At 68.2% G+C, this 55,347-nt stretch carries 55 protein-coding genes and 2 pseudogenes (1 of these 57 only partly in view); 25 read left to right on the forward strand and 32 right to left on the reverse strand.

Annotation, left to right across the window (positions count from 1 at the left end; all coding sequences use genetic code 11):
* Together ABDW31_RS17470 and ABDW31_RS17475 are read left to right on the forward strand one after the other, a co-directional pair.
* A partial coding sequence (locus tag ABDW31_RS17470) for a hypothetical protein (protein ID WP_343699236.1) occupies positions 1-205 on the forward strand: 205 nt, incomplete at its 5' end.
* A gap of 67 nt (positions 206-272) precedes the next feature.
* Positions 273-455, forward strand: a pseudogene (locus ABDW31_RS17475) (IS110 family transposase); the annotation flags it as partial.
* A gap of 323 nt (positions 456-778) precedes the next feature.
* On the opposite strand, the gene ABDW31_RS17480 reads toward ABDW31_RS17475, so the two are convergent.
* From ABDW31_RS17480 to ABDW31_RS17490, 3 genes and pseudogenes are all read right to left on the reverse strand, one after another.
* On the reverse strand, positions 779-1,210 hold the full coding sequence (locus ABDW31_RS17480; RefSeq protein ID WP_184714573.1) for an antitoxin Xre/MbcA/ParS toxin-binding domain-containing protein: 432 nt from the start codon (positions 1,208-1,210) through the stop codon (positions 779-781).
* Between the two features lie 878 nt (positions 1,211-2,088).
* Positions 2,089-2,547, reverse strand: a complete 459-nt coding sequence (locus tag ABDW31_RS17485; RefSeq protein ID WP_343699415.1) for a metallopeptidase family protein — start codon at positions 2,545-2,547, stop codon at positions 2,089-2,091.
* Positions 2,527-2,874: pseudogene (locus tag ABDW31_RS17490) on the reverse strand (metallopeptidase family protein); the annotation flags it as partial. The pseudogene ABDW31_RS17490 and the gene ABDW31_RS17485, both read right to left, overlap by 21 nt.
* Before the next feature lie 119 nt (positions 2,875-2,993).
* Here ABDW31_RS17490 and ABDW31_RS17495 point away from each other — a divergent pair.
* Positions 2,994-5,309, forward strand: a complete 2,316-nt coding sequence (locus ABDW31_RS17495) for an ATP-binding protein (protein WP_343699237.1) — start codon at positions 2,994-2,996, stop codon at positions 5,307-5,309.
* Between the two features lie 7 nt (positions 5,310-5,316).
* Here ABDW31_RS17495 and ABDW31_RS17500 read toward each other — a convergent pair whose 3' ends face one another.
* On the reverse strand, positions 5,317-6,123 hold the full coding sequence (locus tag ABDW31_RS17500) for a hypothetical protein (protein WP_343699238.1): 807 nt from the start codon (positions 6,121-6,123) through the stop codon (positions 5,317-5,319).
* Positions 6,124-6,321: 198 nt separating this feature from the next.
* Between ABDW31_RS17500 and ahcY the strand changes: the two genes are divergently transcribed.
* From ahcY to ABDW31_RS17520, 4 genes are all read left to right on the forward strand, one after another.
* Complete coding sequence (ahcY, locus tag ABDW31_RS17505; RefSeq protein ID WP_343699239.1) at positions 6,322-7,713, forward strand: adenosylhomocysteinase; 1,392 nt, start codon at positions 6,322-6,324, stop codon at positions 7,711-7,713.
* Positions 7,714-7,820: 107 nt separating this feature from the next.
* A complete protein-coding gene (locus tag ABDW31_RS17510; protein WP_343699240.1) occupies positions 7,821-8,672 on the forward strand; it encodes a bifunctional hydroxymethylpyrimidine kinase/phosphomethylpyrimidine kinase in 852 nt (283 codons plus the stop codon).
* Positions 8,673-8,676: 4 nt separating this feature from the next.
* Positions 8,677-9,801 carry a serine hydrolase domain-containing protein gene (locus ABDW31_RS17515; protein WP_343699241.1) on the forward strand — a complete coding sequence of 375 codons (1,125 nt, stop codon included), beginning with the start codon at positions 8,677-8,679 and terminating at the stop codon, positions 9,799-9,801.
* Between the two features lie 49 nt (positions 9,802-9,850).
* Positions 9,851-10,660: a transporter gene (locus tag ABDW31_RS17520; protein WP_343699242.1), complete on the forward strand. Its 810-nt coding sequence runs from the start codon at positions 9,851-9,853 to the stop codon at positions 10,658-10,660.
* Here ABDW31_RS17520 and ABDW31_RS17525 read toward each other — a convergent pair.
* The 4 genes from ABDW31_RS17525 to ABDW31_RS17540 all read right to left on the reverse strand — a co-directional run bounded on the left by ABDW31_RS17525 (position 10,657) and on the right by ABDW31_RS17540 (position 15,699).
* Entirely contained in the window at positions 10,657-12,114 is a 1,458-nt protein-coding gene (locus tag ABDW31_RS17525; protein ID WP_343699243.1) for a serine hydrolase domain-containing protein, read from the reverse strand. The two genes, ABDW31_RS17520 and ABDW31_RS17525, sit on opposite strands and share 4 nt — an antisense overlap.
* A 94-nt stretch (positions 12,115-12,208) precedes the next feature.
* Complete coding sequence (rarD, locus tag ABDW31_RS17530; protein ID WP_184714558.1) at positions 12,209-13,123, reverse strand: EamA family transporter RarD; 915 nt, start codon at positions 13,121-13,123, stop codon at positions 12,209-12,211.
* A 94-nt stretch (positions 13,124-13,217) separates the two neighbouring features.
* Positions 13,218-14,246: an aspartate-semialdehyde dehydrogenase gene (locus tag ABDW31_RS17535; RefSeq protein ID WP_343699244.1), complete on the reverse strand. Its 1,029-nt coding sequence runs from the start codon at positions 14,244-14,246 to the stop codon at positions 13,218-13,220.
* A gap of 106 nt (positions 14,247-14,352) precedes the next feature.
* Positions 14,353-15,699 carry a TonB family protein gene (locus ABDW31_RS17540; protein WP_343699245.1) on the reverse strand — a complete coding sequence of 449 codons (1,347 nt, stop codon included), beginning with the start codon at positions 15,697-15,699 and terminating at the stop codon, positions 14,353-14,355.
* A gap of 132 nt (positions 15,700-15,831) precedes the next feature.
* Between ABDW31_RS17540 and polA the strand changes: the two genes are divergently transcribed.
* Together polA and ABDW31_RS17550 are read left to right on the forward strand one after the other, a co-directional pair.
* A complete protein-coding gene (gene polA, locus ABDW31_RS17545) occupies positions 15,832-18,726 on the forward strand; it encodes a DNA polymerase I (RefSeq protein ID WP_343699246.1) in 2,895 nt (964 codons plus the stop codon).
* 186 nt (positions 18,727-18,912) lie between these two features.
* Positions 18,913-20,895, forward strand: coding sequence for a methyl-accepting chemotaxis protein (locus ABDW31_RS17550; protein WP_343699247.1), 1,983 nt, complete (start codon positions 18,913-18,915; stop codon positions 20,893-20,895).
* Positions 20,896-20,957: 62 nt separating this feature from the next.
* Here ABDW31_RS17550 and ABDW31_RS17555 read toward each other — a convergent pair whose 3' ends face one another.
* Positions 20,958-21,098, reverse strand: a complete 141-nt coding sequence (locus ABDW31_RS17555) for a hypothetical protein (protein WP_184714549.1) — start codon at positions 21,096-21,098, stop codon at positions 20,958-20,960.
* 185 nt (positions 21,099-21,283) lie between these two features.
* A complete protein-coding gene (locus ABDW31_RS17560) occupies positions 21,284-22,471 on the reverse strand; it encodes an acetyl-CoA C-acyltransferase (RefSeq protein ID WP_184714547.1) in 1,188 nt (395 codons plus the stop codon).
* A gap of 155 nt (positions 22,472-22,626) precedes the next feature.
* Here ABDW31_RS17560 and ABDW31_RS17565 point away from each other — a divergent pair, with 155 nt between their 5' ends.
* Complete coding sequence (locus tag ABDW31_RS17565) at positions 22,627-24,384, forward strand: amidohydrolase family protein (protein ID WP_343699248.1); 1,758 nt, start codon at positions 22,627-22,629, stop codon at positions 24,382-24,384.
* A gap of 2 nt (positions 24,385-24,386) precedes the next feature.
* Here ABDW31_RS17565 and ABDW31_RS17570 read toward each other — a convergent pair whose 3' ends face one another.
* The 5 genes from ABDW31_RS17570 to ABDW31_RS17590 all read right to left on the reverse strand — a co-directional run bounded on the left by ABDW31_RS17570 (position 24,387) and on the right by ABDW31_RS17590 (position 28,485).
* The gene (locus ABDW31_RS17570; protein ID WP_184714543.1) at positions 24,387-24,794 is read right to left on the reverse strand and encodes a DUF4440 domain-containing protein; all 408 of its coding nucleotides are present in this window, start codon (positions 24,792-24,794) and stop codon (positions 24,387-24,389) included.
* Between the two features lie 60 nt (positions 24,795-24,854).
* Complete coding sequence (locus ABDW31_RS17575; protein WP_343699249.1) at positions 24,855-25,544, reverse strand: TPM domain-containing protein; 690 nt, start codon at positions 25,542-25,544, stop codon at positions 24,855-24,857.
* Positions 25,545-25,557: 13 nt separating this feature from the next.
* Entirely contained in the window at positions 25,558-26,334 is a 777-nt protein-coding gene (locus tag ABDW31_RS17580; protein ID WP_343699250.1) for a TPM domain-containing protein, read from the reverse strand.
* A 109-nt stretch (positions 26,335-26,443) separates the two neighbouring features.
* Complete coding sequence (locus ABDW31_RS17585; protein ID WP_184714536.1) at positions 26,444-27,064, reverse strand: LemA family protein; 621 nt, start codon at positions 27,062-27,064, stop codon at positions 26,444-26,446.
* A gap of 122 nt (positions 27,065-27,186) precedes the next feature.
* On the reverse strand, positions 27,187-28,485 hold the full coding sequence (locus ABDW31_RS17590) for an acyl-CoA dehydrogenase family protein (RefSeq protein WP_343699251.1): 1,299 nt from the start codon (positions 28,483-28,485) through the stop codon (positions 27,187-27,189).
* Positions 28,486-28,621: 136 nt separating this feature from the next.
* Here ABDW31_RS17590 and ABDW31_RS17595 point away from each other — a divergent pair, with 136 nt between their 5' ends.
* The 11 genes from ABDW31_RS17595 (at position 28,622) to sugE (ending at position 36,851) form a co-directional block, all read left to right on the forward strand.
* Positions 28,622-29,047 carry a hypothetical protein gene (locus ABDW31_RS17595; RefSeq protein WP_343699252.1) on the forward strand — a complete coding sequence of 142 codons (426 nt, stop codon included), beginning with the start codon at positions 28,622-28,624 and terminating at the stop codon, positions 29,045-29,047.
* 236 nt (positions 29,048-29,283) lie between these two features.
* Positions 29,284-29,619, forward strand: coding sequence for a hypothetical protein (locus tag ABDW31_RS17600; RefSeq protein WP_343699253.1), 336 nt, complete (start codon positions 29,284-29,286; stop codon positions 29,617-29,619).
* Between the two features lie 243 nt (positions 29,620-29,862).
* The gene (locus ABDW31_RS17605; protein WP_343699254.1) at positions 29,863-30,027 is read left to right on the forward strand and encodes a hypothetical protein; all 165 of its coding nucleotides are present in this window, start codon (positions 29,863-29,865) and stop codon (positions 30,025-30,027) included.
* A 179-nt stretch (positions 30,028-30,206) separates the two neighbouring features.
* A complete protein-coding gene (locus ABDW31_RS17610) occupies positions 30,207-30,761 on the forward strand; it encodes a F0F1 ATP synthase subunit delta (RefSeq protein WP_184714528.1) in 555 nt (184 codons plus the stop codon).
* A gap of 41 nt (positions 30,762-30,802) precedes the next feature.
* Positions 30,803-32,335 (forward strand): F0F1 ATP synthase subunit alpha, encoded by a 1,533-nt coding sequence (gene atpA, locus ABDW31_RS17615; RefSeq protein ID WP_184714526.1) that lies wholly within the window; start codon positions 30,803-30,805, stop codon positions 32,333-32,335.
* Positions 32,336-32,368: 33 nt separating this feature from the next.
* Positions 32,369-33,244 carry a F0F1 ATP synthase subunit gamma gene (locus ABDW31_RS17620; RefSeq protein ID WP_343699255.1) on the forward strand — a complete coding sequence of 292 codons (876 nt, stop codon included), beginning with the start codon at positions 32,369-32,371 and terminating at the stop codon, positions 33,242-33,244.
* 47 nt (positions 33,245-33,291) lie between these two features.
* Entirely contained in the window at positions 33,292-34,920 is a 1,629-nt protein-coding gene (gene atpD / locus ABDW31_RS17625; protein ID WP_343699256.1) for a F0F1 ATP synthase subunit beta, read from the forward strand.
* The gene (locus ABDW31_RS17630) at positions 34,920-35,183 is read left to right on the forward strand and encodes a hypothetical protein (protein WP_343699257.1); all 264 of its coding nucleotides are present in this window, start codon (positions 34,920-34,922) and stop codon (positions 35,181-35,183) included. The genes atpD and ABDW31_RS17630 overlap by 1 nt, the downstream gene beginning before the upstream one ends.
* Complete coding sequence (locus ABDW31_RS17635; RefSeq protein WP_184714522.1) at positions 35,183-35,443, forward strand: ATP synthase F1 subunit epsilon; 261 nt, start codon at positions 35,183-35,185, stop codon at positions 35,441-35,443. The genes ABDW31_RS17630 and ABDW31_RS17635 overlap by 1 nt, the downstream gene beginning before the upstream one ends.
* Positions 35,444-35,703: 260 nt before the next feature.
* A complete protein-coding gene (locus ABDW31_RS17640) occupies positions 35,704-36,396 on the forward strand; it encodes a hypothetical protein (RefSeq protein WP_184714521.1) in 693 nt (230 codons plus the stop codon).
* Between the two features lie 134 nt (positions 36,397-36,530).
* Positions 36,531-36,851, forward strand: coding sequence for a quaternary ammonium compound efflux SMR transporter SugE (gene sugE / locus ABDW31_RS17645; protein ID WP_343699258.1), 321 nt, complete (start codon positions 36,531-36,533; stop codon positions 36,849-36,851).
* A 4-nt stretch (positions 36,852-36,855) separates the two neighbouring features.
* Here sugE and ABDW31_RS17650 read toward each other — a convergent pair whose 3' ends face one another.
* The 8 genes from ABDW31_RS17650 to ABDW31_RS17685 form a co-directional block, all read right to left on the reverse strand.
* Positions 36,856-37,605 (reverse strand): alpha/beta hydrolase, encoded by a 750-nt coding sequence (locus ABDW31_RS17650; RefSeq protein ID WP_343699259.1) that lies wholly within the window; start codon positions 37,603-37,605, stop codon positions 36,856-36,858.
* 57 nt (positions 37,606-37,662) lie between these two features.
* Entirely contained in the window at positions 37,663-39,081 is a 1,419-nt protein-coding gene (locus ABDW31_RS17655; RefSeq protein WP_343699260.1) for an alpha/beta hydrolase, read from the reverse strand.
* A 22-nt stretch (positions 39,082-39,103) separates the two neighbouring features.
* On the reverse strand, positions 39,104-39,592 hold the full coding sequence (locus ABDW31_RS17660) for an RNA pyrophosphohydrolase (protein WP_343699261.1): 489 nt from the start codon (positions 39,590-39,592) through the stop codon (positions 39,104-39,106).
* 38 nt (positions 39,593-39,630) lie between these two features.
* Entirely contained in the window at positions 39,631-40,812 is a 1,182-nt protein-coding gene (locus ABDW31_RS17665; RefSeq protein WP_343699262.1) for a divergent polysaccharide deacetylase family protein, read from the reverse strand.
* A gap of 157 nt (positions 40,813-40,969) precedes the next feature.
* Positions 40,970-42,361 (reverse strand): S41 family peptidase, encoded by a 1,392-nt coding sequence (locus ABDW31_RS17670; protein WP_184714515.1) that lies wholly within the window; start codon positions 42,359-42,361, stop codon positions 40,970-40,972.
* Between the two features lie 107 nt (positions 42,362-42,468).
* Positions 42,469-43,524, reverse strand: coding sequence for a peptidoglycan DD-metalloendopeptidase family protein (locus ABDW31_RS17675; RefSeq protein ID WP_343699263.1), 1,056 nt, complete (start codon positions 43,522-43,524; stop codon positions 42,469-42,471).
* A gap of 15 nt (positions 43,525-43,539) precedes the next feature.
* Positions 43,540-44,004, reverse strand: coding sequence for a 23S rRNA (pseudouridine(1915)-N(3))-methyltransferase RlmH (gene rlmH / locus ABDW31_RS17680; RefSeq protein ID WP_343699264.1), 465 nt, complete (start codon positions 44,002-44,004; stop codon positions 43,540-43,542).
* Positions 44,001-45,413 (reverse strand): alpha/beta fold hydrolase, encoded by a 1,413-nt coding sequence (locus ABDW31_RS17685; protein ID WP_343699265.1) that lies wholly within the window; start codon positions 45,411-45,413, stop codon positions 44,001-44,003. The genes rlmH and ABDW31_RS17685 overlap by 4 nt, the downstream gene beginning before the upstream one ends.
* A 64-nt stretch (positions 45,414-45,477) precedes the next feature.
* On the opposite strand from ABDW31_RS17685, the gene ABDW31_RS17690 reads away from it, so the two are divergent.
* Positions 45,478-45,975, forward strand: a complete 498-nt coding sequence (locus ABDW31_RS17690) for a GNAT family N-acetyltransferase (RefSeq protein ID WP_343699266.1) — start codon at positions 45,478-45,480, stop codon at positions 45,973-45,975.
* A 60-nt stretch (positions 45,976-46,035) separates the two neighbouring features.
* Here the strand turns inward: ABDW31_RS17690 and rsfS are convergent, their stop codons facing one another.
* The 5 genes from rsfS to ABDW31_RS17715 form a co-directional block, all read right to left on the reverse strand.
* Positions 46,036-46,467, reverse strand: coding sequence for a ribosome silencing factor (rsfS, locus tag ABDW31_RS17695; protein ID WP_184723453.1), 432 nt, complete (start codon positions 46,465-46,467; stop codon positions 46,036-46,038).
* Positions 46,468-46,591: 124 nt separating this feature from the next.
* Positions 46,592-47,242: a nicotinate-nucleotide adenylyltransferase gene (locus ABDW31_RS17700; protein ID WP_184714509.1), complete on the reverse strand. Its 651-nt coding sequence runs from the start codon at positions 47,240-47,242 to the stop codon at positions 46,592-46,594.
* Positions 47,208-48,482, reverse strand: coding sequence for a glutamate-5-semialdehyde dehydrogenase (locus ABDW31_RS17705; RefSeq protein ID WP_343699267.1), 1,275 nt, complete (start codon positions 48,480-48,482; stop codon positions 47,208-47,210). The genes ABDW31_RS17700 and ABDW31_RS17705 overlap by 35 nt, the downstream gene beginning before the upstream one ends.
* Before the next feature lie 179 nt (positions 48,483-48,661).
* Positions 48,662-49,501, reverse strand: coding sequence for an aldo/keto reductase (locus ABDW31_RS17710; protein ID WP_343699268.1), 840 nt, complete (start codon positions 49,499-49,501; stop codon positions 48,662-48,664).
* Positions 49,502-49,521: 20 nt separating this feature from the next.
* Positions 49,522-49,881 (reverse strand): MmcQ/YjbR family DNA-binding protein, encoded by a 360-nt coding sequence (locus tag ABDW31_RS17715; protein WP_343699269.1) that lies wholly within the window; start codon positions 49,879-49,881, stop codon positions 49,522-49,524.
* A 34-nt stretch (positions 49,882-49,915) separates the two neighbouring features.
* Here ABDW31_RS17715 and ABDW31_RS17720 point away from each other — a divergent pair, with 34 nt between their 5' ends.
* Complete coding sequence (locus ABDW31_RS17720) at positions 49,916-50,770, forward strand: NAD-dependent epimerase/dehydratase family protein (RefSeq protein WP_343699270.1); 855 nt, start codon at positions 49,916-49,918, stop codon at positions 50,768-50,770.
* Between the two features lie 120 nt (positions 50,771-50,890).
* On the opposite strand, the gene ABDW31_RS17725 is transcribed toward ABDW31_RS17720, so the two are convergent.
* From ABDW31_RS17725 to ABDW31_RS17735, 3 genes are read right to left on the reverse strand one after another with little or no spacing between them, the layout of a single operon-like run.
* Entirely contained in the window at positions 50,891-51,244 is a 354-nt protein-coding gene (locus ABDW31_RS17725) for a VOC family protein (RefSeq protein WP_343699271.1), read from the reverse strand.
* Positions 51,245-51,288: 44 nt separating this feature from the next.
* A complete protein-coding gene (locus ABDW31_RS17730; protein ID WP_343699272.1) occupies positions 51,289-51,948 on the reverse strand; it encodes a methyltransferase in 660 nt (219 codons plus the stop codon).
* 24 nt (positions 51,949-51,972) lie between these two features.
* A complete protein-coding gene (locus tag ABDW31_RS17735) occupies positions 51,973-52,920 on the reverse strand; it encodes a fatty acid desaturase family protein (RefSeq protein ID WP_343699416.1) in 948 nt (315 codons plus the stop codon).
* Positions 52,921-52,988: 68 nt separating this feature from the next.
* Between ABDW31_RS17735 and ABDW31_RS17740 the strand changes: the two genes are divergently transcribed.
* Positions 52,989-53,330 (forward strand): lysozyme inhibitor LprI family protein, encoded by a 342-nt coding sequence (locus tag ABDW31_RS17740; RefSeq protein ID WP_343699273.1) that lies wholly within the window; start codon positions 52,989-52,991, stop codon positions 53,328-53,330.
* On the opposite strand, the gene ubiA is transcribed toward ABDW31_RS17740, so the two are convergent.
* A complete protein-coding gene (ubiA, locus tag ABDW31_RS17745; protein WP_343699274.1) occupies positions 53,331-54,266 on the reverse strand; it encodes a 4-hydroxybenzoate octaprenyltransferase in 936 nt (311 codons plus the stop codon).
* A 136-nt stretch (positions 54,267-54,402) separates the two neighbouring features.
* On the opposite strand from ubiA, the gene ABDW31_RS17750 reads away from it, so the two are divergent.
* A protein-coding gene (locus ABDW31_RS17750; RefSeq protein ID WP_343699275.1) for a catalase crosses the window boundary here: on the forward strand, positions 54,403-55,347 show its 5' portion. It continues 516 nt past the right edge of the window; 945 of the gene's 1,461 nt are visible here — the first part of the coding sequence; the start codon lies at positions 54,403-54,405; its stop codon lies beyond the right edge, outside the window.

The following is a 55,347-nucleotide window of genomic DNA, read 5'->3' on the forward strand; positions in this document are numbered from 1 at the left end:
CAACATCCCCGTCTCGATCCGCGGCTACACAAGCCGCCGATCTGGCCATCAAAGCCTCAAGGACAGGGGGTCATTTTTGGACGCCGATATCCCCGAGATGGGGGTCATTTTTGCAAGCCGAAACACAGCCTTAGCGGATCAAATCAGGGTAGCACCGGGCCAGGGAGCGTCCGGAACATGGTGGGGCGTCAACGTCCGCAAATGATGCTGTGGACGGCTCTCCACCCCACCGGCAGCCTTGGCTTCCGGTTTGAGCTGGAGGAGAGCCATGGGTCGGCGCCCTTGCCGTCGTTCGATACGCCCAGCGCAACGGCACGCGTCGACCGTGGCTCCTGCAGCTACTGGCGCGGCGAACGCCGAAGGTCGTGGCCGTCGCCTTGGCTAACAAGAACGCCCGGATGATCTGGGCAATCATGACCAGCGGCGAGCGGTATCGGGAGCCGCAGCCGGCTTAGAGACAGGTCCAGCGCCACGCTGCGGCCACCGAACTTGGGAAGGGCGGATGAGATGTAATGCGACAGCCGGTCGATACCGGAAGGCGGGATAACCCACTCGCGCCATCGCGCCTCGAGCGCGTGCAATTGGTAGGGACCCATCTTCGCGGAAGGCATTATGGCCAGCGGTCATGCGTACCGCACCAACAGGTCGAACACATGGCCGCACCGACCAAGCCTCGCAGAACGTCAGATCACCCTTGCCAACGGGGAGCCGTCCACACATGGCGCAAACCGGCTGAACCAGCGCAGCGATTGCGGCCTTCGCTCACCGAGCTTGCTGGTCAAACTGTCCCCCCATAGGCCAGTCTTCCCAGAAGGTTGATGACCAGATCGGTGCCGGGGCTCGTGGTCAAAGCTACGTCGAGTGGGGGCTTGCCTCCCAGCATTGTGTGAGGACGACGCAGGAATTCGCGAGCCCGATCCGGGCTCCCGTAAATTTCGATGGCGAAGCTGAAGACCCTTGCGAGTCGCACGAGGCGGTCACCTTCATCGGTCGTCAGTCGACCTGTGGATTTTTTCCGCCTCTGCAAGGTCGCCTTTGGAACAAGACGATATTTGAAGAGGGCATCATCGGGCGCCATGATTTCGGTGAACTGTTCCAGCGCCGCAACGGGCAACCCCGCCTCGATAGAATGGGCCAGTGCCCACGGCGACGCAGGCTCTAAGCCCTCGATGCCTAGAAGTGCTTCCGCAGTTACGTTCTGACGAGGCATTTCTGTCCCCTGACAACGGCACCAACGCCGAGCAAATGACAATATCCAAGCCTCCAAGCTACAATTCTGCGCTTATAGAAGAAGTAGATCGCCGTTGGGATCTTCGGTTCCGGTAATCGCCGGCTCCATCCTCGTATCCCCATTGCTCCCGGCTTTTCGCGGCGCGTGCCCCCAGCGCGCAAAGCAGCACTCTCCGTGTGGTCCATTCGTCCCGACCCGCCAGCAAGGCCTCTCTGGAAAAGCGACTTCTCAAGGCGTCGGCTCTCGCCCAGAGTGACCAGGGAACCCACACGCGCAGGTCAGACCGGCTGTTGAAGTTGAGCTCGCCGACAAGAGCGCAGGCTGTGGTTTCGGTCTGAGCCGCGAGCAGCGACAGCCCCTCGTCCATGAAAACGGGTGCCAGAAGCTCGGGCCCTCCACGCCGCTCCCATTGTAGCAACGGGAGGACGAGGCGCAGGTATTCCCAGCATCCCGGCAAATCGACGGCGGCTCGTTCGTCTGCGCATTGGCTCTTCACGGGCGTCAAAATAACCCGATCTGGGATATCCTGAAATCGGTTTTAGCCAAGCCAGACGTCAACAGCGTCGGCGATAATGGCAAACCGCACTTTTGCCGCAGAGTATGTAAAGCTCCGCGAGATTTTCGTCGATGCTCGGCACAGCCAAGGGCTGACGCAGGTCCAACTCGCTGTGCGCTTAGGAAAGCCACAATCCTACGTTTCCAAGTTGGAGCGGGGCGAGCGTCGGATTGACTTGATCGAACTATTTGAACTGTCCGCCGCACTTGGCGTCCAGCCTGAACATCTGATCCGAGCATGCTTTCGTGTTTGGAGTGGCGAGAAATAATATGGGCTGCAAGGACGAACTGAATATCGGTCTCTAGGATTGTTCGACGTACTCGATACCCGCGTCGGTGAAGCCAAAATGATGGGCGACCTCATGTACGAAGACATGTTCGACCAGGGACTGAAAGCCCTCCTCGCCCTCGCTCCACTCGTCCAAGATTGGGCGGCGGAAGAGACGAATATTGGAGGGCGTCGGCGCAACGTCAAACAAGCTTCGCTTGGTTAGATCGATGCCCTCGTAGACTCCTGTGAGCTCGAAAGCATCGTCGATCTCAAGCGCATCGAGCGTCTCCCGGTCGGCGAACTCTTCAATTCTGATCTGAACATCACCAACGGCCGCTCTTATCGCCGACGGCAGGTTGGCCAATGCCTGCTCCGCGACATTCGCAAAATCCGCTAGGGACGGCGCCTGGACTACACCCCATCCCTCCTCAAAAACCGCGCTTGGCGGCCCGATTACAGTTGCGACCTTACCTAATTCATGGACCAACACGTGGGTGATCAGCTCGCCCAGGGCGACATCGCCGCGTTCGGCCCATTCGTCCAGGATCGGGCGGCGATAGAGAAAGACCCGCGACGGCTCGGTCCCGTAGTCCAGCACCGAGCGGTGACCCAGGTCCACGCCCTGGTAGAGGCCGGTCAGCTCGAACGGGTCCTCGATGCCCAGGCTTTCCAGCACGTCCTCGGTGGGAAAGTCGTCGACCCGGATGACCACGTCGCCCGACAGCTTGCGGAAGTCGTCGGGCAGGGCGTCGAAAGCCTGCTTGGCCAGCAAGGCGAAGTCGTCCAGCGACGGGGCGAGGCGATCGGTCCAGGTCATGGCCTCCACATAGACCGATTGGCGCGCGGCGCCAGGGGGGAGCGAGTGGTCGCCCTCTGGTCATGGGCGGACTATTCTGAAAGTCTGATTCGCTGACCCGCTGGGTAACGACGCGCCTGATGACTCCCTTTGATCTGATCCTCGCGGCGACGGCCGGCGCGGTTTGCCTCGCCATTTGCGTCAGCCTGTGGTCGCTGAGCCAGCGCCGGAGTTTCGAGGCCCGCATCGCCGCGCTGAAGTCCCGTCTGGTCGAACAGCCGGGCGGCGACAGCCCGAACGCGCCGGCCTGGGTCGAGGCTTTCGACACCGCCATCGTGGCGGTCGAGGGCGACCAGTCGTGGCTGGCGGCTGGCGGCGAAGGCCTTTCGGCCTGCGCCAGGGTGCTGGATGTCGAGGCGCAGGTGCAGGCGGTGGTCACCGCCATCGGCCGCGCCGATCCCGATCACGCCCAGAAGCTGACGGCCCTGTTCGAACGCGGCGAGGCCTGCGGGTTCGAGGCGCGCGGCAAGGCCGGATCCGTGGCGGTCGAGGGCCGCGCGTCGGGCGCCCTGGCCTGGCTGCGCCTATCTGCGGTCAGCGGCGGCGATGTCGGTCTGCCTTCGGCGGCCCGTTTCGCGGCCCTGGTCGACAGCGTGTTCGAGCCGGCCTGGGTGGCGGGCGCCGACGGCCAGGCCGTCTGGGGAAACACCGCCTTCATCCGCGCTGTGGGGGCGACCGCGCCGACGGCCGCGGCCCTGGCCGGCAAGAGCTTCGACCGCGCCGCCGACGCCATGATTGCCGAGGCGGCGAAGGCGGGCGTTCGCAAGGAGGCCCTGCGCTGGATCAATCTGGAGGGCCGCCGCCGCGCCTTCCGCCTGTCGGCCGAACCGCTGGAAGGCGGCGGGGTGGGCGTGTTCTGCGCCGACGTCACCGAGATCGAGGACGTCCGCGACGCCTTCAAGAAGCACGTCGAGGCCCACGACGAGACCCTGAACCACATCGCCGAGGCCGTGGCGATTTTCAGCCAGACCCGGCGCCTGTCGTATCACAACACCGCCTTCGCCACCCTGTGGGGCCTGGAGCCGGCCTGGCTGGCCGAGCGGCCGACCCACGGCGAGGTGCTGGACCGTCTGCGCCAGCGCCGCCGCCTGCCTGAGACCATCGACTATGCCGGCTGGAAGGCCGCCGAGCTGGCCCGCTACGAGGACCTGGGACCTCAGGCCGACGACCTGTGGCACCTGCCCGACGGGCGCACCTTGAAGGTCGTCCGCCAGCCCCACCCGCTGGGCGGCATGCTGCTGATCTATTCCGACATCACCGGCGAGCTGCGCCTGAAGGCCCAGTACAACGCCCTGATCCAGGTGCAGCAGGCCACGCTGGACAAGCTGAACGACGCCGTCGCCGTGTTCGGCTCGGACGGCCGCCTGCGCCTGCACAACGAAGCCTTCGAGACCTTCTGGAACGTCAGCGCCTTCGCCCTGGAGGCGGCCGGCGATTTCGAGGGCGTGGTGGACCTTTGCGTGCCGCGCCTGCACGACCTGGCCTTCTGGCGCGAGTTGAAGGGCCGCGTCGCTGACCCGGATCCGCAGATGCGCGCGCCCACCTCGGGCGAAGTCCGTACCTCGGACGGCCGCATCGTGGTCTATCAGAGCCGGCCGCTGCCGGACGGCGCGACGCTGATCGCCTTCGCCGACGTCACCGACACCCGCGACCTGCAGAGCGCCCTGGCCGACCGGTCCGCCGCCCTGGCCGAGGCCGAAAGGCTGAAGCGCGACTTCGTCGGCAATGTCTCGTACGAACTGCGCACACCGCTGACGACGATCATCGGCTATTCCGAACTGCTGGAGCGCGCCGACGGCATCTCCGAGCGCGGCCGCAACCACGTGGCCGCCGTTCGCGCCGCCGCCACCCAGCTAGCCCGCTCGATCGACGACGTGCTGGACATGGCCCAGATCGACGCCGGCGAAATGGCGCTGGAGATCGAGGACATCCGCGTCACCGACTTGCTGCTCAACGCCCAGGAGCGCGCCCTGAAGGACGCCCAGCTAGGCGCGGTCACCCTGGTGGTCGAGTGCGAGGAGGACGTCGGCCTGATCCGCGGCGACGCCAAGCGCCTGACCCAGACCATGGACCACCTGGTCGAGAACGCCCTGCGCCAGACCCCGCCCGGCGGTCAGGTCACCCTGTCGGCCCGCCGCGCGCTGGGCGAGGTTCGCCTCGACGTGCGCGACACCGGCCGCGGCGTGCCCTTCCACGTGCAGGCCCACATCTTCGACCGCTTCGTCGGCCGCGATCGCGGCGGTCCGGGTCTGGGCCTGGCCCTGGTCAAGGCGCTGGTCGAGCTGCATGGCGGCTGGGTGGCGCTGGAGAGCGAGCCGGGCGCCGGCTCGACCTTCACCTGCCACCTGCCCGAGACCCAGCAGCCGGGGGCTATGCAGCCGGAGCTGGGGTTTTAGGTCGGTCTTAGTCGGCGGCGACCGGCGGGCGCGGCCAGGACGCCAGGACCTCGTTGCCGCGCAGCACGGTCACCTTGGTGATGTGGGCGGTGACGAAGCACTGCTTGGAGAAGATCGAGAACATTTCCCGATTGGCCAGGACCTGGGATTGCACGCCGCCTCGGAAACCGCCGCAGAAGGTGGGAGGCTTTTGGCCCAGATCGGTGGTCTCGCCCTCCAGCACCAGCGCCATCTGGCCGACGAAGCGGCGCAGTTCGCTCTGAGGCAGGCGCGCCACCTTGTGGATGGCCAGCGGCTTCATGCCGTCCGGCAGGCCGGACACGCCCTTGGCGTCGTAGGGGACGGCGAGTGCAAAACTGGTCACCCGGGACACCGTGCCTAGCTCATAGGCGTCGCCGCGCCCGTCGCCCAGCCCGTCATTGGCGCGGTTATGCGCCCTGGTCTGGTTGTCGATGTTGAAGCTAGTCATGTCCGTGATCTGGCGCGAGTCAAAGACGAAGCTCTGCAGCGGCGGTAGATGGTCCAGGCCCTGGGGCGCGAATTGATCGTAGTTCGTCGCGGTAATTTCGCCCGGGCCGATGATCAGGTCCAGTTGGCTACGCTTGTAGTCATAGACCCAGCGGGCAGGACTCTGGAACGTCGGCACGTTGCGCTTACGGCCGTCGACGAAGGGAATCTCGATCCGGAACGGGCGACCCACGGGTGTGACGGCGCCGGGCTGGCGGTCACCTTGCATGGCGGCTTTAAGATCGGCGGCGTCCAGCGGCGTATCGGCGGCCATCAGGGCCGCGGCGAAGAGAATGCTACCCAGCATAGAGCGTCTCCCGTCCTGCTCGCTTAAGAAAGCGCCTGGTCTGAAAGCCTGTCAAGCCAGGCGGCGACAGGGTTTGCGGCCTATCCAGCCTTCGGACATAAAGATATCTTTATGCGTTAATTGCTCGGAAGGGCCTGCCGGGTTATAAGCCGCGCCCAACACCCCATTCTTAAGACCCCAACGACGCAGGAGCCGCACGTGGCCGACTATATCGTCAAGGACATCTCGCTCGCCGACTTCGGCCGCAAGGAACTGGCTATCGCCGAGACCGAAATGCCGGGCCTGATGGCCACGCGCGCCGAGTACGGTCCGCAGCAGATCCTGAAGGGCGCCCGCATCGCCGGCAGCCTGCACATGACCATCCAGACCGGCGTCCTGATCGAGACCCTGGTCGCCCTGGGCGCCGAAGTCCGCTGGGCCTCGTGCAACATCTTCTCGACCCAGGACCACGCCGCGGCCGCCATCGCCGCCGCCGGCATCCCGGTCTTCGCCTTCAAGGGCGAGAACCTGGTCGAGTACTGGGAATACGCCCACAAGATCTTTGAGTGGCACGACGGTGGCTACCCGAACCTGATCCTGGACGACGGCGGCGACGCCACCCTGCTCTGCGTTCTGGGCCCGAAGGCCGAGAAGGATCCCTCGATCCTCGACAACCCGCAGAACGAGGAAGAAGAAGCCCTGTTCGCCGTGATGAAGAAGTACCTGGCCGAAAAGCCGGGCTTCTACTCGGCCATCCGTTCGGCCATCGGCGGCGTCTCGGAAGAGACCACCACGGGCGTCCATCGTCTGTACCACATGGCCCAGAAGGGCGAGCTGCCGTTCCCGGCCATCAACGTCAACGACAGCGTCACCAAGTCGAAGTTCGACAACCTGTACGGCTGCCGTGAATCGCTGGTCGACGCGATCCGTCGCGGCACCGACGTCATGCTGTCGGGCAAGGTCGCGGTGGTCTGCGGCTACGGCGACGTGGGCAAGGGCTCGGCCGCCTCGCTGCGCCAAGGCGGCGCCCGCGTGATCGTCACCGAAATCGACCCGATCTGCGCCCTGCAGGCGGCGATGGAAGGCTATGAGGTCCAGACCCTGGCCGACGTCGCCGACAAGGCCGACATCTTCGTCACGGCGACGGGCAACAAGGACGTCATCACGGTCGACGACATGCGCCGGATGAAGAACAACGCCATCGTCTGCAACATCGGTCACTTCGACTCGGAGATCCAGGTCGCCGGCCTGAAGAACTTCAAGTGGGACGAGATCAAGCCGCAGGTCCACCACGTGGAATTCCCGGACGGCAAGAAGATCATCCTGCTGTCGGAAGGCCGTCTGGTGAACCTGGGCAACGCGACGGGTCACCCCTCGTTCGTGATGTCGGCCTCGTTCACCAACCAGACGCTGGCCCAGATCGAACTGTGGACCAACGCCTCCAAGTACGAGAACCAGGTCTACACCCTGCCCAAGCACCTGGATGAGAAGGTTGCCTTCCTGCACCTGGAAAAGCTGGGCGCGAAGCTGACCACCCTGCGCAAAGAGCAGGCCGACTACATCAACGTGCCGGAAGCTGGTCCCTTCAAGCCGGACCACTACCGCTACTAAGCGAGAAATCGTCTGATTTCCCAAGGGGAAGGCCCGCCATCACGGCGGGCCTTTTCTTTTTGGCGACGCCCTATTCAAGTCCGCAATGCTCGGCTAATCGCTTTGGCATGCCGCTAGCCTTGATCCTTTCCAGCCATGTCGCCGGCAGCCAGGTGGGCGCGACGGCGCAGGCCACCGCCCTGGCGCAGTTCCGCATCGACTCGATGGTCGTGCCGACCGTGCTGTATGGCCGTCATCCCGGCTGGGGCATCCCCGGCGGCGCGCCCGTGCCGATCGAGGTGTTCGAGGGCATGCTGGACGGCATCGAGGCGAACGGCCTGTTCGGCCTGGTCGACGTGGTCATCACCGGCTACTTCGCCGCTCCGGCCCAGGCCCGGGCCGCCGCGCGGGTCATCGACGCCGTGCGCGAGACACCCCGTCCGCAGGGCGCGGCCACCCGCCGGCCGATCGTCGTGGTCGACCCGACCATGGGCGACGCCGGCAAGGGCCTCTACATCCCGACCGAGACCGCCGACGAGATCATCGCCGACCTGATCCCGCGCGCTGACGTCGTAGCCTGCAACGCCTGGGAGCTGCAGAAGCTGACCGGGACCGACGCCCGCGACCCGGTCTCGGCCATGAAGGCCGCGCGCCTGCTGGGCAAGACCACCCTGGTGTCCTCTGTCTTCCGCGGGACCGAGATCGGCGCCGTCCTGGCCGACAAGAAGGAAGCCTGGCTGGCCGCCCACGCCAAGGCCGAGCGCTCGCCCAACGGCACGGGCGACCTGTTGACGGCCCTCTACGCCGCCTCGATCCTGGAGGGGCAGACCTTCTCGTACGGCCTGGCCCGCGCCGTCGGCGGCGTGGCCGAGACCATCACCGCCGCCAACATCTGGAACGCGCCCGAGCTGCCGATCGTCGCCATGGGCGCGCGCATCAAGCAGACCTCGCCGACCGTCCGCATCGAGCGCCTGGCCTAGAACAATGACCGAGATCACCGGCCTCTGCCCCGACCGCTTCGCCCGCGTCCGCGAGGCGTTCGAAGCCAATTTCGAGAACAATGGCGAGCTGGGCGCGCGCTTCGCCTTCGCCATCGATGGCGAGATCGTTGTCGACCTGATGGGCGGCCATGCCGACCGCAAGCGCGAGACGCCATTCGGTCCCGACACCCTGACGGCCCTGTTCTCGACGACCAAGGCCGTGGCGGCCCTGATGGTCGCCCGTCTCGTGGACGAAGGCCGCCTCGCCTACGACCAGCCCGTCGCCGACGTCTGGCCCGAGTTCGCGCAGGCGGGCAAGGAGGCGGTCACCGTCGAGCAGGCCCTGTCGCACCAGGCCGGCCTGTCGGGCTTCCCGGACGAAACCGACCCGGCGATCTGGTTCGACTGGGACGCCACCTGCGCGAAACTCGCCGCCATGGCCCCGCTGTTCCCGATCGGCTCGGCCAGCGGCTATCACCCGGTGACCTACGGCTATCTGGCCGGCGAGATCTTCCGCCGCGTCGACGGCCGCACCCTGGGCACGGCGCTGCGTGAGGACCTGTGCGAGCCGTTCGGCCTGGATATCTGGATCGGCCTGCCCGACAGCGAACACGGCCGCGTCGCCGAGCTGATGCGCCCGACCGCCATGCCCAAGTTCGGCGAGCTGAACGACGCGGTGCAGGCCGCCTTCCTCAAGCCGTGGTCCTCGCCCGGCGGCAAGGGCGCGGCCGAGTGGCGGCGGGTCGAGATCCCCTCGGCCAACGGCCACGCCACCGCCCCGGCCCTGGCCCGGCTGATGAGCGCCCTGGCCGGCGACGGTACGCTGGACGGTCGCTCGATCATCACGCCCGCCGGCATCAAGGCCGCCGCCGCTCAACGCATCGTCGGCCAGGACCTCGTCCTGCCCTATGTGATCAGCTGGGGCGCGGGCTTCATGCGCAACGCGCCCAACTTCTATTACGGCCCGACGGCCGAGGCGTTCGGCCACTCCGGCTGGGGCGGCTCGTGCGCCTTCGCCGATCCGACGCGCGGCGTGTCCGGTTCGTATGTGATGAACAAGCAGGGCAACGCCCTGATCGGCGACCCGCGCGCGGTGCGCCTGATCAAGGCGGCCTACGCCAGTCTTTAGGCGGCGTTGAAGCTTCGGGCCTTAGGATCGTCGCTTCAAGGAGTGACGCATGGCCCGCATCGCCGCGATCGTTCTGACGACGTTGACCGTCCTGGCCGCCGCTGGCGGCGTCCAGGCGCAAGAGCGCGACTTCTGCGCCGACCGCCCGGGCAAGGGCTCGCCGCCGTGCGTACTGGACGCGGGCCGCCTGCAGGCTGAACTGGCCGGGGTCGACGCCAGCTTCAGCCGCGGCGGCGGCACATCCGTCGACGACGTGACCTATGGTGCGCTGGAGCTGCGCCTGGGCCTTTCCGCCACCGTCGAGGGCCAGATGACCTGGACCGCCCACGAGCGGGTGCGGACGAAGGATCGCGCCAGCGGGACCGTGGACACCGTCTCAGGCGACGGCGACCTGGGGCTGGCCCTGCGGTGGTCGCTGCGACATCCGGCCGGCGACGGCGTCTCCCTGGCCCTGGAGCCCTTCGTCACCGCCCCGACCGGTGCGCACGGCGTCGGCGGTGAGCTGTGGCAGGGCGGGGTGGCCGTTCCGCTGTCCGTGCCGCTGGGCCAGGACTGGTCGCTGAACCTGTCGCCGCAGGTCGAGGCGCGCGAGAACGCCAGCGGGACGGGCCGCCACGCCGGCTACGCCCTGGCCGCGGGCGTCGGCCACGCCATCGGGCCGGTCAATTTCGACGTCGAGCTCTGGGTCGACCGCGACGAGGATCCCGCCGGCCCCGTCACCCAGACCAGCCTCGACCTGACGGCCGCCTGGACGCCCAAGGCGCTGCACGACGTCCAGCTGGACGCCTCGGCCTATGTCGGCCTCAACCGCCAGACCCCGGACCTGGAGCTGGCCGTCGGCCTGGCCCACCGGTTCTAGGCGTCCTGGGCCGCCAGCATCGTGGCGATGTCGCGGCTGATGGCGGTGACGAACGGGGCGTCGTAATTGCCCAGGATCGAATAGGCCCAGCCGGTCTCCCAGACGATCTGGGTGTCGCCCTCGATGCCCGAGGTGGGCCCGCCGCCGCCGTGGCCGCGCAGGGTGCGGCCGCCCACGGTCCGATGGGTGAAGCCCAGGCCGTAGTTGGCGAGGCCGCCGGTATTACGGCCGGTCAGGGTCTCGGCCATGGCCGGCGAGACGATCTTGCCGGCCCGCAGGGCGCGCAGATAGGCGGTCATGTCGGCGACGGTGGAATAGCCGCCGCCGCAGCTGTTGCCGCGCCAGCCCAGGAAGCCCCAGTTCGGCTGCCGCTCCCCCAGGCCCAGCAGGTCCTCGGGCGGATAGCGATAGCCGACCGCGCGGCCAGGCACGGTCTGATCCAGGGTGAAGTGGCCGCTGCGGACCATGCCGACCGGGTGATAGATGCGCTGGTCCAGCTGCGTCCACCAGTCGGTCCCGGTCACCGCCTCGATCGCCGCGCCCAGCACCACGAAGCCCTCGTTGCTGTAGGCCGCGCGGCTGCCCGGGGCGTAGAGCAGCGGCTCGGCGGCGAACACCGGCAGCAGCTCGGCGACCCGGCGATAGGGCTTGCGACCATCGTACAGGGGGCGATCCCACAGCGTGCCCAGGCCCGCCGAGTGGCTGAGCAGGTGGCGGACGGTGATGGCCCGCGCGGCCTCGGCGTTGGGATAGTCCGGCAGGACGTCGATCAGCCGGGTGTCAAAGGTCAGCTTGCCCTGCTCGATCAGGCCGCCGACGATCAGGGCTGTGAAGCTCTTGTCGGCCGAGCCTAGATGCAGGCGGCTGTCTGGGGTCAGGCGGACGCCGTCGTCGCGGTTGGCCAAGCCATGAGCGGCCTCGTAGACCACCGCGCCGTCGGGGGCGACCACCCGGACCACACCGGAAAAGGCGTCCTGGGCGACGGCGGCCTCGACCCGGCGGGCCAGGGCCGCGCGCAGGGCCGGGCGGCTCAGCGGCTTGGCCGGGACCTCGCCGGCATAGGGTAGGGGGCGCGGCACGGCGATCAGGTCGTACAGGCGCTCGGGCGCGTCGCGGTCTGGCCGCACCAGCAGGTCGCGGACCACCTTCTGGCGGCGGGTACGGATGCGCACCAGCGCCTCGCCCGGGCCGCCGTCGAAGCTGCCGACATAGTCGGCTCCGCCAGAGGCCGCGCGCAGACGCTGCAGGGTTTCGGTCCAGCGCGCGGCGCGGGCTTGGCCGGCGGGCGAGGCATGGGCGGCCAGGAACGCCTGGACGTCGCTCTCGCCGTTCAGGGCGGCGACCAGGGCGCGACCCGTGACGTCGCCGCCGGGCAGGGGCGCGGCGAAGGCGCGGGGCGCCAGGGTCAGCAGGGGCAGGGCGGCCAACAGGCCGCGACGGGAGAGGGCCGGCACGATCGCCTCCGGGGGTTGCAGTCCCGAAGGCTGTCGCACGCCAAGGCCCTGCTTGCCGCTTAACTCCCCGTAATCACGGTGAATTCGCCGTAATCTAGGCCGTGGCCGCCGCGACCTTGGTCCGTCTCCAGGCGCCGTAGGCGAAGGCCGCGACGCCCAGCCAGATGAACAGGAACGACAGGGCCCGCAGCGGCGTGAAGCTCTCGCCCAGGGCCACGCCCAGCAGGAACTGGAGGGTCGGGGCGATGAACTGCAGGAAGCCGACCGCCGACAGGGGCAGGCGGCGCGCCGACCAGGCGAACAGGGCTAGCGGCACAACTGTGGCCGGGCCGGCCAGGGCCAGCAGCAGGCTGACGCCAGCGCCCTGGCCGAAGTGGCCCTGGCCGGTGGCCTGCAGGTGCAGGACGTAGAACAGGCCCGGCAGGGCCAGATAGGCGCATTCGAAGAACAGGCCCGTCTGGGCGTCGGCCTTCACCTGCTTGCGCAGGATGGCATAGGCGCAGAACGACACGGCCAGGCCCAGCGAGACCAGCGGCAGATGGCCCAGGGCCAGGGTCTGGATGCCGACGCCGACCGCCGCCAGGCCGATGGCGACCTTGCCTTCGGTCGACAGGCGTTCGCGGAACAGCAGGGCCCCGGCCGCCATGTTCATCAGCGGGTTGATGTAATAGCCGAGGCTGGCCTCGATCACCTTGCCGGCGTTGACCGCGAAGACATAGATCGTCCAGTTGGCGAAGATCATCAGGGTCGACAGCGCCAGGATGCCCAGGGTCTTGGGCTGGCGCAGCACTTGGCCGACCTGGGTCGCCTGCTTGGCCAGCAGCACCAGCCCGCCTGCCCACAGCACCGACCACATCGTGCGGTGAGCGATCATCTCCCAGGAGGTCACGCCCATCTGCGACAGCAGGTGGAAGTAAAGCGGCAGGAAGCCCCACAGCAGGTAGCAGCCGACCCCGGCGATATAGGCCGACCGCGTCTGGTCCGGAGTCTCGTTCACGCTCGCCGACATGTGGGCGGGTCCTTCATGGTCAGAAACGAAAAAGGCTCCCGGGACGTCTGCCCCGGGAGCCCTGATTTCAACCCGCTTGTTGCGGGTGATGGCGTCAGGCCGGGGTCTTCTGCTTGATCAGACCTTTGTCGTGCAGCAGTTGCGCAATCTGCACCGCGTTCAGCGCCGCGCCCTTGCGCAGGTTGTCGGCGACGCACCACAGGGCGATGCCGTTCTCGACCGTAGCGTCGGTGCGGATGCGCGAGACATAGACCGGGAATTCGCCGGCGCTTTCCTTCGGCGTCATGTAGCCGCCGTCCTCGCGCTTATCGATGACTTCCACGCCGTCGGCGTCGCGCAGGATCTCGCGGACGTCGTCCTCGTCCAGCGGGGTCTCGAACTCGATGTTCACGGCTTCGGCGTGGCCGACCATGACCGGCACGCGCACGGCGGTGGCGGTCAGCTTGATCGCCGGATCCAAGATCTTCTTGGTCTCGGCCATCATCTTCCACTCTTCCTTCGTGTAGCCGTCCTCCATGAACACATCGATGTGCGGGATGACGTTGAAGGCGATCTGCTTGGTGAACTTCTTGGGCGGCGGGGCGCCCAGGACGAAGACGCCCTTGGTCTGGTCCCACAGCTCGTCCATGCCCTCTTTGCCGGCGCCCGACACCGACTGGTAGGTCGAGACGACGACGCGCTTGATCTTGGCCTCGGCGTGCAGCGGGGCCAGCACCACCACCAGCTGGGCGGTCGAGCAGTTGGGGTTGGCGATGATGTTCTTGGGCAGCTTGTCGACGGCGCCCGGGTTCACTTCCGGCACCACCAGCGGCACGTCCGGATCCATGCGGAAGTGGCTGCTGTTGTCGATGACGATCGGGCCGGCCGCGCCGATCTTCTCGCCCCAGGCGGCCGAGATCGACCCGCCGGCGCTCATCAGCACCAGGTCGACGGTCGAGAAGTCGAACTGCTCCAGGTCCTCGCAGTGCAGGATCTGGCTGCCGAACGAGACCTCGACGCCGATCGATTTACGGCTGGCGATGGCGTGCATCTTGTCGACCGGGAATTTGACTTCCTCGAGGATGTTGAACATCTCTCGGCCCACATTGCCCGTGGCGCCGACCACGGCGACCCGGTAACCCATCGCGCTCTCCTGAATACTGTGCTCCCGCCGATCTCGCGGAGCGTCGTTCCCGTACGCCTCCAGACCCCCTCACGCAAGGCGAGGGTTTCTGGGGCGGGGGGAAGACTTATTGGCCGGGGGCCTTGTCGGGCTCGCTGGGCATGGGACCGCTCCAGGTGAACTCGAACGGGATGGTGACCCTCAGTCCGTCGACGCCGTCGCCTTCCGTGGTCCATGGGTTCATCTTCATCGCCCCGGCGGCCTTCAGCGCCGCCGCGCCGAAGCCCAGGTCCTTGGGCGTTTCGCGCGCCACCGAGCAGTCGGCCAGCTCGCCGCCGGCGGTGATCACGCAGGCGGCCACGCCGACGCCGGCCTTGACCCCGGCCTTCAAGGCGACCTCCGGATAAAGGGTGGTCATGCTCTCCGGGCTCAGCGTGCGGGTCCAGCGCGGCTTGCTCAGCGTGCGGCTCTCGGGCGCGGCTGGATCGCGGAAGCGGAATGGCACGTCGATCTTCAGGGTCTTCAGCGTCTTGCCCAGGTTCGGATCGACGCTGACCTGAAACAGCTTGGATAGCGTCATGGCGGCCTTGCCGAACCCCTTGCCGCGCGGGTTCTCGGAGATCACGTCGCATTGGTTCAGTACGCCGCTGGCCTGCAGTCGGCAGCGCAGGGCGGCCTGGCCGCTCGACAGGCCCTTGGCGGCGGCCGGCCAGACGGCGTCGATCTCGGCCTGGGTGGGCACGCGGCTCCACGGCGGATCCATTACGACGGAGGTGCTGGTGATGATCGCGCCGGCGTCGGGGGCGGCCCAGGTGATCGGGATGCTGACCTCGCCGCCCGGCACGGCCTTGCCGCCGCGGATCTTGGGCGACATGCGAAACTGCGGGGCCAGCTGCAGGCCGGCCGCGCCGAAGCCAAGGCCTTCCGGCGATTCCGACTGCGCCTTGCAGGCTTGCAGAAAGCCTTCGACCGTGACCTGGCAAGTGATGACCGCCTTGCCGCCCACGCGCTTGTCGATCGCGCCCTTGGGAAAGACATTGGCCATGTCGGCGCCGCTGGGCTGGCGGATCCAGTTGGGATCCGCGTCGCCGGGCGCGAGGAACTCGAAGCGGCTCAGCACCTGCCGGCCGGCCACCGAGGCGCCGGCGTTGTCCTTCTTCTTGATCCGCTCGTAGCCGACCACCGACAGCGCGGCTTGGCCGAAGCCCTGGCCGGCGGGGTCCTCGCGCATGACCCGGCAGTCCGCCAGCCGGCCTTCGGCGGTCGCGGTGCAGCTAAGCACGGCCCGGCCGGTGCTGGTCGCCCCCTTGGGGAAGGCCGCCTTCAGCCGGTCCTTGGGGACGTGCGCGATGAACTCCGGCTTCCAGTCGGCGATGGCTTGCGGGACCTGGCCAGAGTGTCCGGCCTGGGCGTGGGCGGAGCCCGCGATCGGCGCGCCGACCAACAGCATCAGCGCGACATGACGCAACAGCAAGATAAGACCCCCACACGGCGCGCGACGAAATGCCATGACGCGACCTGAGGTAGTTTATGCGATCCGATTGCTGTTCGCCAAGGGGGCGGCGAAGGCTTTCCGCGCCGCCGCTTGCCTCCTATGTTGCCGGCCATGACCGACGTCGCCGCTCCCTCGCTTCCCCAGACTTCCGAACTGACCCAGGACGGGCCCGCCGTACGGCTGTTCCTGGTCGATGGGTCGGCCTATCTGTTCCGCGCCTATCACGCCCTGCCGCCGCTGACCCGCAAGAGCGACGGCCTGCCGGTGGGCGCCGTCCAGGGCTTCTGCAACATGCTGTGGAAGCTGATGCGCGACATGCAGGGCGACGCGCCCACGCACCTGGCGGTGATCTGGGACCACTCGGAGAAGACGTTCCGCAACAGCCTGTACGACCAGTACAAGGCCCACCGTCCGCCGCCGCCGGAAGACCTGATCCCGCAGTTCCCGCTGGTGCGCGAGGCCACCCGGGCGTTCGGCGTGCCGGCGATCGAGCTGGCCGGCTACGAGGCCGACGACCTGATCGCCGCCTATGCCTGCAAGGTCCGCGACCTGGGCGGCGAGGCCGTGATCGTCTCGTCGGACAAGGACCTGATGCAGCTGATCGGCGACGGCGTCTCGATGTTCGATCCCATGAAGGGCCTGCGCATCGATCGCGAGCAGGTGTTCGAGAAGTTTGGCGTCTATCCCGACAAGGTCGTCGACGTTCAGGCCCTGTGCGGCGACAGCGTCGACAATGTTCCGGGCGCGCCGGGCATCGGCATCAAGACCGCCGCCCAGCTGATCACGGGATATGGCGATCTCGACTCGCTGCTGGCCCGGGCGGGCGAGATCAAGCAGCCCAAGCGCCGCGAGACCCTGATCAACTTCGCCGACCAGATCCGCCTGTCGCGCCAGTTGGTGAAGCTGGACTGCGACACCCCGCTGCCCGAGCCGCTGGACGACCTGGTGGTGCGCGAGCCCGACAAGGAGGCGCTGTCGGCCTTCCTGGAGCAGATGGAGTTCCGCACCCTGGCCCGCCGGGTCGGCGATGGTTCGGCCGCGGCGACGCCGGGCTCGCTGGATCGGGCTCCGAGCCAACCGAAGGCCCCGGTCAGCACCGTCTCCTACATGGGCGCGGCCGCCCGCGCCGCCGCCAATCCGGTGGCCGAGCCGGTCAGCATCGACCACGCCGCCTATGTTTGCGTGCGCGACCTGCCGACCCTGCAGGCCTGGGTCGCCAAGGCGACGGCCAAGGGCGTGGTGGCCTTCGACACCGAGACCGACGCCCTGTCCTCGGCCAATGCCGGCCTGTGCGGCGTGTCGCTGGCGGTGGCGGCGGGCGAGGCCTGCTACATCCCGATCAGCCACTGCGAGAAGGCCGACGGTCTGGCGTTCGAGGCTCCCGCCGACATCGAGCAGATCGCGCTGGCCGACGTCATGGCGACGCTGAAGCCGCTGCTGGAAGATCCGGCGGTGCTGAAGGTGGCCCAGAACGCCAAGTACGACATCGCCGTCCTGGCCCGTCACGGCATCCAGGTGGCGCCGATCGACGACACCATGCTGATCTCCTACGTGCTGGAGGCGGGCCTGCACGCCCACGGCATGGACGAGCTGTCCGAGCTGCACCTGGGTCACAAGCCGATCCCGTTCAAGCAGGTCTGCGGCACGGGCAAGGGGCAGATCAGCTTCAAGCACGTGGCCCTGCCCGAGGCGACGGCCTACGCCGCCGAGGACGCCGACGTCACCCTGCGCCTGTGGGAGATCCTGAAGCCCCGCCTGGCGCGCGAAGGCCTGTCCACCGTCTACGAGACCCTCGAACGTCCGCTGCCGACCGTGCTGGCGGCGATGGAGAACGACGGGGTCATGGTCGATCCCGAGGCGCTGCGACTTCTCTCCAACGAGTTCTCGCTGCGCATGGCCAAGTTCGAGGAGCGCGCCCAGGAGATCGTCGGCCGGCCCTTCAACCTGGGCAGCCCCAAGCAGATCGGCGACGTGCTGTTCGGCGAACTGAACATGAAGGGCGGCAAGAAGACCGCCACCGGCCAGTGGTCGACCGACAGCGACGTGCTGGAAGCCCTGGCCAATGAGCACGAGCTGCCCCGCGTCCTGCTGGACTGGCGTCAGCTCTCCAAGCTCAAGGGCACCTATACCGAGAACCTGATCGCCGCGATCGCCGAGCGCACGGGCCGGGTCCACACCTCCTACGCCCTGGCCGCGACCACGACGGGCCGCCTGTCCTCGTCGGACCCGAACCTGCAGAACATCCCGGTCCGCACCGAGGAAGGCCGCAAGATCCGCAAGGCCTTCATCGCGCCGCCTGGCAAGGTGTTGATCAGCGCCGACTACAGCCAGATCGAGCTGCGCCTGCTGGCCCACATCGGCGACATTCCGCAGCTGAAGCGCGCCTTCCAGGAAGGCCTGGACATCCACGCCATGACGGCCTCGGAAATGTTCGACACGCCGATCGAGGGCATGGACCCGATGATCCGCCGCCGGGCCAAGGCCATCAACTTCGGCATCGTCTACGGCATCAGCGCCTTCGGCCTGGCCAACCAGCTGGGCATCGCCCAGGGCGAGGCTGGGGCCTACATCAAGACCTATTTCGAGCGCTTTCCGGGCATCCAGGCCTATATGGACGCGACCAAGGCCTTCGTGCGCGAGCACGGCTACGTCACGACCATCTTCGGCCGGAAGATCAACATCCCGGAGATCCAGTCCAAGTCGGTCGGCCAGCGTCAATTCGCCGAGCGGGCGGCGATCAACGCGCCGATCCAGGGCGCGGCCGCCGACGTCATGCGCCGGGCGATGATCCGCATGCCCGCCGCCCTCGAGGCCGCCGGCCTGGAAGCGCGGATGCTGCTGCAGGTGCACGATGAACTGGTGTTCGAGGCCCCGGAGGCCGAGGCCGAGCGCGCCTGCCAGGTAATCTCCGCGGTCATGGAAAAGGCCGCCGAGCCCGCCGTGGCGATCTCGGTACCGCTAACAGTCGAGGCGCGGGCCGCACTCAACTGGGACGAGGCGCACTGACCCCGAAACGGGTTCAAAAATCGCCGGAATGTCGAAACTGCGACATTCCGCCGCGTCAGGGTTAATGGCTCGGCAATGCTTGCGAGCGACTTGTATGATGACGTCTGCAACAGATCTCGCGGCATAGAAATATCCGCGTTATCTGGATCTTAGCGGGCGGTCCATCCGAGACGAGGAGCCCGCGCGGTGTCTTTTGGCGACCTGAAGATCCCCCAGAAACTGATGGCGGTGTTCGCCGTCATGCTTGCGACCATCATGCTGATGGGCGCGGCGCTGTACGCCAACAAGACCAACCTGGCCCAGTCGGTGGACCGCACGCAGCGCGCCTATGAGACGCTGCGCATGGCCGACACCGCCGCCTTCCGCCTGACGCGGCAGGAGAACTCGCTGCGGGGCTTCCTGCTGTCGGGCGACGGCTATTACGTCAAGCGTCTGGAAGAGGCTCACAAGCCCAAGTTCTTGAAGGCCTTGGACGAGCTGAAGGCCCTGTCGGCCGGCAACGAGGCCGATCTGGCGCGCGTCGCCGCCGTCCACGCCACCTATGCCGCCCTGCGCGCGTCGGTCATCGAGCCGGCCGAGAAGCTGGGCGCCGACCCGGCCACCCGCGCCCAGGCCGCCGATCTGGTCAAGCGCGACGGCGTCGCCGACAAGGCCGTTGAGCAGGTCGAGAACGCCATCGAAGAAATCACCAAGACCGCCGAAGCCCAGCTGGCCATCGAGGCCGCCGCTCAGGACAAGGCCTCGGCCCAGTCGACCATGGTCCTGGCCATTGGCATCCTGATCACCGCCGCCATCGCCATCGCCGGCGGGCTGCTGCTGACCGGCGCGATCGCCAAGCCGATCGCGGCCATGACCAACGCCATGCGCCGGCTGGCCACGGGCGACAACACCGTCGAAGTTCCGGCCACGGGCCGCAAGGACGAGATCGGCGACATGGCCGCCGCCGTCGTCTACTTCAAGGACGCCGGCATCGAGAAGATCCGCGTCGAGGCCGCCGCCGCCGACCAGCGCCAAGCCGCCGACAGCGAGCGCGCTCTGAACGAGTCGGAAAAGGCCGAGGTGGCCCGCACCGACCAGATCGCCATCACCGCCCTGAACGAAGCCCTGGACCACATGGCCTCGGGCGACCTGACCCACCGCATCACCGCGGCCTTCACGCCCAAGGCCGAAAGCCTGAAGAGCAACTTCAACGCCGCCGCCGACCGCATGCAGCAGGCGATCCAGTCGATCAACTCGGCCACCGGCGGCGTCAACAGCGGCGCCGACGAGATCGCCGAGGCCTCGGACAACCTCTCGCGCCGCACCGAGCAGCAGGCCGCCAGCCTGGAAGAGACCGCCGCCGCCCTGGACGAGATCACCGCCACGGTGCGCAAGACCGCCTCGGGCGCCAAGGAAGCCTCGCAGGTCGTGGCCACCGCCCGCACCGACGCCGAGCGCTCGGGTCAGATCGTCAGCCAGGCCGTCGCGGCCATGAGCCAGATCGAAACCTCGTCGGCCCAGGTCAACCAGATCATCAGCGTCATCGACGAGATCGCCTTCCAGACCAACCTGCTGGCCCTGAACGCCGGCGTCGAAGCCGCCCGCGCGGGTGAGGCCGGTCGCGGCTTCGCGGTCGTGGCTCAGGAAGTGCGGGCCCTGGCCCAGCGCTCGGCCGATGCTGCCAAGGAGATCAAGACCCTGATCTCGGTCTCGACCCAGCAGGTCGAGGCCGGCGTCGATCTGGTCGGCCAGACGGGCCAAGCCCTGCACCGCATCGTCGAGCAGGTCGCCGCGATCGATGCCCTGGTCAACGAGATCTCGGCCTCGGCCACCGAACAGGCCACAGGCCTGAACCAGGTCAACACGGCCGTGAACCAGATGGACCAGGTCGTTCAGCAGAACGCCGCCATGGTCGAGGAAGCCACCGCCGCCACCCATTCGCTGAAGGGCGAGGCGCGGTCGCTGATGGAGATGGTCGGCCGCTTCCGCGTGGCCCAGACGGCAGCTCCGACCGCGCGTCCGTCGGCGGCGCCGGTGATCGCTCAGCGCCCCGCCGCGCCCGCGCCCGCGCCGCGTCCGGCCGCCGCGCCCGCGCCCGCGCCGCGTCCGGCCGCCCAGCCGCGCCCGATCGCGCGACCGGGCCGTGGCTCGGCCGCCGTGGCGGTCAGCGAGGACTGGGAAGAGTTCTGATCGCCCTGATCAGCTGAAGTCCAAAGACGGGCTCTCCGGGAAACCGGGGAGCCCGTTTCGCATCAGCCCTTGTTCAGCGCGATGGTCTCGAACGCGGACTGCGTGGGTTGCGGCTTCTGATGGGTCGCGCCGGGCGTGGGGATGGCCAGGCCGACAGCGGCGGCGATCAGAAGGGCGGCGGCGAAAAAGGCCTTGGCGGCCATGGTCAAATCTCGGGTCTGGCGTTGGTGTTGCGGTGATCGCGGCGCCGACGGAGCTTCAGATGGCCCGTCCCGCGCCGGGTTCAAGAGACCGACGTTGTACGAACGTGCTCTCGTGATCCAACAACAAAGGCCGGAAACCGCCTCTGCGGTTCCCGGCCTTATTTCAACGGCTCAGTGGAACGATCTTAGAAGATTTCAAAGAGCCCAGCCGCACCCATGCCGCCGCCGATGCACATGGTGACGACGCCCAGCTTGGCCTTGCGGCGCTTGCCTTCCAGCAGGATGTGGCCGGCGCAGCGGGCGCCGGTCATGCCGAAGGGGTGGCCGATGGCGATCGAGCCGCCGTTGACGTTGTACTTCTCCGGGTCGATGCCCAGGCGGTCGCGGCTGTAGAGGCACTGCGAGGCGAAGGCTTCGTTCAGCTCCCAGATGTCGATGTCGTCGACCTTCAGGCCGTGGCGCTCCAGCAGGCGCGGCACGGCGAAGACCGGACCGATGCCCATTTCGTCGGGCTCGCAGCCGGCGACGGCGAAGCCGCGGAAGAGACCCAGGGGCTCCAGGCCGCGCTTCTCGGCTTCCTTGCGTTCCATGACGACGACGGCGGCGGCGCCGTCCGACAGCTGGCTGGCGTTGCCGGCGGTGACGAAGTTGCCCGGACCCTTGACTGGCTCCAGCTTGGCCAGGCCTTCCAGCGTCGTTTCCGGACGATTGCACTCGTCCTTGGTGACCACGTAGTCGACCAGGCTCTCTTCCTTGGTCTCCTTGTTGACCACCTTCATCTTGGTGGCCATCGGCACGATCTCATCATCGAACAGGCCGGCGGCCTGGGCGGCGGCGATGCGCTGCTGGCTGCGTAGGGCGTATTCGTCCTGATATTCGCGGCTGACGTTGTAGCGCTTGGCGACGATGTCGGCGGTGTCGATCATCGCCATCCACAGGGCCGGATGGGTCTTGAGCAGCTTCTCCTCGGTGATGTGGAAGCGGTTCATGTGGCCGCCGGCGTTGACCAGCGAGATCGACTCCACGCCGCCGCCGACCGCGACGTCCGCGCCGTCGTTGCGGACATAGTTGGCGGCCGTGGCGATCGCCTGCAGACCCGACGAGCAGAAGCGGTTGACCGTCTGGCCCGAGGTGGTGATCGGCAGGCCGGCCCACATCGCCGCGTTGCGGGCCACGTTCATGCCGGTGGCGCCTTCGGGGCCGCCGCAGCCCAGCACCACGTCCTCGACCTCGGCCCCTTCCAGGCCGGCGCGCGAGACGGCGTGCTGGATGGCGTGACCAGCCATGGCCGCGCCATGGGTGTTGTTGAAGCCGCCCCGAACCGACTTGGCCAGGCCCGTGCGGGCGTAAGAGACGATGACCGCTTCGCGCATTGAGGCGCACTCCCCGTTAAACGTTAGTTTGAATTGGCTCCACCCTAGACCGGGATTTCCCGGCGCGAAAGGTCACGCGAACGTAAAGCGGCTTGACGGGCCGGCGAGGCGGGCGGACGCTGGTGAACAACGATAATATAGCGGGAGGAAGTGGCATGGCCGAGCGCGCCTATGATCTCGTGCTGCGTGGTGGGACGGTTTTCGACGGCACGGGCGGTCCCGGTATGGTCGCCGACGTCGCGGTCAAGGATGGCCTGATCGCCGCCGTGGGCCCGGGTTTTGCGGCCGGCGCCGAGGAAATCGATGCGACCGGCCACATCGTCACCCCCGGCTTCGTCGACATCCACACCCACTATGACGGCCAGGCGACCTGGGGCGAGCGGATGACGCCCAGCTCCGGCCATGGCGTCACTACGGTGGTGATGGGCAATTGCGGCGTGGGCTTCGCGCCGTGTCGGCCGGAAGACCACGACCGGCTGATCCGGTTGATGGAGGGTGTCGAGGACATTCCGTTTCCCGTCCTGACCGAGGGCCTGCCCTGGGCCTGGGAGAGCTTCCCCGACTATCTCGACTTTCTCGCGGGCCGGGCCTTCGACGTCGACATCGGCGCCCAGCTGCCCCACGCGGCCTTGCGGGTCTATGTGATGGGGCAGCGCGGCGCAGATCGCGAGCCGGCGACGGAAGCCGACATCGCCGCCATGGCCGCGATCGCCCAGCGGGCGGTGGAGGCCGGCGCCCTGGGCTTCTCGACCTCGCGCACCCTCAATCACCGAACCAGCGACGGCCAGCCGACCCCGACCCCGAACGCCGGCGAGGACGAGCTGACCGGGATTGCCTTGGGCTTGGCGGCGGCGGGGAAGGGCGTGCTGCAGCTGGTCTCGGACTTCTTTCCCGACGGCGTGACCGAGTTGGCCATGGTCCGGCGGATCGTCGAGCGCTCGGGCCGGCCGTTGTCGTTCTCGCTGGTTCAGAGCCCCAAGGCGCCGGATGGCTACAAGGCGATGCTGGCCGGGCTGTCGGCCGCCGTCGACGCCGGCCTCCCGATGAAGGCCCAGGTCTGCGGCCGGCCGGTGGGTGTGCTGTTCGGCCTGGAACTGACCCTCAATCCATTCAGCCAGAACCCGGTCTTCGCCGAACTGAAGGGCCGGACGCTAAGCGACAAGGTTTTCGCCTTGAGCGATACGGACTTCCGCGCCCGCCTGTTCGCCCACGACGAAGACGCCAAGGGGCCGTTCGCCGGCAGCGCCTTGCGGGCCTGGGACAATCTCTTTCCGATGGGGAGCATCCCCGACTACGAGCCGACCGCCGACCAGACCGTGGCCGCGATCGCCGCGCGCGAGGGCCGCGATCCGGCGGCGGTCGCGCTGGACGCCCTGCTCGCGAACGACGGCCGAGGCATGCTCTATCACCCGTTCCTGAATTATGCCGACGGCTCGCTGGACCCCAGTTTCGCCATGCTGAGCCATCGCGATACCGTGCCGGGACTGTCGGACGGCGGGGCCCATGTCGGCATGATCTGCGACGGTAGCTTCCCGACCACCAACCTGACGCACTGGACGCGCGACCGCACGCGCGGCCCGACCATTCCGCTGGCGACCATGATCGCTCGGCAGACCCGCGACACCGCCGCCGCCGTCGGCCTGATGGATCGCGGCCTGATCGCGCCGGGTTATCGCGCTGACCTCAATGTCATCGACTATGAGGCGCTAAGGCTGGAGGCGCCGAGCGTCGCCTACGACCTGCCGGCTGGCGGACGACGCCTGGTCCAGCGCGCCCATGGTTATGTCGCCACGATCGTCGCCGGCATCGTCACCCAGCGGGACGGTGAGCCGACTGGAGCGCTGCCGGGCCGGCTGGTGCGTGGGGCGCAGGCGGCGCCCCACGAGGCCTTCAAGGCGATGGCGGCGGAGTAGGCTCAGGCGTCCGCCGCTTCCGCCAGCGGATCGGCGTGGCGGTGGATCAGCTTCCAGGCGCCGTCTTCGTGGCGGAACAGCTCGGTGACCCGCAGGTGCATCTCGACCGGCTCGTCCTTGCCGGCCACCCGCACCCGGGCGTGCTGCAGGCCGGTCCAGTAGGCCAGATCGCCCACTGAGTCGCTGTGCAGGATCTCCAGCGTGGTGTCGCCGCCCCCGGCGAACGAGCGCGACTCGTCAGCATAGACGTCGGCCACGCGATAGGCGCCTTCCTCATGGCCGCCGCGCGGCGGGAAGACGCTGGCGGGACAGGCGGTGGCGGCCATCCGATCCAGCGGCCCGGCCTGGCCATTCACATGGGCCTGGGCGGCGTGGCGGCGGATCTCGAGGAAGGTATCGAAGTCGGACATGTCGCGGCTCTCCTCCTGCTGGTCATGAGGAAAGCGCACGAGACGGCTTAGGTTTCCATTCTAGCGCTTGGTAAGAATCGTCAGGCCATCCGGCAGCTCGTTGCGGTTGTCGCCGCGGGGCGGAACGTGCTCGGCCAGGATGGCGCCGGCGCGGGTGACGGCGGCGACGAAGCCGTCGGCGATGCGGTCCTGCTTGAGGCCGCCGACCAGGTCGGCGACGACCTCGTCCCACACCGTATTGGGCGCGGCGGCGTAGATTCCCTCGTCGGCGATGACCTCGACCCGGTGCTCGGCCAGGGCGGCGAAGATCAGCACGCCGGTGCGGTCGCGGGTGACGTGCAGGCCGTGGCCCAGGAACTGCTCCATGGCGGCGCGCCGGACCCGAGCAGCCTTCAGCGAGCCGGGGGTGAGGGCGCGGCGGACCGGCGGGATCGAGACGACCAGGGCGGCCAGCACGAAGACCACGGCCTGCAGGACGATATAGGTCGACAGCGCCGACAGGATCGCGCCGTCCAGCGCCGACTGATGGCCGATGCTCCAGCCGCCAAACAGGCGGGTCAGCATCTCGGGCCGGAAGCCGGCGAACAGGGCCGCGGCCGGCAGCACCAAGGCCGTGGCCGCCGCCCAGACCAGCGGGGTCTCGCGATAGTCCGACACCTCCGGCGCCAGGACGCAGAAGATCTCGCCGGCGGTGGTCTTCTCGGCCTGGGCCACCGCATCGGCGATGCGGTCCAGGTCTTGCGGGCTCATGTTCACCGCCATCTCACCAGCTCCCCGAACTGCCGCCGCCGCCGAACGATCCGCCGCCGCCGGAGAAGCCGCCGCCGCCGCCGCCTCCACCGGTCCAGCCGCCGCCACGTCCGCTGCTGCTGTTGAGCGCGCTCATGATGATCCACGGCAGGGCCTCGCCCAAGCCGCTACGGCCGCGACGCCGCCGCCGGAAGAGGCCGGAGAACAGGAAGATCACGAAGGCGAACATCAAGAGCGCCATGAACGGCGAGCCCTTGGCCTTGTGGCGTTCTGGCTGGCTGGCCGCGGCGATGCGGGCCTTGGCCTGGTCGGCGGGCAGGGACAGCTGCTCGACGATGGCGTTGGTCCCGGCGACGATGCCGCCTTCCATGTCGCCGTCGCGGAACTTGGGCAGGATGGCGCTCTGAATGATGACGCTGGAAAGAGCGTCGGTCAGCACCGGCTCCAGGCCGTAGCCGACCTCTATCCGCACCTTCCGTTCGTTGGGGGCGACCAGCAGGATCGCGCCGGTGTTCTTGCCCTTCTCGCCGATGCCCCAGGCCCGGCCCAACTGGTAGCCGTAATCCTCGATCGGATAGTCCTGCAGGCTGGGCACGGTGGCCACGACCAGCTGGCGGCCGGTCGTGGTCTCGAGGTTTTCCAGCTTGGTCGTCAGGTCGCGCTGGGCGTCCGGCGACAGGATCTGGGCCTGGTCGACCACGCGGCCCGACAGCGGCGGGAACTTGGGCGCGGCGAAGGCGGGCAGGGCCAGCAGGACGGCCAACACCAAAGCCACCCAAAAGCCGCTCATCCCCGCGAAAGCGGGGAGCCAAGCGGGTTTTGCCGCTGTGCCTCCGCGTATGATCGTCGAGCTCGGCTTGGGTCCCCGCTTTCGCGGGGATGAGCGGAGAATTTTCAATCTAGTTGGCCTTGGGCGGGGCCGAGAAGTCCACGGTCGGGGCGCTCTGGGCGGCGGCCGAGGCCTGGAATAGTTGGGCCGGCTTCTGGCTGCTGTACAGGGTCTTGGCCCACAGCACGCTGGGGAAGGTGCGCAGGGTGGTGTTGTAGACCTGGGCGGTCTGATTGTAGTCGCGCCGCGCGATGGTGATGCGGTTCTCGGTGCCTTCCAGCTGGCTCTGCAGAGCCATGAAGTTCTGGTTCGACTTCAGGTCCGGATACTGCTCCTGGATGACCATCAGACGACCCAGCACGCCGGACAGCTGGTCCTGAGCGGCGGCGAACTTCTGGAACTGGTCCGGGTCGGTGATGGTCGAGGCGTCGACCTTGACCTGGGTGGCGCTGGCGCGGGCCTGGGTGACGGCCGTCAGCACGTCCTTTTCCTGGGCCGCGTAACCCTTCACTGTCGCGACCAGGTTCGGCACCAGGTCGGCGCGGCGCTGGTACTGGTTCTGCACCTCGGCCCAGGCGGTCTTGGTCGCCTCGTCCTGGGTCGGGATGGTGTTGACGCCGCAGCCGGCCAGCGTGGCCGGGATCGCGATGATCAGGGCCGCACGCGCGGCGTTACGAGCCAGACGGTTCATGTGTCCTCCACGCGAGCGATCCTGCTCGCCGACCCCTGTTAGATAGCGTGACTTAGATAGCGTCTTGGCGACACTACGTCAGGTCGCGGCGGATTAAACCTTCGACATGTGGTGAAGGTTGCTCAGCCCTCCGCAAACGCCTTCTTGCGCGGGCCGACATAGCCGAACAGCCAGGCGGCGACCTTGCGCATCTGGATCTCCTCGCTGCCCTCGGTGATCCGGTAGCGGCGGTGGTGGCGATAGATGTGCTCGAACGGCTTGTGGCGCGAATAGCCGATGCCGCCATGGATCTGCATCGCCCGGTCGGCGGCCTCGCAGCACAGGCGGTTGGCCCAGTAGTTACACATCGAGACCTTGTCGGAGAGGCGCTTTTCCACCTCGACCTTGGACATCTGGTCCATTTCCCAGGCGGTCTTGCGGATCAGCAGGCGCAGCATCTCGGCCTGGGTGGAGAGCTCGACGATCGGGAACTGGATGGCCTGGTTCTCGGCCAAGGCCTTGCCGAACGGCTTACGCGCGCGGGCGTACTTGATGCTCTCTTCTATGCAGTACACCGCCGCGCCCAGGCTGGAGGCCGCCTGACGGATGCGGTTCTCGTGCACGAAGTGCTGGGCGATCGACAGGCCGCCGCCTTCGGGGCCGAACATCGCCGACTCCGGGACCCACACATTGGTGAAGCTGACCCTTGGGTGATCGGTCGGCATGTTGAAGGTCCAGAGATACTCCTCGACCTTGACCCCCGGCGCATGGGCCGGGACCAGGAAGGCGGTGATGCCGCGGGCGTCGCCGTCCTCGCCAGACGTGCGGACGAACAGGCAGCAGTGCGTGGCCGCATGCATGCCGGTGGTCCACATCTTCTCGCCATTGATCCGCCAGCCGGCCTCGCCGTGGTGCTCTTCGCGCACCGCGCGGGTCTCCATGAAGGTGGCGTCCGAGCCGTGGTCGGGCTCGGTCAGGCCAAAGGTCGGGCGGAAGGCGCCCTTGTCCAGCATGTCGGCGATCAGGTGCTGCTGATCAGGCCGGCCGAAGTCGCGCAGCATCAGCACGAACGGATTGTTGCCGACGATCGAGTGTTCGTTCTGCAGGTCGTTGAACAGGCCTAGGCCCTTGGACGCCAGGTGCTCGCGGATCACCGCCATCCAGAGATTGGAGCCGTCCTTGCCGCCGTACTCTTTCGGTAAGGCGAAGCGGAAGTGGCCGGCCTGGTCGGCCAGCTTGCGGGCCTTGCCCAGCAGCTCTTCCCATTCGTGCTTGGGCAGGCCGCCGGCGTCCCAGTCGGTGCGGGCCCATTCGCGGCGGTGGTCGAAGAAGCGCTGGTTGTCGTCGCGGGCCTGCAGCGGCGCGATGTCCTTCTCGATGAAGGCGTCCAGCTCGGCGAGATAGGCGGTCAGTTCCGGCGGCGGATTGAAGTCCATGCCCAAGGCCTCCCTGAAGCGTTTTTGCGGTTTTTCTCGTTATGTCCCACGACTAAAGCGCGACGACGCGTCGCGGCCAATCGTGCCCTTGGGGAACGACCGTTTAACCGTGTCTTGACCAGCGCGGGCGCAAGGCTGGTTCATGATCATCATGGCCGTCTTCGCGATCCTCGGCGCCGCGCTCGGACTGTTCGTCCGGCCGCGTCTCTTGGGCGTGATCCTGGCGGTCCTGCTGGCCGGCGCCGTCGAGGGCGGGGCGTATTGGGCCACCGGGGTGATGGAGCATCAGCCCAATCGCGAAGTGCTGATCCTGCGCGTGCAGCAGATCTTCGGCGACGAGATCATCGACATGATCATCCCCGTGGCCGCCGCCGCCATCGGCGCGGTGCTGGCCGCCATCCTGGGCGTCTTCACCGATCCGAAGACGTCCGCGCCCGTGCTCAGCGCCGAGGGCATTCAGCGCCGCGTCGGCAAGGACGGCCGCTACGCCCGGGCCGAAGGCATGGTCCAGGACCGCGCCATCCACGCCCAGGCCGAAAGCCGGATCGACAAGATCCTGGATCTCTGAGTCAAAGGCCGTCGAAAGCAAAATCAACGCGTCGGCAAAATTCTGCTTGCGCCATTCCTGATCACTGATATCTAAGCGATGCTTAGTTCGGATCCGAAGCACTGGGTGGGGATACCCGGTGCGTCATCGCCCAGATGGGGATGCTGGGTCCGGGCCGCCAGTATGGCCTGCTGAGCACGCGTTTCACCGATCAACGATCTGACCGCAACTTCCCCAACACGCTGGAGGGCTCCTCGATGAAGCTCCGCACCCTGGCGGCTGTCGCCGCCATCTCCGTCTCCATCTTCGCTGGCCAGGCCCTGGCTGATGGCCGCATCGCCGTCGCCCTGGACGCGCCGGTCGCCGCCAAGACCAAGGTCGTCGCCGGCGGCGCCGTCTTCGTCTGCGAAGGCGCCGAGTGCGTCTCGGCCCAGGCCCCGTCGCGGGCCCTGACCGCCGTCGCCTGCAAGGCGCTGGCCAAGGAAGTGGGCCGCGTCTCGGCCTTCGGCGGCGAAACCAAGTCGCTGGACGCCGACGACCTGACCCGCTGCAACGCCGCGGCCAAGGGCGCCGCGACCCTGGCTGCCAAGTAGGAATGGGCGGCTAAGTAGAAATACCTATCGCTTTACCCTGTACCCAGCCGCTTAAGGACTGAACTTGCTCGGTCTGTCTGGCTGTTTCCTCGAGCATTCGACTTCACGAGGCGGCGGATTTTGTCCGTCGCCTCTTTTCTTTTCCAAACCAGGGACTAGCTGAAGCGTATGGCCGTCACCTTATCCTCCCAATTGGAATCCGTTCTGCGGCAAGCCGCGGGCGAGGGGGCGGCCCTGGCGTCGATGACTGTCGACTATGGTCCGTCTTCTGACGAGACCGCGCTGGAGCCCAAGGCCTGGATCGAACGGGCCACGCGCAGCCTGGTCTTCGCCCAGGGCGAGCTGCGTTGCCCCAACGGCGCCTTGGCCGCTTCGGCTTCGGCTGTGTTCCGCCGCGCCGGGGCGTGAACACGCAGGCTTAGTTGCGACTGCGAAAGGCCCGTGTTATCAGGCGCGCGGCTTCGGACGGGGCGGTGCGAGAGCGCCGGCCGTCCATGTGCTTTTTACAAGCGCGCTCAAGCTCTTAAGCCGCGACAGGAGTTGAACTTCTTGTCGGCGGCCATTGCAACGCACCGGGCGGATAACAAGTGGCGGACGAAACCAAGGCGACGGATGCGGGTCAGCGCTACGCGCAATCCCTGTTCGAATTGACGATCGAGAACGGCTCCCTGCAGAAGGTTGAAGCCGATCTGAAGAGCCTGAAGGCCATGGTGGCCGACAGCGCCGACCTGCGCCGCCTGATCGACTCCCCGGCCTTCTCGGCCGAGGACAAGGGCAAGGGCCTGGTGGCCGTGGCCGTGAAGGCCCGCTTCGACATGCTGACCACCAAGTTCCTGGGCCTTGTGGCCTCGAACGGCCGCACCGGCGACCTGCTGGGCGCGATCGCGGCTTTTGTCGAGCTTTCGGCCAAGCATCGCGGCGTCGTCACCGCCGAGGTGGTCTCGGCCACCGCCCTGTCGGCCGCTCAGCTGAAGGGCGTGCAGACCGCCCTCGCCGAGGCCCTGGGCAAGACCCCCGAAGTTTCCACGCGCGTCGACCCGTCCCTGCTGGGCGGTCTGAAGGTGCGCGTCGGTTCGCGTCTCTTCGACGCTTCGCTCCGTTCGAAGCTCGATTCCCTGAAATTCGCCCTCAAGCGCGCTTAAGCGCGCCGTAAAAAATTAGATCGCAGAGAGCCCAGAAGACCATGGACATCCGCGCCGCCGAGATTTCGGCCATCCTCAAGTCGCAGATCGCCAACTTCGGCGAAGAGGCCGCCGTCTCGGACGTCGGCCAAGTGCTGTCCGTCGGTGACGGCATCGCCCGCATCTACGGCCTGGACAACGTCCAAGCCGGTGAAATGCTGGAATTCCCGAAGGCCGGCGTGAAGGGCATGGCCCTGAACCTCGAGCGCGACAACGTCGGCGCCGTGATCTTCGGCGCTGACGCCGAGATCAAGGAAGGCGACGAAGTCCGTCGTCTGGGCGAGATCGTGGACGTGCCGGTCGGCAAGGGCCTGCTGGGCCGCGTCGTCAACCCGCTGGGCGAGCCGATCGACGGCAAGGGCCCGATCCAATACACCGAGCGTCGCCGCGTCGACGTCAAGGCTCCGGGCATCATCCCGCGCAAGTCGGTGCACGAACCCGTGCAGACCGGCCTGAAGTCGATCGACACCCTGATCCCGGTCGGCCGTGGCCAGCGCGAGCTGATCATCGGTGACCGTCAGACCGGCAAGACCGCCGTCGCGATCGACACCATCCTGAACCAGAAGGCCGTGAACGCCGGCAAGGACGAGAGCGCCAAGCTCTACTGCGTCTACGTCGCCATCGGCCAGAAGCGCTCGACCGTCGCCCAGATCGTCAAGACCCTGGAAGAGCAAGGCGCCCTGGAATACACGATCGTCGTCGTGGCTTCGGCCTCGGAGCCGGCCCCGCTGCAGTACATCGCGCCGTTCTCGGGCTGCGCCATGGGTGAGTGGTTCCGCGACAACGGCCTGCACGGCCTGATCATCTATGACGACCTGTCGAAGCAGGCCGTCGCCTACCGTCAGATGTCGCTGCTGCTGCGCCGCCCGCCGGGCCGCGAAGCCTATCCGGGCGACGTCTTCTATCTGCACTCGCGCCTGCTGGAACGCGCCGCGAAGCTGAACGAAGACAACGGTTCGGGCTCGCTGACGGCTCTGCCGATCATCGAAACCCAGGCCAACGACGTGTCGGCCTACATCCCGACCAACGTGATCTCGATCACCGACGGCCAGATCTTCCTGGAAACCGACCTGTTCAACCAGGGCATCCGCCCGGCCGTGAACGTCGGCATCTCGGTGTCGCGCGTCGGTTCGTCGGCCCAGATCAAGGCGATGAAGCAAGTCGCCGGCCCGATTAAGGGCGAGCTGGCCCAGTACCGTGAAATGGCCGCCTTCGCGAAGTTCGGCTCGGACCTGGACGCCTCGACCCAGAAGATGCTGGCCCGCGGCGAGCGCCTGACCGAGCTGCTGAAGCAGCCCCAGTACGCGCCGCAGTCGGTCGAAGAGCAGGTCTGCGTGATCTACGCCGGCACGCGCGGTTATCTGGACCAGTTCCCGACCTCGTCGGTTCGCCGGTTCGAGACCGAGTTCCTGGCCCGCCTGCACAGCAAGCACGCCGACCTGCTGGAAGGCATCCGCACGAAGAAGGCCCTCGACAAGGATCTGGAAGCGACGCTGAAGAGCGCGCTCGACAGCTTCTCGTCGACCTTCGCCTAAGCCCTCGGAACCGCTCGGAGAGAGTAGCGCCGAATGGCCAGCTTGAAGGAAATGCGCAATCGGATCTCGAGCGTCAAAGCGACGCAAAAGATCACGAAAGCGATGCAGATGGTGGCGGCAGCCAAGCTGCGCCGGAGCCAGGAGGCCGCGGAATCCGCGCGCCCCTACGCCCGGCGTCTGGCCAGCGTCATCGCCAACCTCGCCACGGGCGTGTCCGGTGACGGCGCCCCGAAGCTTCTGGCCGGCACGGGCCGCGACGACCGCCATCTGGTGATCGTCGCCGCCGCCGACCGTGGCCTGGCGGGTGGTTTCACCTCGTCGATCGTTCGCGCCGCGCGCCAGCACATCGACGGCCTGATCGCCCAAGGCAAGACGGTCCAGATCGTCTGCGTCGGCAAGAAGGTGACGGCGCAGCTCGCCCGTCCCTACGCCGGCAAGGTCGTCGAGACCTTCGATCTGTCGGCCTATCGCCAGCTGACGCTGTCGGTGGCTCAGCCGATCGCCGATGTGGTGACGCGCCTGTACGAAGCCGGCGAGACCGACGTGGTCACGCTATTCTACAGCCGCTTCAAGTCGGTGGTGCAGCAGATCCCGACGGGTCTGCAGCTGATCCCGGCCGTGGTCGAGGGCGCGGAAGCGGCCTCGGGCGCGACGGCGGTCTATGAGTACGAGCCCTCGGAAGAGGCCATTCTCGAGACCCTGCTGCCGCGCAACCTGACGGTCCAGATCCTGTCGGCCCTGCTGGACAACATGGCCGGCTTCTACGCCAGCCAAATGACCGCCATGGACAACGCCACGCGCAACGCGGGCGACATGATCAAGCGCTACACCCTCGAGTATAACCGTTCCCGCCAGGCCCAGATCACCAAAGAGCTGATCGAGATCATCTCCGGCGCAGAAGCCGTCTGATCTAGCCTAACGACACAAGCACGCAGAGATCGAAAGACCCGCACGCCATGGCCAAGACCCCCGCTGAAAAGCCGGCCGCCGCCGCCGCCAAGAAGCCCGCCGCCCCCAAGGCCGCTGCTGCTCCGAAGGCCGCCGCCGCGACCAAGGCTCCCGCCGCCGCCGCTCCGAAGGCTCCGGCCGCCAAGAAGCCGGCTGCCCCCAAGGCCGCCACGCCTGCCAACACCGCCGTGTCGCTGAACGGCGCCACCGGCCGTCTGGTGCAGATCATCGGCGCCGTCGTCGACATCGAGTTCACCGGCGCCCTCCCGGCGATCCTGAACGCCGTCGAGACCGTCAACGAAGCCACCGGCCAGCGCCTGGTGTTCGAAGTCGCCCAGCACCTGGGCCAGAACACCGTCCGCGCCATCGCCATGGACGCCACTGAAGGTCTGGTTCGTGGCCAGCCCGTGCGCGACACCGGCGAAGCCATCCGCGTTCCGGTCGGTCCGGGCACCCTGGGCCGCATCATGAACGTCGTCGGCGAGCCTATCGACGAACAAGGCCCGATCCAGTCGGACCTGTCGCGCCCGATCCACCGCGACGCCCCGACCTTCGCCGAGCAGACCAACACCGCTGAAGTGCTGGTCACGGGCATCAAGGTCATCGACCTGATCTGCCCCTACACCAAGGGCGGCAAGATCGGCCTGTTCGGCGGCGCCGGCGTCGGCAAGACCGTGACGATGCAGGAACTGATCAACAACATCGCCAAGGCTTACGGCGGTTACTCGGTTCTGGCCGGCGTGGGCGAGCGCACCCGCGAAGGCAACGACCTGTATCACGAGATGATCGAGTCGAACGTGAACGTCGACCCGAAGGCCAACAACGGCTCGACCGAAGGCTCGCGCTGCGCCCTGGTCTACGGCCAGATGAACGAACCCCCGGGCGCCCGCGCCCGCGTGGCTCTGACCGGCCTGTCGATCGCGGAATACTTCCGCGACGAAGAAGGCAAGGACGTGCTGCTGTTCGTCGACAACATCTTCCGCTTCACCCAAGCCGGCGCCGAAGTGTCGGCTCTGCTGGGCCGCATCCCCTCGGCCGTGGGCTACCAGCCCACCCTGGCCACCGAGATGGGCAACCTGCAGGAGCGCATCACCTCGACGAACAAGGGTTCGATCACCTCGGTCCAGGCCATCTACGTGCCCGCCGACGACTTGACCGACCCGGCTCCGGCCACCTCGTTCGCCCACTTGGACGCCACCACCGTTCTGTCGCGTGACATCGCGGCCCAGGCCATCTTCCCGGCCGTGGACCCGCTGGACTCGACCTCGCGGATCATGGACCCGCTGATCATCGGCGAAGAGCACTACACGGTCGCTCGCCGCGTCCAGGAAGTCCTGCAGCAGTACAAGTCGCTGAAGGACATCATCGCCATCCTGGGCATGGACGAGCTGTCGGAAGACGACAAGCTGACCGTGGCGCGCGCTCGCAAGATCTCGCGCTTCCTGTCGCAGCCCTTCCACGTCGCCGAGCAGTTCACCAACACGCCGGGCGCCTTCGTCCAGCTGAAGGACACGATCCGCTCGTTCAAGGGCATCGTGGACGGCGAGTACGACCACCTGCCGGAAGGCGCCTTCTACATGGTCGGCACGATCGAAGAAGTCGTGGCCAAGGCCGAGAAGATGGCGGCGGAAGCCTGATGACCGAAGACGCCGATCTGGGCCAATTCTGCTGCGAAGAGCTGGCGGAAGCCGTGTCTCCGGACCCGACCGCCAGCCTCATCGAGCATGACAGCGGCCTGATCCTGCTGAACCTCGGCGAGCGGGAAGAAGAGGGTGAGACCGGCGTGCTGCTGGCCACGATCCACTTCTGCCCGTTCTGCGGGACCGAGATCCAGACCGACGAAGACATCGAAGCCGCCCTGGGCGACGTCGATGGCGGCGTCGAGGAGACCTTCAACTGATGGCCAAGCTGCACTTTTCCCTGGTCGCGCCCGAGCGCGAACTGTTCTCCGGCGACGTGGACCTGGTCCAGGCTCCGGGTTCGGAAGGCGACTTCGGCGTCCTGGCCGGCCACGCCCCGTTCATGACCACCCTGCGCGAAGGCCAGGTGACCGTGAAGGACGGCGCGACGACCAAGGTGTTCAACATCCAGGGCGGTTTCGCCGACGTCGGTCCTGACGGTCTGACGATCCTGGCCGAGCACGCTGTCGAAGCGGCCTAAGCGCTTCTTCCCAGAGCTTTCGAAAGCGCCCTCGGTCCTCGCGGACCGGGGGCGTTTTTCGTTCGTACGCCCCCTTCCGGCGCCCCGCGTTCGTCACGACGCGGAGCATGTTTGTCATCCAATCGTCATGCTGGAGGGCGCCCAGGCCACAAAATTACACTTGTGACCCAATCTCCGCCCCAATCTGTCGCCATAAGGGTTGCGAGGGACCGCTCGTCGGTTTTAATGCCGACCTCTGTCTAGTTGGGGATATCCAGCCTATGCGCCTTGCGCTCGCCAGCCTGATCGCCATCGGCGCGGTCTCGACCACCGCCGTCGCCCAAGAGCAGACCGCCGCGCCCGCCGCCGCCCCTGCTGCCGCTCCCGCCGCCCAGGCCGCTCCGGTCGACCAGGCCGCGCCAGCCGATCAGGCCGCGCCGCCGGTCGCCGCGCCCGCCGCCGGCGCGCCTGCCGAATACACCGCGCCGGTCCGCGGCCCGCGCACCACCGACCCGCTGTCGCTGCGCCTGCTCGACGTGCTGGACCGCATCTGCAAGCCGTCGGTCGCCGGTGGCGACTTCGCCGCCCTGGTGAAGGAAGTCGGCCTGAAGAAGAAGAAGGAACAGTGGGTCCTCGCGCTCGAGAAGCCCTACAACATCACGCTCGACAATCCGGGCTCGAACAAGAACGTCTGCACGGTCACCATCGACTATGCGCAAGGCGAAGCCCAGGCCCAGGCTCTGGCTGACGCCCTGCACGACTGGGCGACCTGGGAAAACAGCCCGCAGCTGCGCCTGATCCGCAACGACCAGACCGTCGGCAGCGACTACCGCCGCCTGACCGTGTCGTGGGACGACGCCTGGGCCGGCGGCCGCGCGGGCCTGGTCTACATGCGCCTGAAGAAGCTGGACGAGACCTCGGTCGGCAAGAACTTCGAGCGCGCCCAGATCCTGTACAGCACCACCAGCCGCTAAGGCTCGCGCCCTTGCTGGGCGAGACCATGGCCGTTATCTAGGCGAGGCGCGGGGGACGACCCCCGCGCCTTTTGCTTTTCGCAACTGCCGTTACCCCGGGGACGACCCCACCTTTTTCAGAAAAGGGGCTCGTCGTGGCCTGGATCATTCTCTTCATCGCCGGACTGTTCGAGATCGGCTGGGCCGTTGGCCTGAAATACACCGAGGGCTTCACCAAGCTGGTCCCCACGGTATTCACCGCGATCAGCCTGGCGCTGTCCATGGGCCTGCTGGGCTGGGCCGTGCGGACCCTGCCGCTGGGCACGGCCTACGCCATCTGGACCGGCATCGGGGCGGTCGGCACCGCCATCGTCGGCATCGTGCTGTTCAAGGAACCGGCCACGGCTGCGCGCCTGGCCTGCCTGGCTCTGATCGTCTCGGGCATCCTGGGGCTGAAGGTGTTCAGCCCGCAGTAGGGCTTCAGGCCGCCGCGCGGTTCTCGGCGTCGATGAACGTCAGGCAGCGGGCGGCCACGGCCTCCCAGCCCGGTTCGCCCGGCAGCCAGTGGCTCATCTCGGGGAAGACCTCGACCGACCCGCCCAGGCGCGCGGCCGTCTGGCGGACCGTGGCGGGCGGGTGGATGACGTCCCGGCCGCCGGCGATGGCCAGCACCGGGCAGCCGGGCGAGGACACCGAGGTGGTCATGAACGGGTCCAGCCACCAGTTCAGCGTCTCCCACAGCGCCCGGCCGCTCTCGGCCGTCATGCGGGCGAAGATCGCCTTGCGTTCGGGGCGCTCCAGCTTGTCGACGCTGTAGCGGCGCACGACGCCGTAGTCCGGCGCGATGGCCTGCATCCAGTAGGGACCGAGGGTGTAGAGGCTGACGGCCGAGACCGCCTCCTCCAGGCTCGCGCCCGACACGCCCCAGGGGGCGGAGGGGGCCAGCAGAATCAGTTTGGACACGCGGGCGCGGCCGGCGGCCATCTGGGCCACCAGGCCGCCCAGCGAATGGCCGATCAGGATGGGAGGCGTCTCGCATCCCCGGATCAGCTGCGCGATCTGGCGGGCATAGTCGCTCATCGACACGCCGGCGACGGCGGCGACTCCGTCATGGCCGACCAGGTCAGGCGTGATCACCCGATGGCCGGCGGCCTCGAAAGGCTGGCGGAAAGCGTCGAAGGTCCAGCCGCCGCAGAACGCGCCGTGGACCATGATAACCGGTGCGCGCATGAACGCCCTTGACCTGACCCCTGTCGGCGAAGCGCCGACAGGGCGAGCCTACACCGTCTATTTGGACTTGGGCGAGGTTTTGGCGGTCGCCGTTGTCGCAGGCTTTTTGGCCGGAGCGGCCTTGGTCGCCGGAGCCTTGGCAGCGGCGGCGGGCTTGGTGGCAGCAGCCTTGGGGGCGGCGGGAGCCTTCGGCTTGGCGGGCGCCTTCACGGCCGCGGCCTTGGCAGCCGGCGCGGGTTTGGCGGCGGCCTTCGGAGCAGCCTTGGCCGCGGGGGCCTTCGCCGCGGGCGCCGCCTTCGGCGCGGCCTTCGGCTTGGCGGCGGTCTCGGCGGCGGGCTTGGAGGCCGCCTTGGCCGGAGCAGCGGCCTTCTTCGGCGCGGCGGCCTTTGGAGCCGGCACGGCCTTTTCGGCGGCGGGCGCCTTGGCCTTCGGCGCGGGCTTGGCGGCCGGCGCAGCGGCGGCCTTGGGCTTGCCCGGGGCCTTCGGCTTGGCTTCCGTCTTGGGCTTGGCGGCGGCCTTCGGAGCCGGAGCCGCCTTCGGCGCGGGAGCCGGGGTCGGCGCGGGTTCAGGCGCGGCCGCGACCGGCGCGGGCTCGGGCGTCTTCACCGGCTCGGGCGCAGGTGCGGGAGCCGGCGTCGGCGCCGGGGCAGGCGTCGCGGCCTTCGGCGGTTCAGTCTTGGTCGGTTCGGGGGCCTTGGCCTTCGGCTTACCGGTCAGCCAGGCAAGCACGTCGTCGAGGATGCTCATCGTGTTGGGCTCATCTATCAGGTAGTGGGCGTTGTTGGGATATTCGCGGTAGTCGGCGCCGGCGTACTTCTGGCCGACGCGGCGCACGTCCTCGACGGGCGTCGTGCGATCCTGGGCGCCGGCCAGCACCAGAACCGGCACGGTCACCTTGGCGGCGTCGACGTGGGCGGCCTTGTTCGGGTCCTTGTGCGGCCAGGCCAGGTCGGCCAGCACCTGTCCGCTGTCATGGACCATCTTGGCGTAGAGGGCGTCGTGGCGGTCGGCCGGCACGGCGTTGGCCACGCCGAACTTGAAGCCCGGCTTCCACATCTTGCCCGCCTTGGTCTCGGGCTTGGACGACAGGGCCAGGTTCAGGAAGGTGAAGACCGGGGAGAGCTTGGGCTTGCCGCGCGCGTCGGCGGGCGAGGCGGGGGCGAACAGCACCAGGGCGGCGGCGTGGCCGGCCTCGGCGATCTTCTGGGCGATCAGCCCGCCCATCGAGTGGCCGAAGACGATCGGCTTCTCGCCGGTCTCCTTGGCCAGGCTTTGCGCGAGCGCGCTCATCTCGGCGACGTAGTCGGCCAGGGTCAGGCCCGCCAGCCCCGCGCGGGGGCCCTCGACGGTGCGGACGGCGGAGCGGATGGTCGGGGCCTCGACGCGATAGCCCGCGGCCCGCAGGCGCGCAGCCACCGGCGCCCAGACGTCGCCGCCGCATCCGTAACCGTGGATCAACAGAACCGTACCCGCCATACCGTTCTCCCCAGCGCGCCGGTCAGACGCCGCGCGCGAACCCCTGGAACGCGGCGACCACGGCCTCGTAGACCCCGCGCTTGAAAGGTACGATCAGTTCGGGCGTTTCGTCGAGCCTGCCCCACTTCCAGGCGTCGAACTCGATGTGGTCGTCCGCCGCCAGATCGATCTCGGACTCCTCGCCGACGAAGCGATAGGCGAACCAGACCTGCTTCTGCCCCAGCCAGCCGCGCGAGAACTTCGGGTCGGCCAGGATCTCGGGCGGGAAGTCGTAGGTAATCCAACCTTCTGTGCGGGCCAGAAGCTCCACGGCGGTGACGCCGGTCTCCTCGGCCAGCTCACGACGCGCGGCGGCCTCCAGGTCTTCGCCGTCGTCGACGCCGCCTTGCGGGAACTGCCAGTTGTAGGGGGGAGCCTGCCGATAGCGCCGGCCCAGCCACACGCGGCCGTCGGGGTGGAACAGAACCACGCCGACATTGGGACGATGCTTGGGGTACTCACGCTCGCTCATGCAAGCGTTAGATCAGGAGAAACGCCGGTACGCCAGAGCTAGCGATGCGCCAAGGCTGACGCAGGGGCAAGTTGCAGGCCGCGCGCGGGCAAACCGGCGGCCCAGACGCGGACCTGATTGATGGTCACCGGATAGGCGAAGCCCGAGCCCAGGGCCTGGCCACGGCCGTTGGCGCCGTTCTCCAGCGCCCGCAGTTGGGCGTCGATGGCGCCGGCGGCCAGCTCGTCGTCGATGACCCGGTCAGCCGAGGCGCGCGGGATCGGGCCGGCGCGGCGGGCGGCCAAGCCGTCGTCCACGAAGGCCAGGCCACGGGCCTTGAGCACCGCGTTGAAGGTGTTCATCGCCTGGTCGTTGTCGACGAAGCGAGCGCCCAGATAGTTGGACAGGCCGAAATAGCCGGTGGCGCGCGACATCAGCCATTCCAGCTTGCGGACGGTGTCCTCAGGCCGGTTGGCGGCGATCAGGGTGTAGGGACCCGGGTCGTTGGCCGGATAGTCGGCCGGCTCCATCGGGGTCTCCAGCAGCACTTCGTGGCCGTGGGCGCGGGCCAGGTCGATCCAGCCCTGCAGGCCGTCGGCATAGGGCGCGAAGGAGAGGGTGACCTCGCCCGGCAGGGTCTCGATGGCCGCGCGGGTGGTCTGGGCGTTCAGGCCCAGGCCGCCGATGACGACCGACACCTTGGGGCGACCGTTGGGCGTGAAGGGGCGGGCATAGGCGTCGGCGGCGGTACGGCCGTCGGCGGCGATGATCGGCAGCGGGCCGCCGCTGGGGCCCGGCGCGGTCAGGCCGGCGATCGGAGCCTGGGCCAGGCCGGGGCCTTGCTGGACAGGCGGCAGGAGCTCCTCGCCCATGGCCGGCATGGCGGGCTCGCTGCTTTCGCTGGTCACCGGGCCGAACGGATTGCTGGACAGGCTGAGCTGGCCCGGCGCCAGGCCGGTCTCGTGCTCGCCCGCGCCCAGCGCGTCACGCCAGCCTTCGGGCGCGTTCTTGGTGGCGCCGATGTCGGTCAGCGGCAGCCGGATCGTCGGCGCGCCGGCCTTGGGGTCGCTGGTGATCAGCACGAGGGCGGCGGCGGAGGCCAGGAACAGGCAGGCCGCGGCGCTGGCCCCGATATAGGGATTGCTCAGGGCGCCCATCAGCTTGGCGCGCAGGTCGCCGGTCCGGCCCGAGGCGGGCGCGGCGGCGGCGTAGGCGGGCTTGCGCGAGAACGTGACGGCCATGACCCGGGGAAGCTAGCGGGGAAGCTTCGAACATATGGTTAACGAGACCCTTAGGAACGCCGTCCGGCCTGCGGCGTGGGGACGCGGGGTCCGAAAACGAACAACGCCGCCCCGGTCTCCCGGAGCGGCGTCTCATCGGTCCTGAAAGGGACCGTGCTTACTTGTTCTGCGACGGCGCGGCCTTGCCCGCGGCCGTGGCGGCCTTGGCCGTGATGTCGGCGACCTTGGCGGCCGGCTTGGGCAGCTTCGGCGTGGCGGCGACCGAGCCGGCGTTCAGCACGGCGATGGCGCGCTGCAGCTGGAAGTCGTCCTTCTTGTCGTCGAAGCCGGTCGGCGGCGCCTCGGCCGGGGCGTGCGGGGCGACCCGCGACTTGCCCTCATCGGCGTTCAGCGCGTTCTTGAAGCTGGCTTCGCTGAACCAGACGCGGTTGGCGATGTCCTGGGCCTGGTCGCGGGTCTGGGCGACCTCGAGATCCGGCGCGATGCCGGTCTTCTGGATCGAGCGACCCGACGGCGTGAAGTACTTGGCCGTGGTCAGCTTCAGGGCGCCGTCGGCCCCGCCGCGCAGCGGGATCACGGTCTGCACCGAGCCCTTGCCGAAGCTGGTCAGGCCCACGAGTTCGGCGCGGTGGCGGTCCTGCAGGGCGCCGGCGACGATCTCAGCGGCCGAGGCCGAGCCTTGGTTGATCAGCACGACCATCTTCATGCCGTTCAGCAGGTCGCCCGGCTTGGCGTTGTAGCGCTGGATGTTGCGCGGATCGCGGCCGCGCTGGCTGACCACCTCGCCGCCGTCCAGGAACAGGTCGGACACGCCGACCGCCTGGTCCAGCAGGCCGCCGGGGTTGTTGCGCAGGTCCAGGATCAGGCCCTTCATCTGCGGGTTCTTGGCTTTCAGGTCGGTGATCGCGGCCGAGACGGCGTCGGTGGCCTTCTCGTTGAAGCCGGGCAGGCGGACATAGCCGTACGACCCTTCCATCCGGGCGATGGCGGCCTTGGGCTTGATGATCTCGCGCACAAGCTTGACGTCGAACGGGTCGGTCTTGTCGCGGGCGATGGTCAGGGTGACCGGCTCGCCGGGCGCGCCGCGCATCTGCTTGACGGCCTCGTTGACGGTCAGGCCCAGAACGCTCTGGCTGTTGACGGCGGTGATGTAGTCGCCGGCCTTGACGCCGGCGCGGTCGGCGGGCGTGCCGTCCATCGGCGAGACGACCTTGACGACGCCGTCCTCGCTGGTGACTTCGAGGCCGAGGCCGCCGTATTCACCGCGGGTGGTGTCCTGCATGTCTTCGTAGCTGTCGGGCGACAGATAGCCGGAGTGCGGGTCCAGGCTGGTCAGCATGCCGTCCAGCGCCGCCTCGATCAGCTTCTTGTCGTCGACCGGGGTGACGTACTGGTCCTCGACGGTGCCCAGCACGTCGCCGAACAGTTCCAGCAGCTTGTAGGTCTTGGTCTTGGGGGCGATGTCCGCCTGGGCGATGGGGCTGACATAAGCCATGGCCCCCGCACCGAGGACGAAAGCCGAAACACCGATGAGCAGGTACTTGCGCATTAAGGCCCTGAAGGCTCCCTACGCGGCGCGCGGCGCCGCAACCAATGTTAGCCCCGTCCAACCCGACGGTGACCTTCGTGTGAAGCTCACCTTATCAAAAGAGCCGCCTACCGCGACTCCTGTTTGAGCCAGCGTTCCGGATCCGCCGGTTCGCCGTTCTCCCGGACCTCCATATAGAGCTCCGGATCGGATGATACATCGTTAGCCATCTTTCCGATCGGGGCGCCGGCCGCGACAGATTGTCCGGGCGCGGCGGTAACCTGGTCCAGGCCGCCCAGGATCAGATGGTAGGCGCCTTGTGACCGAAGGATGACCACGGCGCCCCAGCCGTTCAGCGCGCCGGCATATTCGATGGTTCCGGCAGCGGGGGCGGTAACGGCCTGGCCTTTGGTCGTGCGGATGGTCAGGCCGGGCGACTTGCCGCCGGCCGGCGTCTCCTGGCCGAAGCGGCTGACGATGGCCCCGGCCGCCGGCGTGCGCAGGTGCAGCGGGCCGGTCGGCTCGGTCCGGCCCAGGCCGTCGGTCAGGGCCCCCAGCGTACGCAGCTCGCTCTCCTCGGCCATCGCTTGCTGGGCGTAGGCGCGCTCCAGCTGCGTCTTCTCGATGATCAGCCGCTCGATCTCGCCCTTGCGGTCGGCGACCACGCTCTCGGCGGTGAACAGCTCGGCCGAGGCGGCGGCGGCCTCGCGGCGCAGGGTCCCGACGGCGGTGGCCTGGCGGGCATAGGCCTCGGCGCGGTGCTGCAGGTCCGGGGTCATGGCGCGGATCAGGATCGCGGCCCGCACCGCGTCGCGGGCGTTGTCGGGCGAGACCAGCAGGGCCGGCGGCGGATCGCGGCGGAAGAACTGCAGGGCCGACAGCAGCTGCGACAGCCGCTGCCGGTTGCGACCCAGGTCCGCCAGGATCGAGCGCTCGCGGGCGTTCAGGGTCTCCAGCCGCGCGCGCTTGGCGTCGACATCGGCCCCGGCGGCGATGCGGGCGTGGTCCAGGCGGTCCAGCTCGGCCCGCAGGTCCTGGATCTCGCGGCGGGTGTCGGCGGCCTGCTGGCGGTCCTTGGCCCGTTGCTCCAGCACGCCCTTCTCGGCGCGCTGCCAGCCGACCACAGCCGTCGGGACGGCGAGGGCGCACAGGATCAGCAGAAGGCGCGACGGGCGGCGAAGCATCAAGGTCTTGATGCCCTAATCCCGATGATAGGGCGAGCCCGACAGGATGGTGGCGGCGCGATAGATCTGCTCGGCCAGCATCGCCCGGGCCATGGCGTGCGGCCAGGTCTGGACGCCGAAGGCCATGGTCTCGTTGGCGGCCGACAGGATCGACGGATCCAGGCCGTCGGCTCCGCCGATCAGGAACACCACGCGGCGGTTGCCGTCGTCGCGCAGCCGGGCCAGGTGGTCGGAAAAGGCGCGGCTCTTCCAGGCCTTGCCGTGTTCGTCGCAGGCGACGACATAGGCGCCCTCCAGATGGGGGCGCAGGACTTCGGCCTCGGCGGCCTTGCCGGGCTTGCGGGCCTCGACCTCGAGGATGTCGACGGGGCCCAGGGCCAGGGCGCGGCCCGAGGCGGTGGCGCGCGCGGCGTAGTCCACGGCCAGCTGCGCCTCGACCATGCGGCCCAGCTTTCCGACGGTGAGGATGGTGATCTTCATTCCAGCGAGCATGTGCCACGAACGGGCCGCTTCGTCGCGACGAAAGCCTGTACAGCGGCGACGAAGCAGTCCGGCGCGGTGAAGGCCAGGAAGTGCGGCCCACCCTGAACGGTGCGCAGGGCGATCGGTCCTGCGGTCCTCAGCGCCGCGACCTGGGCCTCTGCGCCGGCAAGCGGCGTCTTGGGGTCGAGGTCTCCCTGCAGCACCAGGGTCGGCGGCAGCTTGCCGGGGTGCTTTCCGAAAAAGGCGTCGCGCGGATAGGCGTTACCCGCGCCGCCGACCAACTGGCCGGGCAGGCTGCTGACGAACAGCAGGCCTTCGGCTTCGGCGTCCACCTGCGCCTGGGTCATGGCGGGGCGGGCGTTGTTTTCCGAGGCGCTGATCAGGCTGACCAGTGGGATCGACAGCGGCGCCTGGGCATAAGCGCCGAACGGGGCGCCGAACGCCTCAAGATCGGTGCGGGCTTGCTTGAGCGGTTCGCCGTCGCCGGCGCGCAGTGCGGCGATCAGCTCCGGGATGCGGGCGCGCAAGGGCGGAGCGTCCAGCAGGGCGCCAAAGAACCGCTTCGGCCTGCCGCCGGGAACCAGCGCCGCCTTGGCCGGATCGGCCAGCACCGCGCGATAGGCCTCGACCGCCGAGCCGCCAAGGCGGGCGCGGCAGGCGGAATCGACGTCGCAGGCGGCCAACACCTGCCGGCCGACCCGATCGACCACCACCGAGCGATGGCTGAGATCGAAGGTCGCATCGCCATCCGGCGGAACCAGCGAGTCGAGGATCACGCCGTCCAGGCGCTTGGGCGGGGCGATGGCCAGCGTCCGCAACGCCAATTGGGTTCCGTAGGACACGCCATAGAGGAAGGTCGGCTGCTCCTCCCCATAGCGCGCCATCAGGGCTGACAGGTCGCGGGCGGCGTTGCTGACGGTGAAGGTCTTGGTGCGAGGCGTCGCCAGGGCCGGCAGACAGGTGCCCCACTCGGCGCCCTGAAGGGCGGTCCCGCCCGGGCTCTCGGGACTTTCTTCCGCTGGGCACAGGCGCGTCGAGAACCCCGTGCCGCGATGATCCGGGATCATCAGGTCGTAGCCTGGGAACGCCGCGCGGAAGGTGTTCAGCAACGGATAGAAGCTGGCCCCGGACTCGCCTGGTCCGCCGGCGATCAGCCAGACCTGGCCGCGGGACGCGCCCTGGCCCGGGAAACGGCGCACGAACAGCTCGGCATGGCCCAGCTTCAGATCGTCCGGGTCCAGCGGCGACAGGAAGCGGGCGCACTGCGATCCCGCGAGGACGCCGTCAGCGTCGGGGCAGGGCTCGAAGGCGTCCTCAGGATGTTCGAACGGCGCGGCCTGGGCGGTCGGCGCGCCCACCAGAACGGCCAGTCCCAACGCGACCGCCGCCAGAATACCAGTCTTCATGCAAGCCCCCTACACGCGAGCAACATCGCTGGTTCTATCGAAAGGCGCAGCTTAAACCTTCGTCATGACCGCCTTCCAGACGCCCCGCTTGACCATTCGCCCGTTCCAGCTGGACGACCTCGACGCCTTGGCCGCCATCGCCGGCGATCCGGCAGTGATGCGGTTTGTCGGCGACGGTCAGGCGTTGAGCCGAGCGGCCTGCGCCGAGTGGATCGCCCGTTCGCGCGAGAACGTAGACCGCCACGGCTACGGCACGGCGGCGGTGCTGGACCGCGCGAGCGGCGCGCTGATCGGCTGGGCCGGCATGGCGCGACCACTCGAAGGCGGTGAGGAGCTGATCTACGGCCTCTCCCGCGCCTGGCAGCGGCGAGGCCTGGGTCGCGAGATCCTGAACGGCCTGATCGGGGCCGCGCGCGAACGCGGCGCGACGGGGCTAAGGGCGCTGATCTATCCCGACAACCACGCCTCGGCGGCGATGCTGACGCGCGCGGGCTTCACCCTGGCCGACACGGCGTACGAGGGCGAGGACGACACCCATCTCTATGTCTTGGAATTGGCCTAGAGAGGCCGTCGCGGCGATGGCGCCTTCCCGTGAGGAGGCGCCATCGCCGCGCGCGGAAGATCAGTTCGCCGCGGTGCGGTGCGGGGCGTCGACCGCCCAGATCTTCTCGATGTTGTAGAAGCTGCGCACTTCTGGACGGAACAGGTGGACGACGACGTCACCGGCGTCGATCAGCACCCAGTCGCAGTGCGGCAGGCCTTCGACCCGCGCCTTGCCGTAGCCGTTTTCCTTCAGGGCGCGCAGCAGGTGGTCGGCCAGAGCGCCGACGTGACGGTGCGAACGGCCCGACGCCACGATCAGGCTGTCGGCGACCGAGCTCTTGTCGGCCAGATCGATGTGGACGATGTCCTGGGCCTTGTCGTCGTCGAGGCGTTCCAGGATCAGGCGCTCCAGCGCCTTCAGGTCCAGGGGCAGACTCAGGCCCGGGGATTCAGTCGAGGACTCGGCGCCGGCCGGGCCTTCGTGCGCATTAAGCGCGGGGTCGCTACGCAGCGTATTGCTCCTTATGGGGTCGCTGTGGACATCCCCCATAGCATGGAATTGGGCGAAAAGTGAGAGGGCGCGTTCAACGCGTCGATTCGTCTTCCGAGACGAGGCGTTCAGGCAACGCCCAAGCTCAGCCTTTTTGCCGGGCTCGCATCGCCGTCGATGACGCGAAATTCAGCGGTCCGGTGAGATAGACCCAGGCCGGCGACTTGGCGTCGGGCAGCTTGGCGGCGGCGCTGGCGGGCCAGCGGGCGAAGGCGAAACGGCGGGCGGCCGGCGAGGTGCGGGCCTTCAGCGAGATCCATGGACGCGAGATCACCGCCACGGGCACCTCGCGCATGATCTGGGTCCAGCCGCGCCAGCGGTGGAAGGTGGCCAGACTGTCGGCTCCCATCACCCAGACGAACTTCACGCCCGGGAAACGCGCGCGAAGCACACGCAGGGTGTCGATGGTGTATTGCGAGCCCAGACGAGTTTCCGCGTCGGAGACGATCATCCCCGAACCGCGGGCCCAGCGGCGGGCGCCGGCCATGCGCTCGGCCACCGGCTTGGTCTCGTGCGAGGACTTCAGCGGGTTCTGCGGCGACACCAGCCAGATGACGCGGTCCAGCTCCAGACGACGCATGGCCGTCTCGGCCACGTGGGCGTGGCCCTCGTGCGCCGGATTGAAGCTGCCGCCGAACAGGCCCACGCGCATCCCCGGCTCCAGATGGAAGCCGAGGCGCTGGGCGTTGGGCCGGCCGGCCTCAGGGACGAGTCTGGCCGGTCCCGCGAACCACATATTTGAACGTCGTCAGTTGCTCGGCCCCAACCGGGCCGCGGGCATGAAGCTTGTCGGTGGCGATGCCGATCTCGGCCCCGAAGCCGAACTCGCCGCCGTCGGCGAACTGGGTCGAGGCGTTGACCAGCACGATGGCGCTGTCGACCGCAGCCACGAAGGCGTCGGCGGCGGCGGCGTCCTCGGTGACGATCGCGTCGGTGTGGCCCGAGCCATAGGCCGCGATGTGCTGGGCCGCGCCCTCGACGCCGTCGACTACGGCCACGGCCAGGATCGCGGCCAGATATTCGGTGGTCCAGTCTTCCGGGGTCGCCTTCTTCATCGAGGGCTCGATGGCGCGGGCAGCCGTGTCACCACGCAGTTCGCAGCCGGCCCGGATCAGGGCGTCGGCGATCGGCGGCAGCAGCGTCTCGGCGGCGGCCTTGTCGATCAGCAGGGTCTCGGCCGAGCCGCAGACCGACACCCGGCGCAGCTTGGCGTTGACGACTATGTCGACGGCCTTCTTCACGTCGGCGCCGGCATGGACGAAGACGTGGTTCAGGCCTACCAGGTGGCCCAGCACCGGGGCGCGGGCCTCGGCCTGGACGCGGGCGACCAGGCTCTTGCCGCCACGCGGAATGATCAGGTCGACGGCCTTATCCAGGCCCGCCAGGATGAAGCCGACGGCGGCGCGGTCGGGGGTCTTAACCGCCTGGACCGCCGCGGCGGGCAGACCGGCGGCCTTCAAGCCGCGCTCGATGGCCGCGTGGATCGCCAGGTTGGAGTGGATGCACTCCGACCCGCCGCGCAGGATCACCGCATTGCCCGAGCGCACGCACAGCGCCGCGGCGTCGGCGGTGACGTTCGGGCGGCTCTCGTAGATCATCGCGATCACGCCGATCGGCGTGCGCACGCGGCTGATGTCCAGGCCATTGGGCCGGGTCCATTGCGACGTGGCCACGCCCACGGGATCGGGAATGGCGGCCACGGCCTCGACGCCGGCGGCGACGTCTTCCAGGCGCTGCTCATCCAGGGCCAGGCGGTCCAGCATCGGGCCCGAGACGCCATTGGCCTCGGCGCGGCCCAGGTCCTTGGCGTTGGCGGTCAGGATGGCCAGGGCGTCCTTGCGGATCTCGGCGGCCATGGCGCGGATGGCGGCGGTGCGCTGCTCTGGCGTGGCGAGGCGAAGCGCGCGCGCGCCCTCGCGAGCCGTCCGGCCCATCCCCGCCATCGTCGCCTGCAAGCTCATGCCCGCGTCGTCCATCGTTCCCGATCCTAATCCAGAGGCCTGGTAAGTTATGCTCAGGTTGAGGCTTACCTAGGCGCTTTCCAGCACGGAGGGAACGGCTTTCGTCTGGAAGCGGAGGGAGTTTTGCTTGGCCCAGCCTCTGACGTCATTCCGGGCGCAAGGCCCGAAATGACGGTAGAAGGGCCGGACGCGGACTATTCCGCGTCCCAGGCGTAAGCCTTGTCCAGCCAGTCGCCCAGGCGGCCGTCGGGACGGGCCAGGCCGTGGATGCGGGTCATCTCGTCCTCGGACAGGCTGAAGTCGAGGACGTCGAAGTTCTCGGCGATGCGGGCCGGGTTGCTGGTGCGCGGGATGGCGATGACACCCTGCTGGATCAGCCAGCGCAGGGTGACTTGGCCCGGGGTCTTGCCGTGAGCCTGGCCGATCGCGATCAGCACCGGGTCCTGGGCCACCTTGCCCTGGGCCAGCGGCGACCAGGCGGTGATCGAGGTCCCCAGCGCGTCGGCCTTAGCCTTCACGGCCTTGAGCGACAGATAGGGGTGGTACTCGACCTGGTCGGTGGCGATCGGGGCGTCCGACAGTTTGGCGGCTTCTTCCAGTTGGGCCGACGGGAAGTTCGACAGGCCGATGGCGCGGGTCAGGCCGCGCGACTGCACCTCGTTCAGGGCCTTCAGGGTCTCGGCCAGCGGCACCTCGGGCTTGGGCCAGTGCAGCAGCAGCAGGTCGACGTGGTCGACGCCCAGCTTCTCCAGGCTGATCTCGGCCGAGCGCTGCAAATCACCGTCGTGGAACTGGTCGATCCAGACCTTGGTGGTCAGGAAGATGTCGTCGCGCTTGACGCCGCTGGTCTTGATGGCCGCGCCGACATCGGCTTCGTTGCCATAGATCTGGGCGGTGTCGATGTGGCGATAGCCGACCTCCAGCGCCTTCTCGACCAGCGGCACGGCCGTGCCGTTTTCCAGCTGCCAGGTGCCGAAGCCGAGGGCGGGAATGAGGACGTCGCCCGAGCGGACGGCGGGAACGAGCTTGGACATGGAAGGCTCCGAAAAAGCGGTCAAGCCGATATAGGCGCCGGATGGGTTTCGTCCCAGAGCTTGAGCACCTTCTTTGGCGCGGTGGCGCGCCATTGGCGGGTGACCAGGCCGCGGACCACGGCCGGATCGGCGTGGGGCAGGCGGACGAGGACGTAAGCGTAGTTCTTGAAGTGGTCGGTGAAATGGAAGGTCTCGGGCTCGGCTTCGACCAGCATCTCGCGCTCGTCGAACGGCACGGCGGGGCAGACCAGGCTGATCCCGTCCTCGAACATGCGGGTCAGGAACTTGCCGTGGGCCTTCAGGCAGGGACGGCCATAGGCTGTGCTGTCCTCTACGCCGGGCAGGCTGAAGGCGAAGGCGCGAACTTCCTCGTAGGTCATGGGAACCTCCGTCGCGGCGGACTATAGGAGCGGAATGACGTCCGCGAACAGCTTGAAGACTCCCGTCCTGGTGTTGGGCGCAACCAGCCTGATTGGCCGCTGGCTGATGGCCGTCCTGGCGCAGGCGGGGCTGGACGCGATCGCCCTGAGCCGCACCCAGTCTGCGGGTGGCGCGCAGTGGATCGCCGGCGACCTGAAGGATCCGGATCTGGTCCTGCCGCCCATCGCCACGGTGTTCTCGCTGTCGCCGATCTGGCTGCTGCCGGACGCCCTGGCGGCCCTGAAGGCGGCAGGGGTGACGCGGGTCGTGGCCTTCTCGTCGACCAGCCGCTTCACCAAGGAGAGCTCTCCGGACGCCGGCGAGCGGGCCGTGGCCAAGGCGCTGAGCGACGCCGAGGGCGCGGTCGAGGCCTGGTGCGCGGCCAACGGCGTGGCCTGGACGATCCTGCGGCCGACCCTGATCTATGACGAAGGCCGCGACGGCAATGTCAGCCGCATCGCCAGGCTGGTGAAGCGTGTCGGGATCATGCCGCTGCTGGGCGGCGGCCAGGGCCTGCGCCAGCCGGTCCACGCGGCCGACCTGGCGGCAGGGGCCCTGGCGGCGGCCGGCTCGCTGGCGGCGCACAACCGCGCCTATGACCTGGTCGGCGGCGAGACCGTGACCTACCGCGTGATGGTCGAGCGGATCTTCGAAGGGCTGGGCAAGCCGGCGCGCGTGCTGCCGCTGCCGGTCTGGCTGTTTGGCCTGGTCATGCGGCTGGCCAAGCCCTTCTATCCTGGCGCCACCACGGCCATGGGCGCGCGGATGGGCCAGGACCTAGTGTTCGACTCCGGCGACGCGACGCGCGACTTCGGGTGGACGCCCAGGGCGTTCCACCCGCGCTTCTAGAGAAGGCTGTCATCCCGGCCGCAGCGCAGCGAAGAGCCGGGACCACCGAAAGCTCAACGCTTCCTGCGGTCCCGGATCGGCGCGCTATGCGCTTGTCCGGGATGACAAGAGGGGGCGGATCTACGCCACCCCCGTGTCGCTCCAGACGCCCAGCTCGTTGCCCGACGGGTCGGTGAAGTGGAAGCGGCGGCCGCCCGGGAAGCTGAAGATCGGGGCGGTGATCACGCCGCCGGCCTTGGTCACCTTGTCCAGCATGGCTTCCAGGTCGTGGGCGAACAGGATCACCAGCGGGCGGTCGGACGAGCCTTCCTGTGGCTTGGCGAAACCGCCGTCGGTCCCCTGGCCCTCGAAGGCGACATAGTCGGGACCGTAGTCGACGAAGCTCCAGCCGAAGGCGTCGGCATAGAAGCTCTTGGTCGCCGGGAGATCGCCGCCGGGCCATTCGATGTAGTCGATCTTGCCGTCTTCGCGCATGGCGCTCTCCTGAAACGATGTTCTGCAAATGTTCTAGATTGGCGTCAGGGCAGAGTCCAGACGCTGGTGCGCTTCACGGCCAGGTCTTCCAGCTCGCGGGTAGTGGGCACCTGGTACTCGGCCAGCTTTTCCAGCCCGTCCTTAGGGAAGTAGGTGCGGCCCGGATCGCCGATCAGCACTGCCGCGCCGGCTTCGCGGCCCTGGCGCAGCCAGGCCATCACGGCCTGCGCCATCGGCCGCTCGTAGCAGATGTCGCCGGCCAGCAGCACGTCGGCTTCGGGTGGCGGGGCGTCCAGCAGGTTGACGTCGGTGAAGGCCACTTCAACGCCGTTGGCGTCCGCGTTCAGCCCCACGGCCGCTTCGCAGAAGACGTCGATGTCGGCAGCCAGGACGCTGGTCGCGCCGGCCTTCATCGCGGCGATGGCGACGATGCCCGAGCCGGTGGCGAAGTCGATCACCCGCTTGCCGGCGACGATCTCGGGGTGGTCGAGAATATAGCGCGCCAGGGCCTGGCCGCCGGCCCAGGCGAAGGCCCAGAACGGCGGCGGCAGGCCGATCTCCTGCAGGGCCTCCTCGGTCAGCTTCCAGATCGGCGTGACCTCGTCGGCCAGGTGCAGCGACAGCTCCGGCGTGTGCCGGGTCGGCTGCAGGCGCGTATTGTCGAGGATGAAGGCCCGGCGGCCTTCCAGGGTCTGGACGATCATGCCGCGCTTAGAGCACGTGAAGGGTCAGGCGGCGACCGCCGGTTTGCTCGAGGCGGCCTTCAGCACGGTCAGGTAGCCCGGGGCGGTCAGCATGCCCTTCGTCAGGCCCTTCTCTTCCAGCAGTCGGTGCGCCAGGGGCAGGTTCCAGCACGGGGTGTGCATGAACATGTGGTGCTCGGCGTGGAAGTTGACGTGGTAGGGCGCGATCAGGGCGCGTTCCAGCCAGTTGGCGCGGGTGGTGCGCGCGTGGCGGAACGGGTCGGGCTCGTCCTTGGCCACCAGGGCGTGCTCGGCGATGTTGCGCAGGCGGGTCACCAGCGGGAACCAGGTGGCCATCGGCACGATCCATAGCGCCAGCCAGGCCCACCACAGGCCGAACGCGGACAGCGCCACCAGGATGGCCAGGTTCCACAGCAGGAACGGCTTCTGCCGCGCCATCTCGCCGGCGAAGATCGCGCCTTTGGGCTGGTCGCCTTTCATCTTGCCGAGCAGGGGTCCGAACCGCTGCTTGAAGAAGGTCTGGCCCGTCAGGTCGCGGACGATCTTGCGACGCAGGGACTTGCCGGTGGTCGGGAAGGGGGCCGAGAGGACGAGGTCGGGGTCCTCGGCCTGCTGGGCGTATTTGTGATGCGTCAGGTGATAGGGGCGGTAGCTGGCCAGGGACGCGCCGGTCGGGGCCGCGCACAGCCATTCGCCGACCCAGTCATTGACCTTGAGGTTCGGGTGCAGCCCGCCGTGGGCCGCCTCGTGCATCAGGATGGCAAGCCCCAGCTGCCGCGCGCCGATCAGCATCACGGCGATCACGTAGGTCAGCGGATTGGGGAAGACGATGAACAACGCGCCAGCGGCGAGGATCACGCCCCAGGCATGGGCGACCATCAGCAGGCCCCGCCAGGACGAGCGCGCGGAGATCCGCGTCCATTCGGCGGGCGTGAACAGATCTTGCGGTTTGACACGCGGCGCGACTGCCATGGAACGGATCATCGCACGTTCAGATTACCGCTGACAGCATGACCCGACGTCACACTCTGGAGCTCACGATGCGCCGCCTAGTCCCTGTAGTTCTCCTGGCCTCGATGGTCGCCCTGCCCGCTGCGGCCGCCAGCTTCGACTGCCGCAAGGCCCGCACCGCCGACGAGCGGGCGATCTGCGCCAATCGCGACCTCAACGACCAGGACGTGCGGATGGACCAGCTGTACGGCATCACCCGCCACCTCGTGCCGATGGGCGGTCGCGGTGCGATCATGGACGACCAGCGCTCGTGGTTGCAGTCGCGCAAGTCCTGCGGCGCCAACCAGACCTGCCTGGCGCGCAGCTACGACCAGCGTATCCGCCAGCTGAACACGGTCATGGACCGCGTCTACAGCCAGGGGCCGTTCTAGTCAGAAGCTGACGCCCGGCTTCCAAAGGCCCGCCGTCAGGCCGATGACGATCAGCAGGCCGGCGATGGCGTTGGACTTGAAGAGCTTCAGCGCGCCGGGGCCGTCATTGACGTTCACGGCGGCGGCCTGGCGCGACAGGTGCAGGGCGAAGAGGCCGGCGAAGGGCAGGAACAGCGGGCCTAGATTGCCGGCCCAGGCGGCCGCGATCACCAGCACGAAGGCGGCGGCGTAGAAGCCCGCTACGCCCAGCTGGACGTGGGCGCCCAGACGGCGGGTCGAGGACTTGATGCCGGCCAGGGCGTCGTCCTCGATGTCCTGGATGGCGTAGATCGTGTCGTAGCCCAGGGTCCAGAAGATGCCCGCTGCATAGAGCAGGGCGGCCGACCACGACAGGTGGCCGGTGGCGGCGGCGTAGCCCAGCAGGGCGCCCCAGTTGAAGGTCAGGCCCAGCCAGGCCTGCGGCCACCAGGTGATGCGCTTCATGAACGGATAGCCGGCCACCAGGCCCAGGGACAGCACGCCCAGACCGATCGCCAACCAGCCCAGGGTCAGCAGGATCAGCAGGCTGATGAGGCTGCAGCCGACCAGGAACAGCCAGGCTTGCTTGACGCTGATCAGCCCGGCCGGGATCGGGCGCATGGCCGTGCGGGCGACCTGGGCGTCGAAGTCGCGGTCGACGATGTCGTTGAACGCGCAGCCGGCCGCGCGCATCAGGGCCGCGCCGATGAACACGGCCAGCAGCAGCCACGGATTGGGCCAGCGGCCCTGCTCGGCGGCGGCCAGGGCGATGCCTTGCCAGCCGGGCAGCATCAGCAGCCAGATCCCCGCCGGCCGGTCGAACCGGCCCAGCTTTAGCCAGGGCCGCAAGGCGGCGGGCGCGTGACGGTCGACCCAGTTGGTGGCAGCGGCGTCGGGCAGGATGGCGGTGTCGCTCATGTGGCGAGGCTTACCCCGCCGAGCGCGCGGGCGGCGATAGATAATTCCGATCCTGTCGCCAAAAACGATCAATTGGATTTGTCGTTGCCGGGCGGCCAAGGTTCCTTCCAAGAACTCGGCCGAGAGGGACGCCACCATGACCAAGACCACCCTGACGACGACGGCCGGTGCGCCGATCGCCGACAACCAGAACTCCCAGAGCGCCGGCCCGCGCGGTCCGCTGCTGATGCAGGACTACCAGCTGCTGGAAAAGCTGGCCCACCAGAACCGCGAGCGCATCCCCGAACGCGTCGTCCACGCCAAGGGCTCGGCCGCCTATGGCACGCTGAAGATCACCCACGACATCAGCGCCTACACCAAGGCCAAGGCCCTGCAACCAGGCGCGGAAAGCGAGATCCTGTTGCGCTTCTCGACCGTGGCCGGCGAACGCGGCGCGGCCGACGCCGAGCGCGACGTGCGCGGCTTCGCCCTGAAGGTCTATACCGAAGAGGGCAACTGGGACCTGGTCGGCAACAACACCCCGGTGTTCTTCATCCGCGACCCGCTGAAGTTCCCCGACTTCATCCGCACCCAGAAGCGCCACCCGGTCTCGAACCTGCGCTCGCCGACGGCGATGTGGGACTTCTGGAGCCTGTCGCCGGAAAGCCTACACCAGGTGACGACCCTGTTCTCGGATCGCGGCCTGCCGCAGAGCTATCGCCACATCCACGGCTTCGGCAGCCACACCTACAGCTTCATCAACGCCGCCCATGAGCGCGTGTGGGTCAAGTTCCACTTCAAGACCCAGCAGGGCATCAAGAACTGGACGAACGCCGAGGGCAATTCGGTCATCGCCAATGACCGCGAGAGCGCCCAGCGCGACCTGTTCGAGGCGATCGAGGGCGGCGATTTCCCGCGCTGGACCTTCTACGTGCAGATCATGACCGAGGCGCAGGCCGAGACGTTCCGCTTCAATCCGTTCGACCTGACCAAGGTCTGGCCGCACGGCGAATATCCGCTGATCGAGGTCGGCGTGCTGGAGCTGAACCGCAACCCGGACAACTATTTCGCCGAGGTCGAGCAGAGCTCGTTCTCGCCGTCG

Source organism: Caulobacter sp. (assembly GCF_039596335.1).
Lineage (GTDB): Bacteria > Pseudomonadota > Alphaproteobacteria > Caulobacterales > Caulobacteraceae > Caulobacter.

Bases quoted from the DNA above. Each gene is read 5' to 3' on its own strand.
- ABDW31_RS17480 (WP_184714573.1), bottom strand. From the start codon at position 1,210: ATGCCTCGTCAGAACGTAACTGCGGAAGCACTTCTAGGCATCGAGGGC.
- ABDW31_RS17495 (WP_343699237.1), top strand. From the start codon at position 2,994: ATGACTCCCTTTGATCTGATCCTCGCGGCGACGGCCGGCGCGGTTTGC.
- ABDW31_RS17500 (WP_343699238.1), bottom strand. From the start codon at position 6,123: ATGCTGGGTAGCATTCTCTTCGCCGCGGCCCTGATGGCCGCCGATACG.
- ABDW31_RS17510 (WP_343699240.1), top strand. From the start codon at position 7,821: ATGCCGCTAGCCTTGATCCTTTCCAGCCATGTCGCCGGCAGCCAGGTG.
- ABDW31_RS17515 (WP_343699241.1), top strand. From the start codon at position 8,677: ATGACCGAGATCACCGGCCTCTGCCCCGACCGCTTCGCCCGCGTCCGC.
- ABDW31_RS17520 (WP_343699242.1), top strand. From the start codon at position 9,851: ATGGCCCGCATCGCCGCGATCGTTCTGACGACGTTGACCGTCCTGGCC.
- rarD (WP_184714558.1), bottom strand. From the start codon at position 13,123: ATGTCGGCGAGCGTGAACGAGACTCCGGACCAGACGCGGTCGGCCTAT.
- ABDW31_RS17535 (WP_343699244.1), bottom strand. From the start codon at position 14,246: ATGGGTTACCGGGTCGCCGTGGTCGGCGCCACGGGCAATGTGGGCCGA.
- polA (WP_343699246.1), top strand. From the start codon at position 15,832: ATGACCGACGTCGCCGCTCCCTCGCTTCCCCAGACTTCCGAACTGACC.
- ABDW31_RS17555 (WP_184714549.1), bottom strand. From the start codon at position 21,098: ATGGCCGCCAAGGCCTTTTTCGCCGCCGCCCTTCTGATCGCCGCCGCT.
- ABDW31_RS17560 (WP_184714547.1), bottom strand. From the start codon at position 22,471: ATGCGCGAAGCGGTCATCGTCTCTTACGCCCGCACGGGCCTGGCCAAG.
- ABDW31_RS17565 (WP_343699248.1), top strand. From the start codon at position 22,627: ATGGCCGAGCGCGCCTATGATCTCGTGCTGCGTGGTGGGACGGTTTTC.
- ABDW31_RS17570 (WP_184714543.1), bottom strand. From the start codon at position 24,794: ATGTCCGACTTCGATACCTTCCTCGAGATCCGCCGCCACGCCGCCCAG.
- ABDW31_RS17575 (WP_343699249.1), bottom strand. From the start codon at position 25,544: ATGAGCCCGCAAGACCTGGACCGCATCGCCGATGCGGTGGCCCAGGCC.
- ABDW31_RS17580 (WP_343699250.1), bottom strand. From the start codon at position 26,334: ATGAGCGGCTTTTGGGTGGCTTTGGTGTTGGCCGTCCTGCTGGCCCTG.
- ABDW31_RS17585 (WP_184714536.1), bottom strand. From the start codon at position 27,064: ATGAACCGTCTGGCTCGTAACGCCGCGCGTGCGGCCCTGATCATCGCG.
- ABDW31_RS17595 (WP_343699252.1), top strand. From the start codon at position 28,622: ATGATCATCATGGCCGTCTTCGCGATCCTCGGCGCCGCGCTCGGACTG.
- ABDW31_RS17600 (WP_343699253.1), top strand. From the start codon at position 29,284: ATGAAGCTCCGCACCCTGGCGGCTGTCGCCGCCATCTCCGTCTCCATC.
- ABDW31_RS17605 (WP_343699254.1), top strand. From the start codon at position 29,863: ATGACTGTCGACTATGGTCCGTCTTCTGACGAGACCGCGCTGGAGCCC.
- atpA (WP_184714526.1), top strand. From the start codon at position 30,803: ATGGACATCCGCGCCGCCGAGATTTCGGCCATCCTCAAGTCGCAGATC.
- ABDW31_RS17620 (WP_343699255.1), top strand. From the start codon at position 32,369: ATGGCCAGCTTGAAGGAAATGCGCAATCGGATCTCGAGCGTCAAAGCG.
- atpD (WP_343699256.1), top strand. From the start codon at position 33,292: ATGGCCAAGACCCCCGCTGAAAAGCCGGCCGCCGCCGCCGCCAAGAAG.
- ABDW31_RS17630 (WP_343699257.1), top strand. From the start codon at position 34,920: ATGACCGAAGACGCCGATCTGGGCCAATTCTGCTGCGAAGAGCTGGCG.
- ABDW31_RS17635 (WP_184714522.1), top strand. From the start codon at position 35,183: ATGGCCAAGCTGCACTTTTCCCTGGTCGCGCCCGAGCGCGAACTGTTC.
- ABDW31_RS17640 (WP_184714521.1), top strand. From the start codon at position 35,704: ATGCGCCTTGCGCTCGCCAGCCTGATCGCCATCGGCGCGGTCTCGACC.
- ABDW31_RS17650 (WP_343699259.1), bottom strand. From the start codon at position 37,605: ATGCGCGCACCGGTTATCATGGTCCACGGCGCGTTCTGCGGCGGCTGG.
- ABDW31_RS17655 (WP_343699260.1), bottom strand. From the start codon at position 39,081: ATGGCGGGTACGGTTCTGTTGATCCACGGTTACGGATGCGGCGGCGAC.
- ABDW31_RS17660 (WP_343699261.1), bottom strand. From the start codon at position 39,592: ATGAGCGAGCGTGAGTACCCCAAGCATCGTCCCAATGTCGGCGTGGTT.
- ABDW31_RS17665 (WP_343699262.1), bottom strand. From the start codon at position 40,812: ATGGCCGTCACGTTCTCGCGCAAGCCCGCCTACGCCGCCGCCGCGCCC.
- ABDW31_RS17670 (WP_184714515.1), bottom strand. From the start codon at position 42,361: ATGCGCAAGTACCTGCTCATCGGTGTTTCGGCTTTCGTCCTCGGTGCG.
- ABDW31_RS17675 (WP_343699263.1), bottom strand. From the start codon at position 43,524: ATGCTTCGCCGCCCGTCGCGCCTTCTGCTGATCCTGTGCGCCCTCGCC.
- rlmH (WP_343699264.1), bottom strand. From the start codon at position 44,004: ATGAAGATCACCATCCTCACCGTCGGAAAGCTGGGCCGCATGGTCGAG.
- ABDW31_RS17685 (WP_343699265.1), bottom strand. From the start codon at position 45,413: ATGAAGACTGGTATTCTGGCGGCGGTCGCGTTGGGACTGGCCGTTCTG.
- ABDW31_RS17690 (WP_343699266.1), top strand. From the start codon at position 45,478: ATGACCGCCTTCCAGACGCCCCGCTTGACCATTCGCCCGTTCCAGCTG.
- ABDW31_RS17700 (WP_184714509.1), bottom strand. From the start codon at position 47,242: ATGTGGTTCGCGGGACCGGCCAGACTCGTCCCTGAGGCCGGCCGGCCC.
- ABDW31_RS17705 (WP_343699267.1), bottom strand. From the start codon at position 48,482: ATGGACGACGCGGGCATGAGCTTGCAGGCGACGATGGCGGGGATGGGC.
- ABDW31_RS17710 (WP_343699268.1), bottom strand. From the start codon at position 49,501: ATGTCCAAGCTCGTTCCCGCCGTCCGCTCGGGCGACGTCCTCATTCCC.
- ABDW31_RS17715 (WP_343699269.1), bottom strand. From the start codon at position 49,881: ATGACCTACGAGGAAGTTCGCGCCTTCGCCTTCAGCCTGCCCGGCGTA.
- ABDW31_RS17720 (WP_343699270.1), top strand. From the start codon at position 49,916: ATGACGTCCGCGAACAGCTTGAAGACTCCCGTCCTGGTGTTGGGCGCA.
- ABDW31_RS17725 (WP_343699271.1), bottom strand. From the start codon at position 51,244: ATGCGCGAAGACGGCAAGATCGACTACATCGAATGGCCCGGCGGCGAT.
- ABDW31_RS17730 (WP_343699272.1), bottom strand. From the start codon at position 51,948: ATGATCGTCCAGACCCTGGAAGGCCGCCGGGCCTTCATCCTCGACAAT.
- ABDW31_RS17735 (WP_343699416.1), bottom strand. From the start codon at position 52,920: ATGGCAGTCGCGCCGCGTGTCAAACCGCAAGATCTGTTCACGCCCGCC.
- ABDW31_RS17740 (WP_343699273.1), top strand. From the start codon at position 52,989: ATGCGCCGCCTAGTCCCTGTAGTTCTCCTGGCCTCGATGGTCGCCCTG.
- ubiA (WP_343699274.1), bottom strand. From the start codon at position 54,266: ATGAGCGACACCGCCATCCTGCCCGACGCCGCTGCCACCAACTGGGTC.